56 protein-coding genes and 1 other RNA gene (2 of these 57 running past the window's edge) are annotated in these 56,165 nt (G+C 60.9%); 17 read left to right on the top strand and 40 right to left on the bottom strand.

Annotation, left to right across the window (positions count from 1 at the left end):
• Positions 1–696 carry the 3' portion of a septal ring lytic transglycosylase RlpA family protein gene (locus tag RLW41_RS15695; RefSeq protein ID WP_414462059.1) on the top strand. Its footprint begins 3 nt before the window's first position, so only the last 696 of its 699 coding nucleotides appear in the window; its start codon lies off the left edge, out of view; the stop codon is at positions 694–696.
• On the opposite strand, the gene RLW41_RS15690 is transcribed toward RLW41_RS15695, so the two are convergent.
• Entirely contained in the window at positions 675–1,058 is a 384-nt protein-coding gene (locus RLW41_RS15690; RefSeq protein WP_414462058.1) for a lysozyme inhibitor LprI family protein, read from the bottom strand. The two genes, RLW41_RS15695 and RLW41_RS15690, sit on opposite strands and share 22 nt — an antisense overlap.
• 233 nt (positions 1,059–1,291) lie before the next feature.
• Between RLW41_RS15690 and RLW41_RS15685 the strand changes: the two genes are divergently transcribed.
• The gene (locus RLW41_RS15685) at positions 1,292–2,089 is read left to right on the top strand and encodes a helix-turn-helix domain-containing protein (RefSeq protein WP_414462057.1); all 798 of its coding nucleotides are present in this window, start codon (positions 1,292–1,294) and stop codon (positions 2,087–2,089) included.
• 106 nt (positions 2,090–2,195) lie between these two features.
• Here RLW41_RS15685 and RLW41_RS15680 read toward each other — a convergent pair whose 3' ends face one another.
• From RLW41_RS15680 to RLW41_RS15670, 3 genes are all read right to left on the bottom strand, one after another.
• Positions 2,196–2,714 carry a DUF3280 domain-containing protein gene (locus tag RLW41_RS15680; protein WP_414462056.1) on the bottom strand — a complete coding sequence of 173 codons (519 nt, stop codon included), beginning with the start codon at positions 2,712–2,714 and terminating at the stop codon, positions 2,196–2,198.
• Positions 2,715–2,812: 98 nt separating this feature from the next.
• A complete protein-coding gene (locus RLW41_RS15675) occupies positions 2,813–3,910 on the bottom strand; it encodes a patatin-like phospholipase family protein (RefSeq protein WP_409562555.1) in 1,098 nt (365 codons plus the stop codon).
• A 319-nt stretch (positions 3,911–4,229) separates the two neighbouring features.
• Positions 4,230–5,135, bottom strand: coding sequence for a metallophosphoesterase family protein (locus RLW41_RS15670; RefSeq protein ID WP_414462055.1), 906 nt, complete (start codon positions 5,133–5,135; stop codon positions 4,230–4,232).
• 95 nt (positions 5,136–5,230) lie between these two features.
• Between RLW41_RS15670 and RLW41_RS15665 the strand changes: the two genes are divergently transcribed.
• The 4 genes from RLW41_RS15665 (at position 5,231) to RLW41_RS15650 (ending at position 9,178) form a co-directional block, all read left to right on the top strand.
• Positions 5,231–5,683 carry an NUDIX domain-containing protein gene (locus tag RLW41_RS15665; RefSeq protein WP_414462054.1) on the top strand — a complete coding sequence of 151 codons (453 nt, stop codon included), beginning with the start codon at positions 5,231–5,233 and terminating at the stop codon, positions 5,681–5,683.
• Positions 5,684–5,732: 49 nt separating this feature from the next.
• On the top strand, positions 5,733–6,251 hold the full coding sequence (locus RLW41_RS15660; RefSeq protein ID WP_414462053.1) for a GNAT family N-acetyltransferase: 519 nt from the start codon (positions 5,733–5,735) through the stop codon (positions 6,249–6,251).
• A gap of 174 nt (positions 6,252–6,425) precedes the next feature.
• The gene (locus tag RLW41_RS15655; protein ID WP_414462052.1) at positions 6,426–8,618 is read left to right on the top strand and encodes a DUF1217 domain-containing protein; all 2,193 of its coding nucleotides are present in this window, start codon (positions 6,426–6,428) and stop codon (positions 8,616–8,618) included.
• A 251-nt stretch (positions 8,619–8,869) separates the two neighbouring features.
• Complete coding sequence (locus RLW41_RS15650) at positions 8,870–9,178, top strand: hypothetical protein (RefSeq protein ID WP_409562550.1); 309 nt, start codon at positions 8,870–8,872, stop codon at positions 9,176–9,178.
• Between the two features lie 16 nt (positions 9,179–9,194).
• Here RLW41_RS15650 and RLW41_RS15645 read toward each other — a convergent pair whose 3' ends face one another.
• The 8 genes from RLW41_RS15645 to glmM all read right to left on the bottom strand — a co-directional run bounded on the left by RLW41_RS15645 (position 9,195) and on the right by glmM (position 19,129).
• Positions 9,195–10,031: a hypothetical protein gene (locus RLW41_RS15645; RefSeq protein WP_414462051.1), complete on the bottom strand. Its 837-nt coding sequence runs from the start codon at positions 10,029–10,031 to the stop codon at positions 9,195–9,197.
• A gap of 240 nt (positions 10,032–10,271) precedes the next feature.
• On the bottom strand, positions 10,272–11,066 hold the full coding sequence (locus RLW41_RS15640) for a YdcF family protein (RefSeq protein ID WP_414462050.1): 795 nt from the start codon (positions 11,064–11,066) through the stop codon (positions 10,272–10,274).
• A 35-nt stretch (positions 11,067–11,101) separates the two neighbouring features.
• The gene (locus tag RLW41_RS15635) at positions 11,102–12,391 is read right to left on the bottom strand and encodes an adenylosuccinate synthase (RefSeq protein WP_409562547.1); all 1,290 of its coding nucleotides are present in this window, start codon (positions 12,389–12,391) and stop codon (positions 11,102–11,104) included.
• 100 nt (positions 12,392–12,491) lie between these two features.
• Positions 12,492–14,183, bottom strand: a complete 1,692-nt coding sequence (locus RLW41_RS15630) for a mucoidy inhibitor MuiA family protein (RefSeq protein WP_409562546.1) — start codon at positions 14,181–14,183, stop codon at positions 12,492–12,494.
• A 149-nt stretch (positions 14,184–14,332) separates the two neighbouring features.
• Complete coding sequence (locus RLW41_RS15625; protein ID WP_414462049.1) at positions 14,333–15,508, bottom strand: phosphoserine transaminase; 1,176 nt, start codon at positions 15,506–15,508, stop codon at positions 14,333–14,335.
• A 91-nt stretch (positions 15,509–15,599) separates the two neighbouring features.
• Entirely contained in the window at positions 15,600–16,469 is an 870-nt protein-coding gene (locus RLW41_RS15620; RefSeq protein WP_414462048.1) for an outer membrane beta-barrel protein, read from the bottom strand.
• 274 nt (positions 16,470–16,743) lie between these two features.
• Entirely contained in the window at positions 16,744–17,535 is a 792-nt protein-coding gene (locus RLW41_RS15615; protein ID WP_414462047.1) for an outer membrane protein, read from the bottom strand.
• A 241-nt stretch (positions 17,536–17,776) separates the two neighbouring features.
• Positions 17,777–19,129 carry a phosphoglucosamine mutase gene (glmM, locus tag RLW41_RS15610; RefSeq protein ID WP_414462046.1) on the bottom strand — a complete coding sequence of 451 codons (1,353 nt, stop codon included), beginning with the start codon at positions 19,127–19,129 and terminating at the stop codon, positions 17,777–17,779.
• A 352-nt stretch (positions 19,130–19,481) separates the two neighbouring features.
• Here glmM and RLW41_RS15605 point away from each other — a divergent pair, with 352 nt between their 5' ends.
• Genes RLW41_RS15605 through RLW41_RS15595 form a run of 3 tightly spaced genes read left to right on the top strand, consistent with a single transcriptional unit; the run spans position 19,482 to position 22,254 of the window.
• A complete protein-coding gene (locus RLW41_RS15605) occupies positions 19,482–20,390 on the top strand; it encodes a ParA family protein (RefSeq protein WP_013946665.1) in 909 nt (302 codons plus the stop codon).
• A gap of 26 nt (positions 20,391–20,416) precedes the next feature.
• Positions 20,417–20,890, top strand: a complete 474-nt coding sequence (locus RLW41_RS15600) for a hypothetical protein (protein WP_414462045.1) — start codon at positions 20,417–20,419, stop codon at positions 20,888–20,890.
• 35 nt (positions 20,891–20,925) lie between these two features.
• Complete coding sequence (locus RLW41_RS15595; protein WP_414462044.1) at positions 20,926–22,254, top strand: APC family permease; 1,329 nt, start codon at positions 20,926–20,928, stop codon at positions 22,252–22,254.
• Here RLW41_RS15595 and RLW41_RS15590 read toward each other — a convergent pair whose 3' ends face one another.
• From RLW41_RS15590 to RLW41_RS15490, 21 genes are all read right to left on the bottom strand, one after another.
• Positions 22,255–22,878 (bottom strand): pyridoxamine 5'-phosphate oxidase family protein, encoded by a 624-nt coding sequence (locus tag RLW41_RS15590; protein ID WP_414462043.1) that lies wholly within the window; start codon positions 22,876–22,878, stop codon positions 22,255–22,257.
• Positions 22,879–22,893: 15 nt separating this feature from the next.
• On the bottom strand, positions 22,894–23,487 hold the full coding sequence (locus tag RLW41_RS15585) for a glutathione S-transferase family protein (RefSeq protein WP_414462042.1): 594 nt from the start codon (positions 23,485–23,487) through the stop codon (positions 22,894–22,896).
• A 124-nt stretch (positions 23,488–23,611) separates the two neighbouring features.
• Positions 23,612–24,715 (bottom strand): dihydropteroate synthase, encoded by a 1,104-nt coding sequence (gene folP, locus RLW41_RS15580; protein ID WP_409562536.1) that lies wholly within the window; start codon positions 24,713–24,715, stop codon positions 23,612–23,614.
• A 100-nt stretch (positions 24,716–24,815) separates the two neighbouring features.
• The gene (ftsH, locus tag RLW41_RS15575) at positions 24,816–26,768 is read right to left on the bottom strand and encodes an ATP-dependent zinc metalloprotease FtsH (RefSeq protein WP_409562535.1); all 1,953 of its coding nucleotides are present in this window, start codon (positions 26,766–26,768) and stop codon (positions 24,816–24,818) included.
• A gap of 114 nt (positions 26,769–26,882) precedes the next feature.
• Positions 26,883–28,259 (bottom strand): tRNA lysidine(34) synthetase TilS, encoded by a 1,377-nt coding sequence (gene tilS / locus RLW41_RS15570; protein WP_414462041.1) that lies wholly within the window; start codon positions 28,257–28,259, stop codon positions 26,883–26,885.
• Between the two features lie 48 nt (positions 28,260–28,307).
• Entirely contained in the window at positions 28,308–29,369 is a 1,062-nt protein-coding gene (gene ybgF / locus RLW41_RS15565; RefSeq protein WP_414462040.1) for a tol-pal system protein YbgF, read from the bottom strand.
• 147 nt (positions 29,370–29,516) lie between these two features.
• Positions 29,517–30,248, bottom strand: coding sequence for an OmpA family protein (locus tag RLW41_RS15560; protein WP_409563235.1), 732 nt, complete (start codon positions 30,246–30,248; stop codon positions 29,517–29,519).
• A gap of 288 nt (positions 30,249–30,536) precedes the next feature.
• Entirely contained in the window at positions 30,537–31,049 is a 513-nt protein-coding gene (gene pal / locus RLW41_RS15555) for a peptidoglycan-associated lipoprotein Pal (RefSeq protein WP_013946655.1), read from the bottom strand.
• A gap of 455 nt (positions 31,050–31,504) precedes the next feature.
• Positions 31,505–31,630, bottom strand: a complete 126-nt coding sequence (locus tag RLW41_RS15550; protein WP_256380101.1) for a hypothetical protein — start codon at positions 31,628–31,630, stop codon at positions 31,505–31,507.
• A 35-nt stretch (positions 31,631–31,665) separates the two neighbouring features.
• Entirely contained in the window at positions 31,666–31,800 is a 135-nt protein-coding gene (locus RLW41_RS15545; RefSeq protein ID WP_256380100.1) for a hypothetical protein, read from the bottom strand.
• Between the two features lie 256 nt (positions 31,801–32,056).
• Positions 32,057–33,403 (bottom strand): Tol-Pal system beta propeller repeat protein TolB, encoded by a 1,347-nt coding sequence (gene tolB, locus RLW41_RS15540; protein WP_409562532.1) that lies wholly within the window; start codon positions 33,401–33,403, stop codon positions 32,057–32,059.
• An 86-nt stretch (positions 33,404–33,489) separates the two neighbouring features.
• Positions 33,490–34,701 carry a cell envelope integrity protein TolA gene (gene tolA / locus RLW41_RS15535; protein WP_409562531.1) on the bottom strand — a complete coding sequence of 404 codons (1,212 nt, stop codon included), beginning with the start codon at positions 34,699–34,701 and terminating at the stop codon, positions 33,490–33,492.
• A gap of 208 nt (positions 34,702–34,909) precedes the next feature.
• Positions 34,910–35,362, bottom strand: a complete 453-nt coding sequence (tolR, locus tag RLW41_RS15530) for a protein TolR (protein WP_013946652.1) — start codon at positions 35,360–35,362, stop codon at positions 34,910–34,912.
• Between the two features lie 3 nt (positions 35,363–35,365).
• Complete coding sequence (tolQ, locus tag RLW41_RS15525; RefSeq protein WP_024275511.1) at positions 35,366–36,082, bottom strand: protein TolQ; 717 nt, start codon at positions 36,080–36,082, stop codon at positions 35,366–35,368.
• A gap of 385 nt (positions 36,083–36,467) precedes the next feature.
• Complete coding sequence (locus RLW41_RS15520) at positions 36,468–36,959, bottom strand: YbgC/FadM family acyl-CoA thioesterase (protein WP_414462039.1); 492 nt, start codon at positions 36,957–36,959, stop codon at positions 36,468–36,470.
• The gene (locus RLW41_RS15515; protein ID WP_414462038.1) at positions 36,956–37,906 is read right to left on the bottom strand and encodes a metallophosphoesterase; all 951 of its coding nucleotides are present in this window, start codon (positions 37,904–37,906) and stop codon (positions 36,956–36,958) included. The genes RLW41_RS15520 and RLW41_RS15515 overlap by 4 nt, the downstream gene beginning before the upstream one ends.
• A 105-nt stretch (positions 37,907–38,011) precedes the next feature.
• Positions 38,012–39,058, bottom strand: coding sequence for a Holliday junction branch migration DNA helicase RuvB (gene ruvB, locus RLW41_RS15510; protein ID WP_013946646.1), 1,047 nt, complete (start codon positions 39,056–39,058; stop codon positions 38,012–38,014).
• A gap of 80 nt (positions 39,059–39,138) precedes the next feature.
• Positions 39,139–39,564: a hypothetical protein gene (locus RLW41_RS15505; protein WP_409562528.1), complete on the bottom strand. Its 426-nt coding sequence runs from the start codon at positions 39,562–39,564 to the stop codon at positions 39,139–39,141.
• A 45-nt stretch (positions 39,565–39,609) separates the two neighbouring features.
• Positions 39,610–40,239, bottom strand: coding sequence for a Holliday junction branch migration protein RuvA (gene ruvA / locus RLW41_RS15500; RefSeq protein ID WP_409562527.1), 630 nt, complete (start codon positions 40,237–40,239; stop codon positions 39,610–39,612).
• Between the two features lie 13 nt (positions 40,240–40,252).
• Positions 40,253–40,780 carry a crossover junction endodeoxyribonuclease RuvC gene (ruvC, locus tag RLW41_RS15495; RefSeq protein ID WP_013946643.1) on the bottom strand — a complete coding sequence of 176 codons (528 nt, stop codon included), beginning with the start codon at positions 40,778–40,780 and terminating at the stop codon, positions 40,253–40,255.
• On the bottom strand, positions 40,777–42,879 hold the full coding sequence (locus RLW41_RS15490) for a hypothetical protein (RefSeq protein WP_414462037.1): 2,103 nt from the start codon (positions 42,877–42,879) through the stop codon (positions 40,777–40,779). Before RLW41_RS15490 ends, ruvC begins: the two co-directional genes overlap by 4 nt.
• Before the next feature lie 173 nt (positions 42,880–43,052).
• Between RLW41_RS15490 and RLW41_RS15485 the strand changes: the two genes are divergently transcribed.
• Complete coding sequence (locus RLW41_RS15485; protein WP_414462036.1) at positions 43,053–43,370, top strand: hypothetical protein; 318 nt, start codon at positions 43,053–43,055, stop codon at positions 43,368–43,370.
• Positions 43,371–43,417: 47 nt separating this feature from the next.
• Here RLW41_RS15485 and RLW41_RS15480 read toward each other — a convergent pair whose 3' ends face one another.
• From RLW41_RS15480 to RLW41_RS15455, 6 genes are all read right to left on the bottom strand, one after another.
• Positions 43,418–44,167: a YebC/PmpR family DNA-binding transcriptional regulator gene (locus RLW41_RS15480; protein ID WP_013946640.1), complete on the bottom strand. Its 750-nt coding sequence runs from the start codon at positions 44,165–44,167 to the stop codon at positions 43,418–43,420.
• A gap of 93 nt (positions 44,168–44,260) precedes the next feature.
• Entirely contained in the window at positions 44,261–45,094 is an 834-nt protein-coding gene (locus RLW41_RS15475) for a TIGR00282 family metallophosphoesterase (RefSeq protein WP_409562523.1), read from the bottom strand.
• Positions 45,095–45,113: 19 nt separating this feature from the next.
• A complete protein-coding gene (locus tag RLW41_RS15470) occupies positions 45,114–45,686 on the bottom strand; it encodes a 5-formyltetrahydrofolate cyclo-ligase (protein WP_414462035.1) in 573 nt (190 codons plus the stop codon).
• Positions 45,687–45,718: 32 nt separating this feature from the next.
• A non-coding RNA gene (ssrS, locus tag RLW41_RS15465) (6S RNA) lies at positions 45,719–45,879 on the bottom strand.
• Between the two features lie 76 nt (positions 45,880–45,955).
• A complete protein-coding gene (locus RLW41_RS15460; RefSeq protein ID WP_409562521.1) occupies positions 45,956–46,270 on the bottom strand; it encodes a cell division protein ZapA in 315 nt (104 codons plus the stop codon).
• 40 nt (positions 46,271–46,310) lie between these two features.
• Positions 46,311–46,538 (bottom strand): hypothetical protein, encoded by a 228-nt coding sequence (locus tag RLW41_RS15455; protein WP_013946636.1) that lies wholly within the window; start codon positions 46,536–46,538, stop codon positions 46,311–46,313.
• A gap of 283 nt (positions 46,539–46,821) precedes the next feature.
• Between RLW41_RS15455 and gap the strand changes: the two genes are divergently transcribed.
• Together gap and RLW41_RS15445 are read left to right on the top strand one after the other, a co-directional pair.
• Entirely contained in the window at positions 46,822–47,832 is a 1,011-nt protein-coding gene (gene gap, locus RLW41_RS15450) for a type I glyceraldehyde-3-phosphate dehydrogenase (protein WP_414462034.1), read from the top strand.
• Between the two features lie 79 nt (positions 47,833–47,911).
• On the top strand, positions 47,912–48,946 hold the full coding sequence (locus RLW41_RS15445; protein ID WP_414462033.1) for a class I fructose-bisphosphate aldolase: 1,035 nt from the start codon (positions 47,912–47,914) through the stop codon (positions 48,944–48,946).
• Between the two features lie 90 nt (positions 48,947–49,036).
• Here RLW41_RS15445 and RLW41_RS15440 read toward each other — a convergent pair whose 3' ends face one another.
• Positions 49,037–51,412, bottom strand: a complete 2,376-nt coding sequence (locus tag RLW41_RS15440; protein ID WP_414462032.1) for a L,D-transpeptidase family protein — start codon at positions 51,410–51,412, stop codon at positions 49,037–49,039.
• 311 nt (positions 51,413–51,723) lie between these two features.
• Between RLW41_RS15440 and RLW41_RS15435 the strand changes: the two genes are divergently transcribed.
• From RLW41_RS15435 to RLW41_RS15415, 5 genes are all read left to right on the top strand, one after another.
• Complete coding sequence (locus tag RLW41_RS15435) at positions 51,724–52,371, top strand: thiamine phosphate synthase (protein ID WP_414462031.1); 648 nt, start codon at positions 51,724–51,726, stop codon at positions 52,369–52,371.
• Complete coding sequence (locus RLW41_RS15430) at positions 52,368–53,450, top strand: SEL1-like repeat protein (RefSeq protein WP_409562516.1); 1,083 nt, start codon at positions 52,368–52,370, stop codon at positions 53,448–53,450. Before RLW41_RS15435 ends, RLW41_RS15430 begins: the two co-directional genes overlap by 4 nt.
• A gap of 88 nt (positions 53,451–53,538) precedes the next feature.
• A complete protein-coding gene (locus RLW41_RS15425) occupies positions 53,539–54,333 on the top strand; it encodes an inositol monophosphatase family protein (RefSeq protein ID WP_409562515.1) in 795 nt (264 codons plus the stop codon).
• A 118-nt stretch (positions 54,334–54,451) separates the two neighbouring features.
• Positions 54,452–55,504, top strand: a complete 1,053-nt coding sequence (locus RLW41_RS15420; protein WP_013946629.1) for a hypothetical protein — start codon at positions 54,452–54,454, stop codon at positions 55,502–55,504.
• 3 nt (positions 55,505–55,507) lie between these two features.
• On the top strand, positions 55,508–56,165 hold the 5' portion of the coding sequence (locus RLW41_RS15415) for a peptidoglycan -binding protein (RefSeq protein ID WP_013946628.1). It continues 371 nt past the right edge of the window; the window shows 658 of its 1,029 coding nt (coding positions 1–658); its start codon is at positions 55,508–55,510; its stop codon lies off the right edge, out of view.

Genomic DNA, 56,165 nt, shown 5'->3' with positions numbered 1-56,165 from the left:
TGCGTGCGCCGAAGCACTCGTGTGGCTTATGTTGCCGTTTTAGTGAGTTCAGCCGTTTTCGCTGGAAGCGGCTCATCGCAGGCTCAATCGCTTTCAGAAGCTCTGTCGGGGCCGGCAAGCAACGCCGTCGTCGCGACGTCGGCGGCCACAACATCGGCCGCGACCGCATCCGTCGGCGTCTGGGCCACGAACACCCAGCCCGCGCCTGATCCGCCGAAACCGCCCGCCATCAAATTCGATCACTGGCGAGCCAAGATCACACTGAACAAGCCGGCGATCAAACGCGTCAAGGCGACCGCCACAGTGGCTACCCCGCCGTTCGGCCTGCACGGTCCGATCACCGAGGGCACCGCTAAGCCCCATGCCATGAAGGGCATCGCGTCGTATTACGGCTCGGGCAAGAAGACTGCTTCCGGCGAAGCGTTCGATCCGAACGCCCTTACCGCCGCCCACCGAACGCTGCCCTTCGGAACCCGTGTCCGCATTACGCGGGTCGACACCGGACAAAGCGTCATCGTTCGCATCAACGACCGCGGCCCGTTCAAACCCGGCCGTGTCATTGATTTGTCCCGCCGGGCCGCCGAAGACCTCTCAATGACGGATAAGGGCCTGACCGCCGTGAAACTCGAAGTCGTCGACCGGCAGGATCCGCCCCACGTCGTCGAAAACCTCGATCAACGTTCGGTGCGCCGGTAAACCTGCTCAAGGCGCGCCTCCAGCACGCTGATCTGATCGAGATACGCACCTTTGATGCATTCCGTATCGCGCCCACACGCGTCGCGCGCATCGAGAAATTGCCGCTGATAGGCTTTGAGACCGTTACGCTGGTAGCGGGTGCCGTAAGCGGCCTTCAAATCCCGATAGAGTTCGTTCATCCGCTCATCGAGCGCCGACAGCCGGCCGCTGCCGCAGATGGTCATCTCGGATGCGAATTCGGCGTTCCGGCAATCGAACTCCTGCGCCGCGGCTGACCGAACGCTTCCCGCCATGATGGCGAGCGCCAGCAGCGAGCCCATAGAAATCGCCGCCGCCAATTTCAAAGTAACCGTATCCGACATAGTGCCCATCTCCTCGGGTTGCGCGCTGAAGCGGTGCGCCGCGTCACCCCAGCGGTGACGACGCGAGAAGAATGCCGAATGCGCCGCGGAAACATGAGCCCGTCCGGCCCCAGTAAGCGGTAACCGGAAGAAGCCGGGAATTGACCTCCGATTCCGATTGCTTCCAGGCGGAAAAAATCGGTATTTTCCGGCAACGGCGGCGTCCCGTCGCCACGCATCGAAACTCGTGGGCCATGAAAAAAGTCGCCGACCAGATTGCGCCCGCCACCACTCGCACCGAGGCGCTCGACCGCATCAAGACGGCGATGGTCGAAAAAAAGCTCACGCAAGCCGAACTTGCCGACGCCGCCGACTGCCACGAAAAGACGATCCAAAATTTGCTCGGCGGCCGCTCCGTCAGAGACCAGACGCTGTTTGACGTCTGCATGGTGCTTGGCCTCGATTTCCACGGCCTGCGGGACGCTTGGCACGGTGAAACGGTCGCCGTCGAAAGCGCCAGCGGTCCGCTCGAATTTGCTCGCAACGGCGGCGGCATCGCGCCGATCTACATGGGCGCCTACACACAAGCCGCCGTCGATCACTACATCGGCAGCTACCTGACGCTTCGCCGCTCCTTCTCGCTGCCAGATACCATCGTCGCCTACCGCACCGACATCAGTTGGGACCCTGAATGGCCGAGCCTGCTCTTCCAGGAGCGTGACCGGCCGGACGCTCCGTATGCCCATCGCGGCCGCCTCTACATTCCGGCATCATCGAGCTTCATCCACCTCGTCTCGCTGACGAAAGGCGCGATGCGCATGGTCGTCGTCTCCCAGCTCGATCGCGCGGGAGAGATGCGCGGCATCATCACGACTCTGAACAAACAGCGCGCGACCTTCATCCCGGTCGCAACGCCCATTCTGTATTCCCAGCGCCAAAACTTCGACGGCGACACCTTCGGCGAAGTAACACCGAAAAACAAAGCTTATGCGGAATACAAACGCCTGCTTGATGAAACCGTCGCTGAAGGCTACGCCAAACTCGTCGGATGATCTTGCCGCCCAGTCGTTGTCATCTTCCCCCAAAAAAGAAATGGCCGCGAAAGGCGGCCATCTACGCAAAATTATAGGTTCCGCACCCAAGACGGCGGCACCTGCGCTACGACTTTCGTTCAAAGAAGTAATTGTCGAGCAGGTATTTCAGACTGCGTGACCACGATTCATCCGTGTTGCCGCGAATATCGACGCTCTTGATGAACGTATATTTGTCTGTCGTCACGTCGGCGATGTAGACATTCATATTCAGGATCAGGTTTGAAACTTTCTGCACCGTGATCCACGCGACGCGATCGGCTTTCAGTGTCTTGCCGTAATCGGCCTCGCAGCCACCGCAATGCCCAACGGACTGTCCGCGCGCGATCTCGGCGCGAATATCGTCTGTCAACGGTACGATTTTATAGTCGCCGGACGTCACCAGCGCATCGGTGAACTGCTCACCGATCGCCGCCATACGCTTGCGCTCCGCATCGGTCGTCGGCTCCAAGCCTTCGTTGTCGTTTTGGATGCGCACGCCGAGGAAAGCCAAGCGCTGCGGCGCGGCCTCAGCAATTGAAATCGGCAACGACGGCAGCAATAACGCCGCCATCAACGTCACAAAGAGAGTTCTGCGATTGATCATTGCTCGTATTCCTTCGAATTCCGAAAGGAATACCGCCGCGGGACCAATTTGTTGCCGGCAAATCCCACGATTGTTACCGGGAGATTTGCCCGACGAAGCTACTTCGCGCGTTTAACGCCACCGCCGAGGCCGCGACGCCCGGTGTGCCGCTTTGGCGTGGCAACCGTGCGGAACTGCACGCCATCTTCGACTGGTGGAAAGAAATAGTTCGCGAGGTCCACGGTTTCGAGCCGGCCGACGGCAGAACGAGCGACGTCCATCCACTTCTCCGCATGGTCGCGCCCGGCGCCGTGCAGATACGTGATGACATCCCAATCGGGCTGCATCGTCGTCTCGGGATTGAGCGTGCCCGTGATCGGACCACCGTCGATCAAATGAAAGCGATGTCGGCAGATCGGCGCCAAACGGCCCTTTGCCATGAGCGGCCCGGACGTTTCGCGCACCGCCGTCACGACTTCGATATCGCGCAACAGCGGCGCGTTAAACGTTAGCCGGTTGGCGTGATTGGAAATGTCGCGCGCCGTCGTGGGCAGATGTTCGTTCACGCGCGGCGACACCATCACCAGCAGCGTGTCCGGAACCGGACTTTCGCTCGCCAGCGTCACGATATCGGGATTGGCCGAAAAGCCTCCGTCCCAATAGGCCGCGCCTTCGATTTCGACGGCGTGATGCATAACCGGCAGACAGGCCGATGCCAGCACCGCATCGACGGTGATCTCATCTTCGCGGAAAAGACGTGCGCGACCCGTTGCAACATGCGTCGCAGCAATCAGCAGCTCGACCGGCGAGCGCGTGCGGATCAGATCGAAATCGACATGCTCGGTAATCAGCCGGCGGAGCGGATCGAAGCCCAGCGGATTGAATTCGTATGGCGACAGCATCGTCGCGAGATGCGTCGTCAACTGCGTCGGACGAACCAATCCGTTCAGAAACGGATTGAGACGCGTGAGATCCGGCACACCGGCTTGATGGATCGCATGCCAGATCTTGTAGAGCTTCTCGCGCGCTTTGGCACGAGAGCCTTCAGCCAGACCGGCTGCAAGCGCTACCGCATTAACGGCACCAGCACTCGTTGCGCTGATCCATCCGAACTGTAGCGTTTCATCCTCCAACAGACGGTCGAGAACGCCCCACGTGAAGGCGCCGTGTGCTCCACCGCCCTGAAGGGCGAGATTGATTTCGACAGGTTTAGGCAAATTGCAGTGCTCCCCGCAGGCCACCTAAAAATGAAAGCCAGCGCGTCTTCATATCATGACCGCTCGCGGCGAGCTTGTGTCAATGGCGCCGCGTCAGAACGACAGGCTTTCACCCAGATTATGCACTAGCGCGTAAATATAACACACGCGCTGCACGTCTTTCCTGCCCATCGTATGGGCGACCACGCTGTCACACTTGCTCAGAACACAAGCATACATGCGCTGCATAGAGAGAAGACGCGTCACGATGAGGCATCGCAACGCTGCTTTCATTTGCGCGTGGCATATGGCCGCGACACTGAACTGCGCTGCCTGAAATTTATGCCGGCGCCTTCAACACCGTTTCGCTGATCTTCCTGACCGCGCTTTCCGGCCCATCGATACCGCGCACGATATGACGAATGCGCAATCCCTTTTCGTTTTTAAAGAATGTGAAGAGATTGTAGTTTGCAGGCGGCTCTTCGCCATGCGCCATCGCCGCTGACGCCGATGCTGCGCCGATGATCGGAACGGCTTTGCCGCGCGAATGTAGCCAATCGAGCCGCGGTTGATGATTGTGTCCATAGAGCACGAGTTCAGCATTCCCACGTTCGAGCAAATGCGAAAGATGCGCCGCATCGCTCAATGCCCGTCGTGTCGGCGCGAGATCCGGCAATGGCGGATGATGAATCAGCACAACGCGAATGACGCCTTCTTGGCCAAGTGCATCAAGAAGCTCGCTGGCAATTTCGAGTTGATGGCGACCAAGCTTGCCGCCGGCATAAAACGGCGGTGTCTCGACGGCCGAGTTCAAGCCGACGAGCGCGAGAGGCCCGACGCGACGGACGAACGGAAATGCCAGCGTGTCGTCTTCGTCGCCCATATACTGCGCCCACCGCCCAATTCCGGCATGGCCATGCAGGCTTGAATAAATGTCGTGATTGCCGGGAACGACCGTCACGTCCCGAGGCGCCCCAACGGTCCTCAGCCAACCGAGCGCCGCCTCGTACTCTCCCGGCAATCCCAGATTGATGAGGTCGCCCGTGATGGCGATATGATCGGGCCTCAACGCTTTCGCGTCCGCCACTAATCTGTCGGCGACCGAACGCACGTGAACGCGCCGCCGCTTGCGCATCCAGTTGGCGTATCCGAGCAGACGTTTGGCATTCCAAAAAGGCCACGCCGCCCGCACGGTAGACGGCAGGTGCACGTCGGAAAAATGCGCGAGCGTGAAAGCTTCGGTCATTGGCGGCGGGAACGATATATAGAGAAACGCACGTCTAGATCACCCTGCGGATGGGAAATGTCCAGCGACGGGCATTGCCGAAGGAGAGTTTGCCGTTGAGAGAAGACATTCCGCTGCTCGGTCGATGGATGGCCCGCGTGTTTCAAAAGTATTGGCGGGTAGCGCGTGGGCTGAACCTCTCCGTCGAAGCCTGTGTCATCGACGAAGCGGGGCGCACTCTTATGGTCCAAAACGAAAGTGGCAGCACCTGGGAATTGCCGGTGGGATCGGTTCATAACAGCGAAAATCTTGAAACGGCCCTCCGCCGCGTCCTGCGCGAGGTCGCCGGCATCGAGGTTAACGGCCAACCGGATCTGTCGTTCTTCTATGCCAGGGGGAAAAATGAGCAAACGGGAGTGTACCTCGTTCGCCATTGGCGGCGTGTAACCGCGCTCACCACCCGCGAGGTCGGTTTTTTCCCGATCCAATCCCTTCCGCCGGACACGGGCGCTCAGACGGCCGAGCGAATTCGCCGCTCCGTCGAGGATCGCATGGCGCCGGAAGTATGATAGAAGCCGCGGCTGCATTCCTTCGGCCTCCAGCTTTCTGTGTTCGCGCATGTCCCCGTCCCTGACCATCCGCCCCGCGCTTCCCGACGATATCGCCGAGATATCCAAGTTGCATGCGCGCGTGTTCGGTCCGGGACGCTTTGCCCGCTCCGCCTATCGCGTGCGCGAGGGCAAGGGGCACCTGTCGCGCTTTTGCCTTGTCGCCTGTCTCGGCAAAACGGTTATTGCCTCGATCCGCACGACTGAGATCGCCATTGGCGGCAAGACGGGTGCGGTCCTGCTCGGACCGATCGCCGTTGACAACGAACACCGCAGCCTTGGCCTCGGCAGTAAGCTGATCGCGGCAGCACTGGAGGCTGCGCGCAACGGCGGCGCCCGCCTTATCGTGCTCGTCGGCGACCATCCCTATTACGGCCGCTTCGGCTTCAAGCCCGTGCCGATGGGCCAGATCGTTTTTCCTGGCCCGGTCAATCCGCAGCGCATCCTGGCCTACGAACTCGCGGCCGACGCCCTCACCGAGTATCGCGGCCTTGTGGTTGCAGAGCCCCCTGCTCGAAAACCCACCTGATTGGACCAAGGCCGTCTGTGATCGTAACGCCCTCGTAACCGAATCGCCGGAGGATTCCGCGCGGGCATCATCACACGAGTTGTATCAAACATCGAAACGCGCCAGGGGCAGGCCCACGCAAGCTGCCTCGGCGACAGTCCGCTCGATGCAAGCCACGGAATGGGAAAGCCGGCGATGACCTCAACGTATCTCCTCTATCAGAGCTACGCGGCCGACCTCTCGAAAACGCTTGCCCGCATCAGTTCTCAGTCGGACGTTTCCACTGCCGCACAGTATTATCAAGACAACATCGGCAAGGTGAAGTCCGTCGATGACTTCCTGAACAATCAGCGCCTGTTCTCGTATGCGATGACGGCATACGGCCTGAGCGACATGGCCTACGCCAAGGCCTTCATGAAAAAGGTGCTGACCAGCGACCTGAGCGACAGCAGTAGCTTCGTCAACAAGCTCACCGATCCGCGCTTTCTCACCTTCGCCAAGGCCTATCAATTCTCGACCGACGGCACCGTCGCTCAGCAGGCAGTGACGGCCCAGAATACCAACGACGAAGACGATACGATTGATCTCTACACACAGGCTCAGGTCAACAAAGCGACATCAGCCCAAACCGAAGCGACATACTATCAGGCCAACATCGGCAACATCACGTCCGTCGATCAGCTAATGGCAAACCCTCGCCTATACGACGTCGCGGTCAGATCCTACGGCATCGATCCAGATCTTATTTCGAAATCCACGATCCGCGCGGTCCTAACGAGCGATCTGTCCGATCCCAATAGTGTCGCAAACACGCTGAACAATTCGAATTATAAGACGCTGGCGGCAGCCTTTAATTTCAATACCGACGGTAGCGTCAACGGCACGGCCCAGTCGGCAGCGAACACGGCCACAACCGTCTATCAATATTTCAACGCGACTGGCACGAACGCCAGCCAGCAGGCCGCCGACTACAAAACGCAATACTACAAATCAACTATCGGCACGGTGTCCAACGTTGATGATTTCCTCGCCAACAACGCCCTCGTCGATGTTGCGCTGACAGCCTTTGGGCTCACCCCCAGCCTCACATCCAGAACGCTGCTTAAGCAGGTGCTAACGAGCGATCTCTCCGATCCCAACAGCGTCGCCAATCAGCAAACCAATACGGCCTACAAAAAGCTCGCCCAATCCTTCAACTTCAACACCGACGGCTCCATCAACGGCTCGATCCAAACGACAGATCAGCTCAACAACGTGGTCAATCTTTATTCGAACACCTTCGATGACAACCTGCAGGCCTCGAACGATCGCGCTATTACCGCGTATAAGAGCACGGTCGAAGGCATCACGACCGTCAGCGATCTCTTGAGCGGCACCGCATACTCTTTCATCATGGCCGCCTACGGGCTCAATTCCGATACGACGTCGAAATATACGCTGACCAAGATCCTGACGAGCGATCCCAACGATCCGCACAGCTTTGCGAACCAGTCGCACAACGCCGCGTACATAAAGCTGGCGCAGGATTTCAATTTCGACGCCGACGGCAATGCAAAAACGGCCAACGTTGCGCAAACCAACACCAACCTCGCGACAACGGTGACGGCATACACGAGACACAACGGTGGCGCGGTCGCCTCCGGCACGACAGCCACACAGCAGCAGACATTGGCTACAGCCGAAAGCAATTACTACACATCGACGATCGGCTCGATCACGAATGTCGACGACTTCCTGAAGGACCAGCGCCTCGTCAACTACGCGCTCGATGCCTACAATTTAAAGGACGCCAATCTTACCACTACGGATTTGCGCAAAATCCTAACCAGCGATCCGACCGACCCGACCAGCTACATCAACAAGCCTGAAAATGCGCAGTATCGCGCTCTCGACGTCGCCTTCAATTTCGGGACAGACGGCAATACGCTCAGCGTGCCGATCAATCAGGTCCAGGATCGCAGCCAGATCGTCACTACCAAGGACGGTTACGTCGAGCAGACGATGGAAACGCAAGCGGGCGACCAGAGCACCGGCGTGCAGCTCGCTCTTTATTTCTTGAAAAAGGCTCCGACCATCACGTCAGCTTACCAGATCCTGGGCGACAAAGCGCTTCTGCAATTCACCCAGACCGCCCTTGGCCTGTCGAGCTATATGTCGAACGCCGATATCGATACCCAGGCCACGATGATCACTAAGAAGCTCAACCTCACAGACCTCCAAGACCCGCAAAAGCTGACCAAGCTCATCGCACAATTCTCAGCACTTTATGACATCAACAATTCTGACGTGACCTCGACTTCTCCGGTCCTCCAGATCCTGCAGGGAAGCTCCAACTCTTCAAACGGCATTATCACCATCGACCCGATCACAGTCCCGACCAGCTCCTGATCCTCGCAATTGCGGGGGGCCATTTAACGGATTTGCGTCGTTCCGCATGTAATGTGAAGCCGCCTGCACTGCGTGAACTCTGGGGTCAGCGCCCATTTTCTCGCGTGGTTCAAGGCTCTTTGTCCCGCTTGTGCCCTTTAAGCAGCAGCCGAGAGGATACGATCGGATGGTCTTTCCGTCTCCGGCGCCAGAGATTAATCTAGCGATTGATCTTTGGCCGGATGTGCCACGCTCTCGCAGAGGACAGCCAGATGAGACCCCTCGCCATCTCCAGTGCCGCCGCGGCCTTGCTGGCCCTGTCGGTTGGTGCGGCCGGCGCGGAACCCCGTTCAGGTTCAGGGCCGCGCGGCCCAGCCGGAGACGTTCCGGTGGCGCCCGTCGATCGCTTAGGCCCAACGTTGCCGCCCGACACCATGCTCGGCCCGGACTCGGGCTGGAACGGCAGCAACAGCGGCGGTGCAGCCGGTCCCAACTATAATCTTGTTCAGCCGCTGTTCGGACCGCCCTTGCCGACGCTGCCGAAACCGCGCCGTAAGCCGCGCATCATCCTGGGCCAATAGCCGGCCGGTCCTCGCCTCACCAGCCGCCGAACCTCAGGCGGCCGGGCATGTTCTCGTCACGGCTCTTGCCGCCGCGGACGCCGCCATACCAAGCCGCTGCCAGGCCGATCAGCAGACCGATACCTGTCAGCAGCCCGGACAGCTCGGTGGCCTTCTTCGCTTTGTCGAGAGCTGCGACTGCATCCGCATAAGCCACATCGACTCGCGTCTCGGCATCGCTCAGCGGAATACCGGCTCTTGCAGCGACGATGTTTGCTACGAACGATTTATCCTTCGGCGCCAATCCGCCACTGCCGACCGATTTCAGAAAAACGCCTTCAATGGTGCGCGTCTCGTCGGCCGTGAACAGTGGCACCGCCGCCGTCACCGGCTTGCCTTCAGGTGGCGCTGCCAGCGTAGACACAATTGCCGCCAGCGGGCTTGACGATGTTCGGTCCGAGAATTTGGCGACGGCGGACGTGGCGTGCAGAGCAAGACCGCTCGCGCCGACTGCGATCAGTCCCGCAAACAACACGCACACTGCCCACGCGACGAACCCTTGCACGCCGTCGCGAAATTCGACTTCGTCCGCAGGCACATCTGCAATACGCGGCCGCACGCGCGCCGCAACAAATCCGGCAATCAGGAACGAGGCGATCGTCGCGATCAAACTCCAAGCTGCCGCTACGCTTGCCGCCAATCCCGTGTGCGACTGACCCGGCCACGGCGACAGCAGCGACAAGCCACCCGCAAGTCCAAGGGAAATAAGGACCAGAGAAAACGCTGAACCTGCTGCCGCCCCGGCGAGAATACCTCGCCAGCTCAGGAAGGATTCAGCTGGGGTCGTCGCCTCGATTTCGATGACATCGGCCATCTGCGCATCTCCTTCGATCATCTAAAACCCAGAAGGCTCAGAAGAAACGAGATGACCACGATTAGTCCGATCAGATAGATGATCTCGTGCACTGCACACGTCTCCTCGCCAAGATTCGACGTTTCAACAGTGCTCGCGGCGTGATTGTTCCAGCCAAAAACACCGAAAGCGCACGGGGTCGTCCGTGTGCGCCGCACTCGTCAAGCGAACGGCGCCAGCACGACTGCGCGGCGCCGCGGTTCAAGGGCCGGGAAAAATCGCCGAGCTTCGCCCTGTGATCCAATAGGCGACGAGCCCAATCCATTCCTTGACGGCCAGATCCGTGCGCTGCAGTCCCGCCGCGAAGCTATCGAACGGACGGAACGTATCGTCCCAGTCGCGCGTGCGGAAATCGACGGGATACGGCACAACGTCGAAGCCGACCTTGCGAAACACGCCAATGGAACGCGGCATGTGATAGGCGGACGTCACGAGCAGCCAGCGATCTTGCTGAACGGGCCTCAGCAGCGCCTTCGTGAAGACGGCGTTCTGATAGGTATTGCGCGAGTCGTTTTCGATGACGATGCGGTCGGGCGCGATTCCTGCGTCGATGAAGAACTGCTTCACTGCATCCGCGATGCCGTTGTCGCCGAACAGCGCCCCGCTGCCGCCGGTGAAAACGACCTTGGCCTCGGGCAGTTCATGAGCGAGCCGAAGCGTCTCGGTCAAACGCTCAGCGGCTTCGTTGAGCGCCAATCCGCCGCGCGCCCGCGTGATGGAAATATCCTCGAAGCCACCCAGCAGAATGATGCCGCTGATCTTCTCGTGCGGCACAGCCGGAACGCGCGAGGCGAAGCGCTCTTCGAGTGGCAGGACCAGAATGTTCCCGCCAGGCAGATAGCCGAACAGCACGATACCGGCGAGACCGGCATAAAGCAGCCGCCGCCCCCACTTTGGACACCAGCCCAGAAGCAGCGTGCCACCGAGCAGCGCAAAGAACACCAGGTTCGAAGGCTGAATGCAGAAGAAAATGACTTTCGACGCGACGAAAAACATCAGCTTCGCTCCCCCTCGCGCCGAAACTCGTCAGATCAGATAAATGGGTCCTTCATCAGGATCGTGTCGTCGCGCTCGGGGCTCGTCGAGAGTAGCGTGACCGGACATTCGATCAGCTCTTCGACGCGGCGAACGTATTTCACTGCCTGCGCCGGCAGATCCGCCCAGCGCCGCGCACCGTAGGTCGATTCCGACCAGCCCTCGAACTCTTCATAGATCGGTTCGATCTCGGCCTGTGCCGTAGCGCTTGCAGGCAGCCGGTCGAGCCGCTCGCCGCGAAGCTTGTAACCGACGCAAATGCGAATCGTGTCGAAGCCGTCGAGCACGTCGAGCTTCGTCAGCGCAATGCCGTCAATGCCGGACACCTTGGCCACCTGCCGGACGAGGACGCTGTCGAACCAGCCGCAGCGGCGCTTGCGTCCCGTCACGGTACCGAACTCTCGGCCGCGCTCACCGATCTTCTCGCCGATGGCATCCGTCAGCTCCGACGGAAACGGACCCGAGCCAACACGCGTCGTATAGGCCTTCGCGATCCCGAGCACGTAGCCGACGTGGCGCGGACCGATACCGGAGCCGGTCGCCGCTTGCGCAGCAACGGTGTTCGACGAGGTAACGAACGGATACGTGCCATGATCGACATCGAGCAGCGCGCCCTGCGCACCCTCGAACAGAATGCGCTTTCCCTGCCGCCACGCATCGTCGAGGAATTCCCAGGTCACGTCCGAGTAAGGCAGAACCTTCGGCGCGATCGTGACGAGATCATCGATCAGCTTCGCCTTCGAAATCTCTTCCTGACCAAGCCCGCGCCGCAACGCGTTGTGATGCGCCAGCAAACGATCGACCTTCGGCCCGAGCGTCTCGGGCGTCGCCAAATCCTGGAATCGGATCGCCCGGCGGCCGACCTTGTCTTCATAGGCCGGACCGATACCGCGACCCGTCGTACCGATCTTCTCCGTGCCGGCTGCGGCTTCGCGCACGACGTCGAGTTCGCGATGCAGCGGCAGGATCAGCGCCGCGTTCTCGGCGATGCGCAGATTATCCGGCGTGATCGAAATTCCCTGCTCCCTGAGCCGCTCGATCTCGCTCACGAGCGCCCACGGATCAATGACGACGCCGTTGCCGATCACCGACATCTTGTCCGGCCGCACCACGCCCGACGGCAGCAGCGACAGCTTGAACGTCTTGTCGCCGATCACCAGCGTGTGCCCGGCGTTATGCCCACCTTGAAAACGCACGACGACGTCGGCGCGCTCCGAGAGCCAGTCCACGATTTTGCCTTTGCCCTCGTCGCCCCACTGGGCTCCGATCACGACGACATTCGCCATAAGTCTTAAACCTTCTCAGCCTTCTCATGAATTGGCCCCGGCTCGAGCCAGGGCCATGCGGCACACCCGCTTGTTAAACCTGGGACTTGAAGCGCCCGCCTCAAGGCCCGTAAACGACCGACTTCGACGCAGGCCACGAAACCCGATAGCCATACTCGAGGATTTTCTCCTCATCCGGCTCCAGCTTCGCCTGGAAGGCGATGACGCCGCGCTTGTCATCGACGTTGGTCGTAGTGGGCGACGCCTTGCCCGTCATCTCGACCTTGATGTCGTCGTTCTGCGAGACCGGAACGCGATCGAGAATCGTTACGTCGATCGGCCGCTCATGCATGTTCTTGACGTTGACCTGGAAATTCCGGCTATCGACATGCGACGTCGAAATCAGCCCGGTCTCGCCGCGCTTATCTTCCAGCACCGCATGCTTGACTTTCACCTGATCGTCAACGCCGAAACCGATATCGTGGTCTTCTCCGGGGCGCAAAAGTGGTAAATTTCCGGTTCCGACGAACGTCCCATCCCGGAAAAGATAGACGGTGCCCGGCAGCATGGGGCTCCCCTTGGCCACATTGATCCGGGCGTAGAGGTAGGCGTTAGTATCAACCTTCGGGACTGAGCGGCAGCCAAGCGTCGGCTCGCTACTTTCGGACGCGATCAAGACGCGCTTGGGCTCGCCGTTCGCCGCCACGGTCACCCGCCCCGGAACCCCAAACGTCGCATCGAACGGCGCACTTTTGAGCTGTGCAACGGCTTCTTCAGCCGCGACGGGGGCGTTAGCCTCCGCACCCGCACCGAGTGTAGCGTCAAGCTCCGCATCCATCTTACGACGCGCCATCAGCGTCGGAGCGGGTGGCGGAGCCGGCATTGCCGCTACAGGCTTTGGCTCCGGCTCGAAATCGACGAACTGCGTCTCAATATCCGGCGCCGCAGATCCATCCGACGGACGCGCCGTCGAAAGTTCCATTGAAACGCCGTTCCAGTCCTCGCCTGTCACCTGCGAAATGGCAGCCCGCCGGTCGATCGAAAGCTTCGGCGGCTCGGTTTTGGTGCCCGTCGAAAGGCGCGCATCATAAAGCGGCGTCCAATGTGCATCCGGCACCTGATAGTGAATGCTCAAATCGACATCGAGCGGGCTCTGCGCGATCACATGAATGCGCACTTCCGTCTGCCGCGTACGCGCCGGAGCAAGCGACGACATCTGCGCCTTGGCGTCGGCGATCTGCCGGTCGATGTCTCGTGTCTTCTGCTCGGCATCGAGCGCGAGCTTGCCCGCATCGGTCGTTCCCTGCGCGATGAGCGCCAGAACCTTTGTCCAGTCATCGAGCGCCGTCGCAGGCTCGCCCTGCGGGGCGGGCCGCGTCGGCAATTGCGCCAGGTTGGCGATCAGCTTCTGCTGCGTCTTTGCCGCCAGCGCCTGGGCCTCGATAGTTTTCCGCTGATCCTTCAACGTCTGTATCTTGTCTTCGAGAATTTTACGCTGCGCGTCCGCCGCTTCGCTTTCAGCACGCTGCAGCATTTTCTGCGCTGTATCGACAGAACCGATATCGAGCTTACCGGACGCCCGCCCTTCGACGCGAATCGAGCCCGGAATGGCGCTCGCCGGCAGGTCACCGACGACAATCGTGTGCTCGCCCTTATCGAGATGCACCTTCGCCAGTCGCGTCACTTCTGCCCCCGACAGGAACACCGTCACCGCATCAACGGCCGACGTTGCCGGAACCTGAGCCGCAAATGCCGGTGCGGACAAGGCGGAAAACCAGACAGCCGCCCAAACAGCCGCTAAGACAAAGCGCATCGCGTTGTGACCTCTCGTTGATCGTTTCTCACACGTGGGGAAGACCGCACCCTAGCGCGCTGGTGAGCCCAGCTGATTATGACCGATGGTATGCGCGAGAAAAAGGCATTGACAGGACCAGTTTTTACCAGTTTGCGAGCGGGATCGGCTCATTTTTGGGCCGCGATGACGGCACGGGCCTCCGCATAGGCCCAATCGAGCCAGGGCAGAAGCGCGGCGATGTCTTGCGTCTCGACCGTCGCGCCGCACCAGATCCGCAGACCCGCGGGCATTCCACGATAAGCCGCGATATCGAACGCCGCCGCTTCGGCTTCGAGTAACTGCACCATCGCGCGCATGACATCAGCGCGAACGCTCTCCGAGGCGGCAGCAAGTTGCGGTTCTACAAAGCGCATCGCGACCGACGTGTGCGACCGCGTCTGCGGATCGACGGCCAAGGGCGCAATCCAATCCGTCCGCTCGATCCAATCGTAAAGCAGCGCTGCGTTAGCGTCGGCACGCGCGATCGTCGCTTCTAGTCCGCCAATCTCTGTGGCCCAGGCGAGCGCATCGAGATAGTCCTCGACGCATAGCATCGACGGCGTATTGAGCGTCACACCTTCGAACACGTCGCGCAGGACGCCGTCGGCATTCCATAGCCGGAAAAGCTTCGGCACCGGCCAAGGCGGCCGATGCGTTTCCAGCCGTTCGAGCGCGCGCGGCGACAGGATCAGCATGCCGTGCGCGCCCTCGCCGCCAAGCACCTTCTGCCAGGAATACGTCAGCACATCGATCTTGCGGAAGTCGATCTCTTCTGCGAGCAGCGCCGACGTCGCGTCGCACATGACGAGGCCATCGCGATCCGATGCGATCCAGTTCGCATCCGGCACACGCACACCCGTCGTCGTGCCGTTCCAGGTGAAAAGGACGTCGCGCGAGAAATCCACCTGACCAAGATCAGGCAGATACCCCGGTTCGGCTTCGAACGTTCTGAGATCGGCAAGCTTTAGTTCGGATGTTGCGTCCCGCAGCCAGTTGCGGCCGAACACGTCCCAGGCAAGAACATCGACGCCGCGCTGTCCGAGCAAATTCCACATCGCCATTTCGAACGCGCCGGTATCCGAGCCCGGAACGATGGCGACTTCATAACCGGACGGCAATCGCAGAAGCTCATGCGTGCGCGTGACGGCAAGCTTCAATCGCTCCCGACCCTCCGCCGAGCGGTGCGAGCGCCCGACCAGCGCATTGCTGAGTGCATCCGGCCGCCACCCCGGCCGCTTGGCGCAGGGCCCGGACGAAAAGAACGGCCTTTCAGGAGTTGTTTTGGGCTTCAAAATCTTCGGCATGGAGGCCTCTTAGCATGCCGTCCGCCCAAAGAAAAAGGCGGCCGCGAACGGCCGCCTTTCGGCACCAAAGCAACACAAGGGTGCACGCTTTCTAATCGAACTTGATGCGAATGCCCGAGCGGAACTGCTGCAGGATTGAATCTTTGAAGGTCAGGCGATTATTGCCGGAAATCGAATCGCCATCGATTGAGATGCCCCCACTCTCCCACAGCATCTGCCAGCCGTTGTCCCAAACGATCGAGTCTGTGAGGTCTGTCGAAACGCCCGCCTGAACCGCTGCGGCAAAATTGATCTGGTTCTTGGAACTCGAGCCGGACGTACTCGACGATGGCGGCGATCCAAGATTGCAACTAATGCCGGGAAAATCGAAGGTATCGGCACAGCTCGCATTCTCGGTATAGCTGCGCTCCAAACGCCGCCACGTGAATCCGAAGCCGCCACCGAGATAAGGCGTGAAGCGCGTTCCAGTCGGAATATCGTAAAGCAGATTGAAGAGCGCTGTCGTTCGCGAGAGCTTCACAGTGTCGTTGCGAAATACACCATACTGTTGTGTCTCGATAGCAGTGCCAGGCTCACCAAACGTTCGATACTTAACCTGCCCGTCGATCAAGTTGGTATTGGGGGTATAATCGACTGCAATTTCCCAACGTAGCGACGGTGTGATGTAGCGGCCGAAAGTCAGTCCAAATGTCGGGGACGAAGCAATATCATTGCCGTCCTTGACTGGCATGTTGGGATCGGAATCTTTAATCGTAGCGTCCGTCAGCAGATTTCCGCCAAGCGACAGCCCGATATACCAATCGCTGTCCGCATCATATGTCGGGACCGGTGCAGGAGCAGGCACCGGGATCGGCACGCCGCCGCCCATGTCTTTGACGCCTCCCCAATCGGCTGCCATCGCAGGCGCCGCACCGGAAGCCATCACAAATATCGTCGCAATCCACGCAATGGTAGATTTCATCGCCCCACCCTTTGAAGTCGGCGCTCAAGACAAAACGCACGCCACTAGTGACTCTGCTCGACGCTACGCTTGCGCTAACAAAGCCAAGGGAGGGAAAAACGGTCTTCGGACGGTGTCCTGTGCGCTTCCCTTAAAGGGAAGCGCACGACGCAATAACGTGGACACACGTACGCGAAACACCGCAGTACAAACCGCACCTGTTGGCATTCCAAGCAGACGCAGCCCCCCGCGCCTGCCTACTCATTTACTTAGCGGACAAAACGCGTCCGCCCCCCTAATTCAGGTCGTAACGCACACCGATACGAAACTGGTGCGCGGTGATTTCTTTGAGCTTCTCGGCCGCCGTCGTGCCGTCGGCATCGAATGCCACCGTCTTGGCGTCGCCGAGGTAGAGAAAGCGGTATCCGAAATCGAGATAGACCGCGTGCCCCGTATTGACCTCGACGGGATCGGCATCTTTCGTGCTGCCCGAAACATACATCGTCCGGCCGCCCCACAGGCGCCACGAGATGCCGGCCATGGCTGCGGCCGCGAAGTTGTCGCTCGATTGTCCGCCGTATGACGATGTGCCCGCCGCCGTCGTGACCGTTCCCGAATTCGTTTCGTTATGCGCCCAGCCGATGCCGCCGCCGATATAAGGCACGAAGCGCCCGCCGCGATTGAATTCGTAATAGAGGTTCGCAAGCACGACCGTGCTGTTGAAATCGAGTTGCGAAGACCCGAAATCGAAATCGGTTTCGTTCTTGGCGTCGAACATATGATCGACGGTGATGTCGCCGCGGAAGCCCCACGCGTAATACTGGCCGATGCCGCCGCCGACGGTCCATGCGCCTTCCGACTTCGTATCGTGCGTGTCGAAATCGCTGAAAGACATGCCCGGCGTCGGATACCACGTGTACCCGCCATCGGCGCGCAGATACCACTTCCACGTAAATTGCTGAGGCATCGGCGCCATCGTCGGCGCAGTGTCGAGATCGGGCGTCCCGAGATCGGCCGCAGACGCCCCAACGGCGCCTCCGAACAGAAGCGCAGCGCTGACAAACGGAACTGTGCGCGCAAAAAACATACGGGTTCCCTAGGAACCGGTCCGCGCGATTCGCCGAACCGGATTTAAAATCGAACCCGAATATTGCCGAGAGTGTTTAAGGGAGCCTTAATCGCCGTCGAATTGTGGCACGCCTAGCCGTGGCCATAGTCCTAACGAAAGGTAAATGCCGCACGCTGACTTGTGGCCGTGCAGCCCTGTGCCTGCACCTAAGTCTATTACCATCGAGAACGAACCCGAGGATGCCAGGACAAACGTCCCACTAAGCCGCGGCTGCTGCCGACTTCACGGCATCGACGATGTCGCCCACGATGCTGGATACGATTTTCTCATCGTCGCCTTCCGCCATCACGCGAATGACAGGCTCCGTGCCCGATGGCCGGATGACGAGGCGCCCGTTCTCGCCAAGCTTTGCTTTCGCGCCTTCGATCGCCTTGACCACGCGCGTGTCCTCGAGCGGCTGCCCGTTTGAATAGCGCACGTTCTGCAAAATCTGCGGCAACGGGCGAAAGCGATTGCAGACTTCCGATACTGTCTTTCCGGTCGCCACGACGCAGGCGAGAATCTGCAGCGCAGAAACCAGTCCATCACCCGTCGTCGTGAAATCCGACAACACGATATGGCCCGACTGCTCGCCTCCGACGTTGAAACCGTGTTTGCGCATGTGTTCGGTCACATAACGGTCGCCAACCGGCGTGCGCGCCAAGGAGAGACCAATAGACCGCAAGTACCGCTCAAGCCCGAGATTGCTCATCACCGTCGCGACGATACCGCCACCCGCGAGCTTGCCGGTGCGATGCCAGCTTTCGGCGATCACTGCCATCAGCTGATCGCCATCGACGATATCGCCCTTCTCATCGACGATCACGACGCGGTCGGCGTCGCCGTCGAGCGCGATGCCAATGTCGGCGCGCAACTCCTTGACCTTGTCGACCAGCGTCTGCGGCGAAGTCGAACCGCAGTTCAAATTGATGTTGAGACCGTTTGGCTCGACGCCAATCTTAATGACTTCCGCACCAAGCTCCCACAACGCTTCCGGCGCGACCTTGTAGGCAGCGCCGTTGGCGCAGTCGATGACGATCCGGAGCCCTGCGAGGCGCAGCTGCTTCGGCATCGTCCGCTTGGCGAATTCGATATAGCGTTCCTGCGCGCTCTCGACCCGGGTTGCCCGTCCGATCCGATCGGCATCGACAAGCAGCGTCCGGCTGTCCGCGTCGATTAGATCCTCGATCTGCTGTTCCATATCGTCGGACAGCTTGTAACCGTCAGGGTCGAACAGCTTGATGCCGTTATCGTGCGATGGGTTATGCGATGCCGATAGCATCACGCCGAGATCGGCGCGCAGCGACCGCGTCAACATCGCGACCGCCGGCGTCGGCATGGGCCCAAGCAGAAACACATCCATGCCGACAGCGGTGAAGCCCGACATCAGTGCGGCTTCGAGCATATAGCCTGAGAGCCGCGTGTCCTTGCCGATGACGACACGATGGCGATGCGTACCGGACCGGAAAACGGTTCCGGCCGCCATGCCGACCTTCAACGCCAGTTCCGACGTCATCGGGTGACGATTGGCGAGACCGCGAATGCCGTCTGTGCCGAAATACCGCCGTGCCATGCTATCCTCCCGTAGAGCCGGAACGCTTGCAGCCGGCCTTTTTGGCCCCGGCGAAGCAATCCGGAATTGGCGGAGAAACGCGTGTCGCACCGAGACGACCTGCTTCCCCCTCACCCCTCGCCATCATAGATGCCCGAGAGCTGTTCCGCATTCCATCCCCATGGTTGAATGAAACAAAATTTTGCACGGAATTCCACTGAGGGTTGAAAACAGCGCTAATAAAGCCGCACCTGCCGAGCGTCCTCGCGCGGGGTGGCGAAGCGACATGGAATCGGCCCATAGCTCGGCTATTGATGAATCGCGCGCCTCAGAGGACTGAATTGGCGTGCGCGATCTGAGAGGTAACGCAATTATGGCAGTCTTTCTTGCGGTCGCAAACCGAAAGGGCGGCGTCGGCAAATCCACGGTTTCGGTGATGCTCGCGCACGGCCTGGCGGTCTATGGCAACAAGCGCGTCCTTCTGATCGACCTCGACTCCCAGTGCAACGCCTCACTGATCCTTATGGGCGGCCAGGGCTGGAACGAATCCCGCAAGGCCGGCAAGACGATCGCCGACTATTTCTACGATCTTTTCGACGGCATCCCGGCAAATGCGCGCGACTATGTCGCCAAGAACGTCGGGGACGTCTCTGCGGCAAACGGCAAGCCCGCGCCGATCTCGCTCGTGCCGGGATCTCTTCTGCTCGAGGATATCCAGGGCGAGCTGTACCTGAAGCAGGCGAACCAGAGCAACGTGCCCGAGGTCGTCGCCAACCGTGTACGCGGCCGCATGGAAAGCCTCATCCGCCGCTTCGAAGGCGACTATGACGTCGTCATTCTGGATTGCGCGCCCGGCCTGTCGTTCGCGGCGCTCGCGGCGCTCAAGACGGCTGACAAGGTGATTGTCCCGTTCCGCCCCGACTACGTCTCGCAACTTGCCGTCGACCGCGTCGCCATGCTGATCGAGGACATGCGCAACCTCGACGATCTGGCCGAGATGCCGCCGGAAGACCGCCGTTACGTCTGCCTCGCAAACTACGTGCGCAACGACGACCGCGACTATATGATGATCGAAGAAATTAGCCTCGTGCATCCTGTGCTCGAGACGTTCCTGCCGCAGCGCAACGGCATCGCCAACGCTTTCGACTATCTTGGCAAGCTCCGCCCGATCGACGCCAAATACGGCGATGCTGCCGGTGACGTGAAAGAGCTTCACCAGGAAATCGCGCGACTGGTAGAAACGGTCGCCGCGAAAAAGAAAGCCGCAGTCGCTGTTTCTTAACCGTTGAGAGCGAAAAGACGTCGATCATGAGCAAAGGCAAACAGCTCTGGCCCGGCGATGAGATGCTCAACTTCTTTCGTGCCCACATCCGGCGCGAAACGTCTCTCGATGCGGAAGCAGCCGAAAAACTTGCAGCCTCACTAACGAAGTCCGTCAATCGCATGTTGGTGTGGGAGGTCCCTGCCGACCTGCCGGAAGCTGCCGCGACGCCTCCTTCGCCGCCAAAGATCGAAAGCGAGATCGCCGTTCAGGAGCGGCACGACCGCGCCGAGAACTTCAATCCGTACCTGTTCTCCGCGCTTGTCGCCTTGGCGAAGCATGGCCGCGACGGCCTGATGCTGCGGCTGAAAGATATCAAGTCGGCCGAAAATCTACGTGCCTTCGCCGAAGCGCAACATGTCCCGGTTGACGCCTCGCTGAAACGAACCGACGATATCCGCAAGGCCATCGTGGCAGGCGTCGAACGCCGGCTCGCGGATCGCAAAGCCGCCGCAAGCTGACCGGCAGCAATCCTTAAACCGGGAGAAGCGTATTGGTGACCGACAGTGTGAGCGACGGAACCCCTCATCTCCGCCGCTCCGTCGGGCCGACTCAGCTTGCACTCTATGCGCTCGGCAGCATGGTCGGCTCAGGCATCTACGGCCTGATCGGCAAGGCCGCAGGCGAAGCCGGTTCCGCTGTCTGGCTGTCATTCCTGGCCGCGCTCGTTGCGGCGCTGCTGACCTCGCTGTCTTATGCCTCTCTCGGCTCACGGTACCCGCGCGCGGGCGGCGCCGCCTACGTCACCGACCGCGCCTTCGGCATTCCAGTTCTGAGCTTCACCATTGGTTTGGCGCTCGTTGCTTCCGGGCTGACGTCGGTCGCGACGCAATCAAAAATCTTCGCCGCCATCGTCGCCGACCTGGCTGGCTGGGAAGCCTCGTCGCCGAACATCATCGCCATCGGCTTCCTTCTCATTCTTTCCGGCATCGTCTTCCGCGGCATTCGCGAAAGCATGTGGGTGAACGTCGTCTGCACGTTGATGGAAGTCTCGGGCCTCCTCCTCGTCATCGCCTCCGGCCTCTCGTACTGGGGCACCGTCGACTATTTCGAAATCCCGCCCGAGCGTGCCGATCTCGGCCTCGGCGTCGTCGTCTTGCAAGCTTCCGTGCTCGCCTTCTTCGCATTCATCGGCTTCGAGGATGCGGTGAATGTCGCGGAAGAATGCAAAGATCCCGAGCGCACGATCCCGCGCGGCTTGATCGTGGCCACCCTCGCCGCAGCGGTGCTTTACGTCGCCGTCTCGATCACGGCCGTTTCCGTCGTGCCGTGGCAGGAACTCGCCGCTGCGCCGAGCCCGCTGACGGCCGTCCTCGAAAAGAGTGCGCCGAGCATCCCGGCGGAACTAATGACGCTCATCGCGCTTTTCTCGGTCGCCAACACCGCGCTCGTCAATTACGTGACAGCCTCGCGCCTCATCTACGGCATGTCGGGACAAGGCCTGTTGCCGAGCTTTATCGGCCGCGTGCATGAGACCCGCCGGACACCGCACATCGCCATCGCAGCGTTGCTCGGACTGCTCCTGCTATTGGTCGTCGCCGGCCAGATTGCCGACCTCGCTGCGGCCACGGTCCTGCTACTGCTGGTGATCTTCATTGCGGTGAATGCGGCGCTCGTCGTTCTGAAGCGCCGCCCCGGGGAAGCGCGCGGCCGCTTCGAAATCCCGATTGCGCTACCGATTGCCGGTATCGGCGTCTGCAGCGTGTTGCTGATCACCCGTCTCGCGAGCGCAGACTGGCGCGCGCCGGCACTCGCCGCCGCGCTCCTCGCCGGCATTCTCGCGCTCTACGCAATATTGCGGCTGACGAAGGCGAGCCAGCGCTGATCAGTGCGCGGCGGCGGCAAGTCCGTCTTGCAGGCGCTGGTTTTCAGCCTCCAGCTCGGCGATGCGGGACTGCAACCGGCCGATCGCGTCTTTCACGTCGTCGAACGGCAGCATGCGCGGAATATGCTGCGGGCAATTCAGATCCCACGCTTCGAGTGTGAAGACGATCGCCCGCTCCGGCCTGCCGCGGTAGCCCGGATCGCTGAGCTGCGACAGCAGCGCGTCGTCGCCCTCGACCACCTTTGCGGTGCCCCAGAGTTTGGCGCGGCGCAGGTTCACATAGTCCATGATGAAAATGAACGCCTTCGCATTCTCACCCAGATTGCCGACGGTGATGTATTGCTTGTTGCCGCCGAAATCCGCAAACGCCAGCGTCTTCTCGTCGAGAACCTTGACAAACCCCGCTGGGCCGCCGCGATGCTGCACATAAGGCTGCCCGTCGGCGCTCGCCGTCGCCAAATAGAACGAACGCGTTTCCGCAATCCGTTCCGCGAGATCTTCAGTGATCGTCGTCGGCCAGCCCCTGAGCCGCTCCATGCGCTCGTATTGCTGGCGCGACCCATGCCGAGCCTGCTCGGCCTTCACCGCAGGCGTAAACGCAATGTCAGACGCGACACGATCCACAGCACATACCTTTCGTCAAAGACCCGGCATACCGATGAAGCCAGGAAGTTTCTTGATGCGCTCGACCCAAGCAGCAATTGCCGGATATGGGTCGAGCGGTACGCCACCCTCCCAACCGAGCGCGACATAAGGCATGCAGGCGATGTCTGCGACCGTCGGCCTATCGAGAACCAGCCACTCCCGCTTTTCAAGATGCCGATCCATGATCGTCAGAATGCGCGCCGCCTTCTCTCGCGCCGCCGCGATGTCGATATTCATTTTGAACTTGTCATGCAGGCGCGCATCGCCCGGCCCACGTGCGATTTCGTTCTCCGCCACCATGAGCCACTGCATGACCCGCGCCATCGACTCCGCGTCGGTGGGCAGCCAAGCCTCCCCGCCCCACTTACGAGCGACGTAAACGAGGATCGCCTGACTATCTCTGAGGATAACATCGCCGTCTTCAAGGACGGGCACCTGAGCAAACGCATTGAGATCGATAACGGGACTGCGCTTATGCGCGCCGCCCATAAAGTCGACTGGGATTAGCTCGACCGTGACGCCGAGCAGCGAACAAAGCAGTCGGACCTTGTAGCAATTTCCGGAAACATCGAGATCGTATAATTTCATCGCCTTTGCCCTCTCTCACCGTCTCTGGAGACCGGAGATAGGGCATGCTAGCCGGCGGCGGCAGTCCGGATTTCCAGCAAGGACCTTCTCGAAAAATGAGAGGGAGGATCGGCCACCGTGTCGTTTAGTCCAGCCCCTTCTCCGTTCCTGCCGAACACGCCCGCCAGACCTCGACGGCCTGCTTCGTTTCCGCCACGTCGTGCACGCGAACCATCTGAACGCCTGCCGCAACGCCCGCGATGGCGCAGGCCAGAGAACCCGGCACCCGGTTCTTGGCACCATCCACGTTGCAGAGCTGACCGATCATCTTCTTACGGCTCGCGCCGAGAAGCAGCGGCACGCCGAGCCCATGATAGAGCGACAACCCTGCCATCACCGCCACGTTGTGATGCAGATGCTTGCCGAAGCCGATGCCCGGATCGGCGACGATTTTCGACTTCGGAATCCCGGCCGCGATGCACGCCTGCACGCGGCTCTCCAGATAATCAAACACGTCGAGCACGACGTCGTCATACTGCGGATCGTCGTTCATCGTTTTCGGATCGCCCTGCGCGTGCATGATAATGACCGGCAGCCCCGTCTCGGCAGCAACCTCCAGCGCGTCCGGTTCGTGCGTGAAGGCCGAAACGTCATTCAGAATATCAGCTCCCGCCGCCGCCGCGCGCTTCATGACTTCAGACTTGCGCGTATCGACCGAAATGACGGCATCCGTCTTTGCTCGCAGCCCTTCGATCACGGGAATGACGCGTCGTAGCTCTTCTTCGACAGCGACATAGTCAGCCTGCGGTCGCGTGCTCTCGCCGCCAATATCGAGAATGTCGGCACCCTGTTCGATCAAACGCAGACCGTGTTCGACCGCATCGCGCGTCGAAGCAAACTCGCCGCCATCGGAAAAGCTATCGGGCGTAACATTGATGATGCCCATGATGCGCGGCCGGTCGAGTGACATACCGGCAAGCCGCGCCCGCGGTTCCGAAAGCTCCTGCAGAATATCGGCAGCAGCCAGCGCTTCCCGCCCCCAATCGCCGCTGAAGGCATCGCCGAGCACGACCGTCCGCCGCTTGGTGCTTGACGAGCCACGCGTCAGCACGTCGAGCGCGGCGAACGACAGCCGACCGCCAGCCAGCGGCAAGCCCTTCCACTCAGGCACATCCGCTTCGTCAACGGCGCGCCGCTCGCTCCGGTCCCAGAAGATGGCGGTGGGTTGCAGATAGATTGAGCGTTTCATTCCGGTGTGTGCCTGCCCGTGCGCGCATAACTCATGAAAAAGCGGCCGCGAAACAATCGCGGCCGCTTGGAAATTATTGGCCGACCATCGACCTCGCCACTTACTGCGGCTGAGGCTCAGGTCCGATGTCGATGCCGCCCTGCGGTTCTCCGCGCGGACGCGGCGGCTGACGACCGGCCGAGGGAACAGCCGAACCGGCGGGCCCCTTCGTACCGTCATCATCCGTCGGACGAGAGATCTTCTCGCCGCGCATGATCGTCTGGCACTCATCGCCCGAGATCGTCTCGTATTCCATCAGCGCCTGCGCCATCAGCTCCAGTTCGCCCTTGTGCTTCGTCAGCACTTCCCAAGCCGTGGTCTGGCCGGTGGTCACGATGCGGCGAACTTCTTCGTCGATGAGCTTGGCGGTCTCATCGCTCATGTTCTTCTGCTGCGTGATCGAATGGCCGAGGAACACTTCCTGCTGGTTCTCGGAATAGAGCAGCGGACCGAGCTTCTCGCTCATGCCCCACTCAGTCACCATCTTCTTGGCGATGTTCGTCGCCTGGCTGATGTCGCTCGATGCGCCGGTATTCAAGTGCTCACGGCCATAAATCAGCTGCTCCGCGACACGACCGCCGAACGCCATCGCGATCTTGCCCTCGCACCACTGCTTCGAATAACTGAGGCGATCACGCTCCGGCAAACTCATCGTCACGCCCAGCGCCCGGCCGCGCGGAATGATCGTTACTTTGTGCAGCGGATCGTTGCCCGGCACGACAAGATTGACGATCGCATGGCCTGCTTCGTGGTAAGCGGTCGCGAGCTTCTCCTCCTCGGTCATGGCCATGGTCTTGCGCTCGGCGCCCATCATGACCTTGTCTTTGGAATCTTCGAATTCGGCCTGCGTTACGAGCCGTTTGTTACGGCGCGCAGCAAGCAAGGCCGCTTCGTTGACGAGGTTCGCGAGATCGGCGCCAGAGAAGCCGGGCGTACCGCGCGCGATCACCTTCGGATCGACGTCCGGCGCGAGCGGAACTTTCTTCATATGGACGCGCAGGATCTTCTCGCGTCCCATGACGTCCGGGTTCGGAACGACGATCTGGCGGTCGAAACGGCCCGGACGCAGCAAAGCGGGATCGAGCACGTCGGGACGGTTCGTCGCCGCGATGATGATGATGCCTTCGTTAGCCTCGAAGCCGTCCATCTCGACCAGCAACTGGTTGAGCGTCTGCTCGCGCTCGTCGTTGCCGCCGCCAAGACCGGCGCCACGATGGCGGCCGACAGCGTCGATTTCGTCGATGAAGATGATGCATGGCGCATTCTTCTTCGCCTGCTCGAACATATCGCGGACGCGGCTCGCGCCGACGCCGACGAACATCTCGACGAAGTCGGAACCGGAGATTGTGAAGAACGGCACGTTGGCTTCACCGGCCACGGCGCGCGCGATTAGCGTCTTACCCGTGCCGGGAGGACCGACGAGCAGACAGCCGCGCGGAATGCGTCCGCCGAGGCGCTGGAACTTCTGCGGGTCGCGCAGAAACTCGACGATTTCCTCAAGATCGGCCTTCGCCTCATCGACGCCGGCCACGTCTTCGAACGTGACGCGCCCGTGGCGCTCCGTCAAAAGCTTGGCGCGTGACTTACCGAAGCCCATGGCTCGACCGGAGCCGGACTGCATCTGACGCATGAAAAAGATCCACACGCCGATGAGCAACAGCATCGGGAACCAGCTCAGAAGAATGCTCGTGATCGATTGCACTTCATCCTCGGCGGGTCGCGCTTTGAATTTTACACCCTTCTCGCGCAAAAGCTTTACGAGGTTGGGGTCTTCCGGGGCGTAAGTCGAGAACGAAACGTCTCCGCTGCTCGCATCGCGCTTCGTACCCGTGATCCGATTACCTGCAATCACGGCCTCGGTTACGTTACCCTTATCGACGGCATCAAGAAATTCCGAATATTGAATTTCGTTGGTCCGGCGCGTCGTGCTCGGATTGCTGACGAGATTGTAGAGGGCAAGCAACAGGACGAACAGTGCCGCCCAAATCGCAAGTTTCTGATAATTCGGGTTCATATTTTTCCTTGATGGTGCCACCGGCACCAAATCGGCGCGTGCTCGGCGGCACTGCTGCCCCCAAAGTTAGACCCTAACATAGGTGCCAGCGTAACGCCGCACAAGTTCGGCCATTTACCAACCTTTGGCCTCCGACCGTACGGTCAATTCCTTAAGATCTGGCAGCGGCAGCCAGGGGCTGATCTCGTATGCCTTTGGATCGAGCGGCGCTGCATCGAATAACGCGAATGGGGCAAGAGAAGGGGCCGCAAGGAACCTGTCCCCGATCCAAAATGACGGCAGCGCCTGTGCCGCACGGGTCGGCGGCCGACGTGTCGGCGCAAGGCGCGGCACGATGGCCGCATAGCCCTTTTCGCCCAAAGGCTTAACCGTGACGGCATCGGTCATATCGGCCTGATCCGGCGCAAACCGCACGACGAAACGCTGATCCCAGACGGTCGACTCACCGACGGACAGCATGATCTCGGCTTGTCCGAGCCGCCCCACCTCACGCCAGACGCGCACGAAGCGCGAGCCGCTCGATACTACCACTCCACCCAGTGTTGCCGCTGAGGCAGCATCGCGTTGCATACGCGCCACCAAGTCCTCAACCTCGAAAAGTTGCGGTGACGGACTTGCGCCGCCGTATCGCGCGATAAGCCGCGCGAGAACTTTCTGTCGCAGGAATGCCGGGCCAGCCTCGAATGCCCGGCGATCGAGCTTCGCGAAAACGTCGTTGCCGTATGACAGATCAAGCGATGCCACGAAGTGCGCTTCGGCGTAGGCCAAGGCCTCGCGAGCTTCGCCTAGGCGCCGGGCGGACGTTGCAATGGCCTCGGACGACAGACCGGCCTCTTCCATCTGCTCCAGCGCCGAGCGAACGCGCGCCCGCTCATAGCGCCGGTCGCGGTTCGTCGGATCTTCGGCATAGCTGATGCCGCGCTGAGCGACCGTCGCCAACAGCCGCGCTTTCGGAAAAGCCAACAGCGGCCGCATCAGCACGATCGCCGCGCCATCGCGCAACGGCCGTTCGCTACGCATGCTGGCAAGACCATCCAGGCCCGCCCCGCGCGCAAGCCGCATCGCAAACGTCTCGGCCTGATCGTCACGATGATGCGCCGTGACGATTGCGATGTTGGCCGCAGCAATCGTTTTCGCGTGCGTTTCGAGCAGACGATAGCGCGCCTCCCGTGCGGCGGCCGACAGACCCGAGGTCGGCTTTTCTCCGTCCCAACTCACAATAGCGTGCGGCAAACCGAGGCGCCGCGCCTCGACAGCCACCATCTCAGCTTCGTGGCGCGAGCGGGCGCGCAGACCATGATCGACAGTGGCGACGGAGACGTTTGGCTTTAGCCCTTCGAAACGGGCACGCCATTCAGCCGCGAGCGCCATCAGCGCCATGCTGTCCGGACCGCCGGACACCGCAAGCACGACATGATCGAAACGCGCGAGCTCCGCCAGCGCGGCATCCGCTTCGACAGTGCTAATCGGCGATTGCAAAGCTCTACGCACGGGCAAACTCTCAGCCGGCAAACGCCCTAAAGGCCGGCGAACATAGATTTATTGGCAGCCGATCCGCTGACGCTCGCTTTGCGCCCGGCCTTTGACGCTCTGCGGGGCGGTCGGAAATTTCGCGGCGAGCTCCGAGAACGATGAGCAAGCTGCCTCTTTCTGACCCAGCCTGTCCAGCGACATCGCGAGCTTCAACAGACTGTCGGGCGCCTTACCGCTCTGCCCATAAGTCTGATACCCCTTGAGAAACGCGCCCGCCGCCGCCTTGTATTGACCGCGCACAAAATACGTCTCGCCGAGCCAGTATTGGGCGTTCCCCGCGAGCGAGTCGTTGGGATACTTCTTCAGGAAATCATTGAAGGACGCTTCCGCCGAACCATAATCGCGCTGCAGCAGATAGCCATACGCCGTCTCGTAGGCTTGCTTGGGATCGCCCGGCGCTTCGCTTGTGGGCGGCAGAGCCGCCGTCGAAACGCCCGCGCCGGGTGGAGACGACCAGCCGTTGGCCTGCCCTTGCTGATCCTGCTTGTTCAGAAGCCCGCCGATGGCATCGTTGCCGCCATTCCCCGGCGAAACTGTCGTCGAGCCGAAACCTGGAATAGCCGCGGGCTCGGCTTGCGGCGTTCCGTTGCCACTCCCGAGCGAAGCCGTGTCAGGTCCGCCCGGAAGGTCGGTTCGATGTTGCACGCCGCCCTGCGCTTGAATCTGTTCCGTGAGCTGCTGAACCTGTGCCGTCAACGCCCGGACCTGCGTTTCGAGGCTTTCGATCCGCGCGGTATCAGCACCGCTTCCGGCCGATGGGAAGGGTTGCGATGCAGCCCCACCGGCACCGCCGCCGTTCTTGGCAAGTGTCTCCAAAGTCCCGACGACGACCTGCATGTCGACAAGCTGCTCTTCCAGGGCATCAACGCGCGCTTTGAGCGCCGCGTCAGGAGAAGCATTCGCCACCGCGCCGCCCTTCGTCCCGCGCGCATCGTTCGCCTGCGCCATGGCTGGGCGAGACAAAAGCGGACCGGACGAGAGAGCCAGAACCGCAATCAAGGCGACGGCCTGAAAGGCGCCCATGCCAGCGTTCACGCCAGTGCTGTAGATTTGCGCAAGCTTGGCCATCCCCGGCTGTGCCCCTCGGATCAGTTGATGCGACACGTGCCGGAACAGGATTCTCCCGCCAGCCGGCTGCGGGAGCTTACCCCAGGTGTTCCCGCGTCTCCACCTACGCCGGGTCGCACTCCGCCATCAACCACCTTTCCCAACAACCTATTGAGAAATCTGATCGCCCGAATCGCGCAATTGCCGGCTTGCCGTTCCGGACGTGGAATTTGCCAATCCGGAACGCCGCGCACCGGCTTGCCAGCCGGAATAGACGTGCCAGTAGTTGATCAGGACCTCGGCATTGCGATTCTGCGCCCGGCAAAGGGCGTTGTCGCAGATCGCAACCTGGTCCAGATCTCCGGCGGCTTTGATCTCGATGCGATTCAGCGGCAGACCAGCCACCACGAGACGATCGCGAACCGCCTGGGCACGTTGCAGCGAGAGATCGCGAGCCGCCTTGCTGTCGCCTTCACCATCGGCCCGGCCGATGACCATGATAGACAGATCCGGCCGCACACTCAGCCAGCGCGCCTGCTGCTCGATAAGGCTGCGCGCCCGACCGCCAAGCGCGGCGCTGTTCTCAGCAAAAAAGACGCGATCGCCAACATCCAGCAGGAAAGCATGCCGATATTCCGACGTCCGTTCGGCCTCATCGGCTTTCAGCCGTTGGCGCGCTTCCGGATCGAGTTCGCCACGCTCGAGCGAGGCGAGCGCTCGCTTGGCGCGCGACGCGGCAGCCGTGCCGGGATATTCGTCGATAACGCGATTAAGGAGCCGACGGCCCGAATCTTCTGCGCGGTCGGACAAGGCATCCAGACCGTCTTCGAGAAGTTCGGCTGCCCGAATGCCATCGGGATCGCTGTCTTGCGCACCGACATGCGATGCCAAGGCGCCCATCAGGCCCAGGACGCAACAAATCACGCCAGCCGCAACAATTGAAGTCCGCGAAATCCGCATTGAATAAGGGCGCCGCAACTAAAAATAACGTGGCGTCCTTATGCGAGGCCAATTGGGCCAAACTTTGCTGATAGCAAATGACGTTAAAGGTTTATTAACGTGTTGCCGAATTGAGCCACCCGGCAACCGCTATCAAACGAGACCGCTCAGGCATCGACTCGGCGGGACCGAGCACGTGGCGGCGGGCGAAACGACGCCCAACCGATCCCCCGCGGTTGATGCCCAGCGCTAACGCTGGCTGACGACGCCGCCGCTGTTGAGCACGGTCTGCGCGCGCCGGTTCTGCGACCAGCAGGAAATATCGTTGCAAACCGCAACCGGACGCTCCTTGCCGTACGAGATCGTACGGATGCGCGCGCCGTTGATACCATGCTGCGAAAGGAAGTTGCGCACGGCCGTCGCACGGCGCGCACCGAGCGCGATGTTGTATTCGCGCGTACCGCGTTCGTCGGCGTGACCTTCGATGGTGATCGTGTACTGCGGGTACTGCTGCAGCCATTGGGATTGCTTCACGAGCGTTTGCTGCGCTTCCGGCGTCAGATCCACCGAGTCGGTCGAGAAGTAGACGATGTCGCCGACATTCTGGGTGAAGTCGCGCTGCGAACCGGGCGTTGCATTGCCATACTTGCTGGCGAGCGAGTCGGGCTGCATGTCTTTGTTGGCACATGCGCCGAGCGTCGCGGCAAGAATCGAAACGGCGGCAAGGCGCAGGCCCAAGCTCCGCGCAAACGTGGCCATCATTCCGCTAATCCCCTTCGTATCGATCTCGTCCCTTGCGCGAGTCGCACCGCGTACCGTCCGCCAAGAGATAGTGTTTGTCCCTTATGCCGATAGCGGAGCGTTCAGCCGAAAATATGGCCGATTCCCCAGCGGTAGCTCCCCGATCCGTCGTATTTCGAACTGGCAATCTGGGCTTTCCGCAGCAGCCTCTCACCGGATCTATTACCATCGGGTTTAGAGGTGTGTGTGCGACTAATTTGAATTACGACCACTTTTCTTTGTGTTTTCCCGGAATTATTGCGCGAGAGCACCAAAGAACTTGAGACTCACTTGTTCTGATCTTTTGTCAGCACAGTGACGACAACTTGAACGACAGGCCTAAAAAGCTCAAGACCGAGTTGTTGACGGAAACCCGCCCACAACTCGGTCTTGAAGATCAATAATGAAAAACGCAGTACTAAGAAGTCAGGGTGCGCTTAGTGCGCAACCTGCTCCGAAGCGACGGGCCCGCCAAGTTTCAGCGGCGTCGTTTCTGCTTCACGGCGGCAAGCACCGAGAGCAACAGCAACCAAAACTGTAGCGAGAACGATTGCGCTCTTCATTGTAGTCTCCTTAAAGTTCCTGATTACGCGCTAAATTAGCGAGCAACCGAGTCGCTGGCGACCGGGCCGCCAAGCTTCAGAGGAACATGCTCAGCTTCGCGACGGCAAGCGCCGAGAGCGATAGCCGCAACAACTGCTGACAAAAGGATCAGCCCCTTCACACCCTGCATGGTCATATCTCCTGATACGATTCCGGCAAAAGCCGTACTCTGGGGTACCGGGAGGGCGGTCTTGGATCAAGAACGGAGGCGGCAAATCCCAAGTTTTCCAACCCCATAGATGCGAAAATGCAACGGGGCTTAGTGGGCAAAATTCAACACTTTTGCCAGCCGCGTTAAGATGCGCAACCCATTGGCATCGCGTATCTTTTCGAGTCCTTTTGCCATCGCCGTTAATATTTGTGACGACGCATTCGTAAACGCGATCCTAATTCAGCAGCGGCGACCACGCAGGGTCGGATGCAAACGACGGCGTCTTCACTTCGCGCTCGTTGTAGCCGGTGATGTCGACCGAATAGATTCGAGGCCCACCCGACTCGCCGTTGCTGACATCACGGAAGAACATCAGCACCCGGCCGTTGGGCGCCCAGGTCGGCCCCTCGTTGTGGAAGCCCGACGTCAATTGCCGCTCGCCCGAACCGTCCGGCTTCATCACGCCGATGATGAACTGGCCGCCCGCCTGCTTGGTGAAGGCGATGTAGTCGCCACGCGGCGACCAGACAGGCGTCGAATAGGTGCCATCGCCCCCTGAGATCGGATGCTGGTTGGAGCCATCCGAATTCATGACCCATAGCTGCTGCCGGCCGCCGCGATCGCTTTCGAACACGATCTGACTGCCGTCGGGCGAGTAGCTGGGGCTGGTGTCGATGCCGTTCGACTGCGTGAGTCGCCGTGGCTGCCGCGACCTCAGATCCATCTCGTAGATGTCGGAGCCGCCGTCCGGTCGGCCGAGACTCATGATCACGCGCTGGCCGTCGGGTGAGAATCGCGGCGCGAACGTCATGTTCGGAAAATCGCCGACCAGTTCCCGCTGTCCCGTCTCAAGGTTCATGATGAAAACCTTGGGCTGGCCATCGGCCATGTAGGCCATGTAGGTGATTTCCTGGTTCGTCGGCGAGAACCGCGGCGTCAGCACGAGTTCGTTACCTTGCGTCAGCAAGCGGACATTGGCGCCGTCCTGATCCATGATCGCGAGCCGCTTGATGCGACGTTCCTTCGGTCCCGTCTCGTCAACGAAGACGATTCGCGTATCAAAGTAGCCTTTTTCGCCCGTCAGGCGCTCGTAGATGCTGTCGGCGATCATATGACCGATGCGGCGCCAGTTTCGGGACGCCGTTGAGAATCGCTGCCCGGTGAGCTGCTTTCCGCCTGCCACGTCCCAGACCCGGAATTCGGCGCCGACTCGCCCGTCGCCGCTATTGACGACACGCCCCACGACCAGGGCGTCGGCCTGGATCGACCTCCAGTCGTTGAAACGCGGCAGCGCGTTGACGTCGCGCACCTGCTCCAGAAAAGACCCGTGATCGAGCGGCCGGAACAAACCCGAATTCCCAAGGTCTGCTTCGACCACGCCGGAGATTTGCTGCGCAAGTTGCTGATCGTCGCCAAGAAATGTCGGGATTGCGATCGGGATCGGCGCAATCGTGCCTTCCGTCTGCGTACCTTTGAGCTGCGCCATGGCCGGCGTCGTCGCCAACCCTGGAGCGAGCCCTATGGCGGCAGCGACGAACGTAGCGACAGAAAACAGCCGTTTCAGGCGGACTTTCAGAATCATTCAGGCTCTCTCATGCGTCACTGCCGGCAAACCGGGAGTTCAAAGATTGTCTCGCTTCGCGGTCGATTGAAGCAACTTTTAGGCGTTTACAACATTTGTCGCGGATCGAAAGTCCAGTCGATGATCTTCCAGCCCCCTTCGTACTTGTCCGGCGGCAGATGGAAAGGCGCACAAGTCCGAACGGCCCGAAGCGCCGCCTCGGCATAAACCTGCCCCGCCGTCGTGTTCGGCGCCGACGTCACCTGCGGCTCGCCTGCGAGTGTGCCGTCGGGATTGAGTTCCCAATGCAGCGCGACGACCGGCACTTCCTCGCCGCCGCCCGTTCCCGGCGGCCGCCAGCAGCCGTTGAGCTGTTGTTTCAGCATGCCCTTGAGCAGATCCTGCTCGCGGGCCGAAAGCACCGTATCGGTGCCCGTCGCCGTACCGGCTTCCTTGCCCGTGTCGAACGCGTCGTTCTTCGAGCCAGATGCCTGCTGACCCTTCTTCCGCTTGTCCTTGTCGAGCAACGCTTTCGGCGTCGCGTCGTCCGGCGACTTGTCAAGTAACGCGGCAATCTTGCTCGGATCGAACTGCTTCTTGGCAGCCTCGGCCTTCTTGCGCGCCTCTTCTTGCCGCTTCTTCTTCAGTGCAGCGAGCTTCTTTTTCTTTGCCTCTTCCGCAGCCTTCTTCTTGGCTTCGGCGAGCGCTTTTTTCTTCGCTTCCTCCGCTGCTTTCTTCTTGGCTTCCTCTTCGGCCTTTTTCTTTGCCTCTTCTTCGGCTTTCCTTTTAGCTTCTTCCTCGACCTTCTTTTTTGCTGCTTCTGCAGCCTGTTTTTCTTCTTCGGCCTTCTTTTCTTCAGGCGTCGGACCAGGCTCGGGCGGCGGAGGCGGCGCGTTCGCAGCCGGAGGCGGCGGCGTCTCCTGCAGCTTCTTCGCGATCGGATCGGGCTCGGACTTCGATGCCTCGGGCGGAGGTGGAGGCGGCGGAGGCTCTGCGGCGTCCGGCGGTTCGGGCTCCGGTGGCGGCTCCGTTTTCGCGACCTGCTCCTCGGCCGGGGGCGGCGGAGGCGGCGGCGCATTGGCGGGCTTTTGCGTATCGTTCTTGCTGTCGTCCGGCGTCGGCTTGTCGTTCGCCTTGGTTTCGAGATGCTTGGCGTCTTCGCTGCCCTGCTTCAGGCGCAGGAACTCCGACGGCGTGATGAGTTCAGCCGAAATCGCGGGTGTATCCGGGGTCAGCGGCGGCGAGGAATGCAAGCCGTAAAGCGCCCACCCGAGAAGGGCGGCATGAAAAAGAAGGGACAGAACAAGTCCGAAGGGCACGGTTCAGCACCCACAATCAACATAAGGCGGCGCGTCCGGCCGCCGATACTCACCAAACTGCGGCCCAAGAAGCGGTCCGAATTGCGACGGGAACCGGCCGCAGACCGAAGCCTTCGCTGCCGACAGGCCTCGCGACGAACCGGTCTTGAGAGGGCGCTGACGCGCATCCATGTTCGTCATACGTATCGTCCTTTAGCGATTACGGGCGCTAAGTGCCTCCCTTCTCCCCGTTGAGAACGAACGACAACTTCTTGAAGCCGCCCTGATTGATGCGGCTCATGACTTCCATCACCGTACCGTAGTTCACACCCTTGTCGCCGCGCACGAAGATCGTCTCGTCGTAGCCGTTCTGCGCGATGGCCTTGAGCTTCGTCGCCAGATCATCGAGCGGAACCTGCGAATCGCCGATGTAAACATCGCCGTTGGCCTTCACCGTGACCGCCAGAGGATCTTTCTTCGGCGTCGGAATTTGCTGCCCCTTGGCTTCCGGCAGATTGACGTCGATGCCGGTCTGCAGTAGCGGCGCGGCGACCATGAAAATGATGAGCAGCACGAGCATCACATCGACCATTGGCGTGACGTTGATCTCGCTCATCGGCATATGCTTGCCGCGACGCCGACCGCGTCCACCGCCTCCGCCCGCCTTGACGCTCATTCCCATCGGCTAAGCCCTCACGTCGATCTGCCGCGAGACGATCGCTGCAAATTCATCCGAAAATGCATAGAGACGCTGCGAGATCGCAGCCGAATCCGCCGAGAACTTGTTGTAGAAAATAACGGCAGGAATAGCGGCCATCAGGCCGAGGGCGGTTGCAAAAAGCGCTTCCGCGATACCCGGCGCCACAACCGAGAGCGACGTATTCTTGGAAACCGCGATCGACTGGAAGCTCGTCATGATGCCCCAGACCGTACCGAAGAGACCGACGAACGGTGCTGTCGAGCCGACCGTTGCGAGGAAAAGCAGGCGTCGATCGAGCCGTTCCATCTCACGGCTGATCGTAACGTCCATCACCTTCTCGACGCGAAGCTGAATGCCGCCGAGCGCGCGTATGTTGCCTTCGACAGAGCGCTTCCACTCCCGCATGGCCGCCACGAACAGCGCCGCCATCGTGATCGTCCGCCCGCGCGACAGATTGGTGTAGAGCTCGTCGAGCGACTGGCCGGACCAGAAAAGCTGCTCGAAACGATCGCTTTCGACGCGCGCTTTGCGGAACGCCAGAAGCTTTTCGAAAATGATCGCCCAAGACCAGATAGAGGCGAGCCCCAGCCCGCCCATGATGAGCTGCACCACGATGCTTGCGTGCAGAAAAAGTTCGAGAAAGGAAAAACCACCCGCTGAGACCGGTGCAACGGCGCTTTGGGCGACATCCGCGGGATTCATTTCACCATCCATGTCGTAGAACTGCGATACCCGTGCGCAATCGCACGAGCCTTGGAATTCCGGTAGCACCGGGAAACGCTCAAGGCGAACCCAATGATATGAGACGCGCCGAGCATCGGCCCGTTGAAGAAAGTGTATGACGGCCTAATGACGTCCACCCCGGCAGCAAGCGCCCCCGCCCCATGCGCATATGGAGCGGAGAGCTTTTGCCGCCCAATATGACCAAACGAGGGCTTACTACAGCCCATGACATCGCCGCATCCGCCCGTTTATCCACGAAAATTGCGGCCGTTGGCCTCAGGCGGAGCCAAGATAAGCCACTCAAGGTGCTCAATCCGTGTCTGACCGCAATCGGCCGACGTCTGCCTATCCCTGATGCAGGCCCTTAGGATGCCGAGCTTTTCGCGCCTTTCGCGTAGGCGGCAAAAGCTTCCCGCACAGCTCCGCTGAGACGCAGCGGTTTCCCCGAAATCGCAACGAGCACCACGATGACGTCCGCGGACACGAGACGCACACCGTCGCGGCTGATCGTCTGCTCAAGCGTGACGCTTGCCCCACCGAGCTCTTTCACACGGGTCTCGACCTCCAGGAGATCGTCCATCCGTCCGGGGCGCGCATAGTCAAACGTCATCCGTCTCACGACGAACGCCGCCGGCTCGCCGCTGTCGGAGCCGTCGATTAAGCGGCGCGCGTCGGTGCCGAGCAACCGCAGAAAATCCGTACGTCCACGTTCGGCATAGCGCACGAACGACGCGTGATAGACGACGCCGCCTGCGTCAGTGTCCTCGAAATAAACCCGGACCGGTAGAATATGCCGCTGGCCGTTCGCATCATTGACGATGCGGCCCGCGATATCCGGCCATTGCTCGACGCTCAAACTTCGCCTCCGTTTGCCCCGCCGAGGTCTGCGACCACGATTTCCGGCGGAGATCCGATCCGGATCGGCAGCGACGAGCAACCAAGGCCGCCCGAAACGATGAGATGCCGCCCATCCTCAACGATATGCCCGTAGACATAGCGCGACCCATAGATCGACGGAACGACCGGCGCATATCCTAAAATGCGCACCTGACCGCCATGCGTGTGGCCGGCAAATGTCAGCGACACGCGCTTTGAAACGCTCGGAAAGATATCGGGTTCATGCACCATGAGAATGACCGGCGCATCATCCTCGATCGCGCGCATGGTCGCCGGAAGATCATCGACGCCCGCATAGCTCAATCCGCTATCCCGGCTCGGCACCACCTCGTCGCTTTCAACTTTGGGCGGTTTGAAAGCCCACTGATCGCCGAGCCCCGCAATCCAGAACGGATGCCCGTCTTTCTCCAGCCGAATGGCAATGTTTTCATAAACCGGAATACCGACGGCTTTCAGCGCCAGTCCCGCCGGCGTTGGACCTGCGCGGCGTTTTTGAACCTCTGCCGACTGCCACCAGTCGTGATTGCCAAGAATCGCATGCACGCCATAGGGCGCTTTCAACTTCGCCAGCTCAGCAGCCCACGCCTCGTTGCTGACCGCGCCGGAATAGCTGCCAAGTTGCAAGCCGACGACAAAATCGCCGAGCATCAGGATGGCGTCCGGATTGAGCGCATTTGTCTGCGCCACGATGCGTTCGAGCCGTTCGGTCGACATCCACGGATCGCAAACATGCAGATCGGCCAGAATCGCCAGACGCAATGTCAGTCCCGGCGTCCAGTTCGGCGGCGTAAATGCGTAGGTCGTGACATGCTCGCGGAAGGCTTCGGCGACGGCATAGCCACTGAGCGCCGTCGAGCCGACGCCTGCGACGCCCGTCATCTTCAGCAGATCGCGGCGGCTAATCACTGCAAATCCCTCATAAATCTTCAGATTTGAAAGCCGAACCCCGACATTCGACAGCAAATGCTGTTCAAACCATGAACTTTTTTAAGTTTTGGTTGAGGAGCGGCGTTACGCCTCGCCTTCGCCATCCTCGAAAATCGGAAGCTCCGGCGAAGCCCCTTTTGCCGGGCTATTTACGCCCAGATGCCTGTAGCTTTTGAGCGTCAGAACTCGTCCGCGCGGCGTGCGCCCGATGAAGCCCTGCTGTAAAAGATACGGCTCGACGATCTCTTCGAGCGCGTCACGGGGTTCCGACAGCGCCGCCGCCAGCGTCTCGATGCCGACTGGGCCACCTTCATAATGTTTGAGGATGCAGCCCAGATAGCGATGATCGAGCGCATCGAGACCCTCGCCATCGACTTCCAACATCGTCAACGCCCGGTCGGCAACCTCGGCATTGATGACGACGGCACCCTCGACCGCCGCAAAATCCCGGACGCGGCGAAGCAGCCGCCCTGCGATGCGCGGCGTCCCGCGTGAGCGTTTTGCGATCTCGCGTGCACCGTCCGGCGACATCGCGGCTCCGAGCACGCGTGCCCCGCGCCCCACCACCTGCTCAAGCTCGGCAACCGTATAGAAATTGAGCCGCACCGGAATGCCGAACCGATCGCGCAGCGGATTGGTCAGTAGTCCCGCGCGCGTTGTCGCGCCGACCAGCGTGAATTTCGGTAGATCAATGCGGACCGAGCGCGCCGCGGGCCCCTCGCCGATCATCAGATCGAGTTGGAAATCCTCCATCGCCGGATAGAGAATTTCTTCGACCGCCGGATTGAGCCGATGGATTTCGTCTATAAAGAGTACATCGCGCTCTTCGAGGTTCGTCAGGAGCGCCGCGAGATCGCCGGCCTTCGAAATCACCGGCCCTGAGGTCGCCCGAAACCCGACGCCGAGTTCCTTCGACAGGATCTGCGCCAGCGTCGTCTTGCCGAGCCCAGGAGGCCCGGCGAACAGCACATGGTCGAGCGCATCCCCGCGCCCGCGCGCCGCTGAGATGAAAACCCTCAAATTTGCGCGCGCCTGCTCCTGCCCGACAAAATCGTCGAGCGACTGCGGGCGGATCGTCGCCTCGAAGGCATCCGCGTCCTTACGTGCGCTGCTGACAAGCCTGTCGGTCATGGTTTGTTCGTGAGGCTATTCGCCAGCGCCGTCAAGTCGGCGCGCCAGGGACCGTTGGAAACGCGGTGCAAAGCCTGACTTCACGCCTCTTCGCGCAGAATCCCACCTGCGATCAGCAGCGCACGCATGCCGATGGCCAGCAACCCCGCCAGAAACGCCAGGAACGGCATCGCCGGTCCGGCGTGAAACGGAAAAATGATCACGCCCGCCATGAACCCCAGCACACCGGCCACGGCCGCATGCAGCCACGGGTACGTGCCGTTTTGCAGGACGAACGGCGTCAATCCCAGCGCTGCGACCGTCGCCGGCAATGCGCTCCAGACGAACGCATCCACCGCGACTTCGCCGATAGCTTCTCCACCGTGAGGCGGCAGGAAAAAATTCGTCGCCGGAGCGAGAAATTGCAGTCCGACAAAGATCAATCCGGCAAAGAATGGCGCCGCCAGCGACGTAATCAGAACCATCCAGAGCGTGCGCATGGTGTTGCTGATCTTGTTCTTTTCCATGCGCGAGACTGCTTTCCGGTTGCGGCGAAAATTACGACGGACGGCCTAGCGCGCCAACTCTTTGAGGCTGCGCTTGATGAGGGCGGCAGTATCGGCAGCATCTCCCAATTCCTGCGACGCGACCGCGACGGCGGCGTTGGCCTGCGCCGGGTTGTAGCCGAGATTCGTTAGCGCCGAGAGCGCTTCGGCAAATGCCAGACTCGATGGCGGCATGCTGGGCCCAGGCGCAGCCGTACCCGCACCACCCGCCGGAATGCTATGCCCGCCGAGCGAGAGCGCGGGCGCCTTGTCTTTCAATTCGAGAACGATGCGTTGCGCGAGTTTCTTGCCGACGCCCGGCGCTTCTTCCACCGCTGCCCAGTTGCCGAACGCCACGGCATTGGCAAGATCCTGCGGCGCCATCACGCCAAGCACGCTCAAGGCAACCTTGGCGCCGACGCCTTGGATCGTCTGCAGGGTACGAAACCAGCTCCGCTCGAACTCGCTCTGAAATCCGAACAGCCGGATCGCATCCTCGCGCACGTGCGTATCGATCGTCAGCGCCACGTCGTCGCCGACCTTCAGATTGCGCAGCGTCTTCGTCGAGGCCTGCACCTCATAGCCGACGCCGTTGACGTCGATCACGAGGTGGCTTTCGCCGATCGCATCGACCTTGCCCTTGAGCTTCCCGATCATATGAACTTGCCGATCATGTTCCCGCGACCTTGGCCGCAAACGCCGCTGCCCGCTGGCGACTGACACGATGATGCGCATGCGTGATAGCGATCGCCAGCGCGTCCGCCTCATCCGCACATCCGAACGTCGCCTTCGGCAGCAGGAACGAGATCATCGCCTGGATCTGATGCTTTTCTGCGTGACCCGCACCGGTCACCGATTTCTTGATGAGGTTCGGCGTGTATTCCGCGACGCGCAGCCCGAGGCGTGCGGGCGCCAGCAGCACCGCGCCGCGCGCCTGGCCGAGCTTCAACGTCGAGCGCGGGTTCTCGTTGACGAACGTCTCTTCGACGGCGGCCTCAGACGGACTGAAGCTCTGAATAACGCTCGTCACCTCGTCGAACAACGCCGAAAGCCGATAGGCAAGATCGTCGTCCTTGGGCGGCGTAATCACGCCGGACGCCACATAGACGAGCCGGACGCCATCGCTGTCGATGACCCCCCACCCGGTCCGGCGCAACCCCGGATCGAAGCCGATAATGCGAATCGTTCGTTCCCTCATGCTCTTCGCATAGCACGAACCGCATAGGGCGCCGAAGGCGTCATCGGCGGTGGCGGCAGCGGCGGCGGCTTGGTGGCGTCCGCAACCTTGCCCGTCAGAATCGCATCAAGCGCTTCCGCCACGTCGGGCTCGGTCCAGTAGCCGGTATGGCCGCCTAGGCCCATGACATGATTATCGACGCGCAGTCCCGGCGGCGGCTGGATGCGACCGCCGATGTAATCGTCCACCCGGAAGAGATTGATCCAGCACTTGAGCTTCGACGCGATGCCGATCGGCACCTGCTTCGCAGCCGCGTATTCGTGGAAATATTTCTGATAGATGCTACCGAGCGGCGATCCGAACGTCAGCAGCGCCGGGGCGGCATCACCGAGGCGCGTATAGTTCGGCCCATTATCGCGCAGATAATCGTAGACGATCACTGACCCTTGGCTGTGCGCCAGAAAGATCACGCCGTCATAGCCCTGGTTCTGCACGAAGTGTTCGAGCACCAGGTTGAGGCGCGACTGTATCCGCTCGCGCCGGAGCCGGCGGTTGCGAATGCGAAACACCGACGGGATGAAGTACGCGGCCGTCTCCTGCCTCGGCTGATAGTGATGATCGATCAGATCGCGCGCAAAGTTTGCAACGTTGGCGACGCGCCGTCCGAAGAAGAACGGCAGCACCAAAGCGACCACCGCCGCCACCGGCAGGATATAGCCCCTCAGCGTCACGAACATCTGGTTCTTGTCGAGATAAGGTTGCACGAAGACCAGCGCGAAGACGACGAGGAACGCGAAAATCAAAAGCCCGACCAGCGCTGGATTGAACAGCAGCCGCGGCATGTTCCGTGCCGTCTGTTCGAGATCGGAACGCCCGCGCCGCGCCTTGAATTGCCGGATTTCGATCAGCACGATCGAGGCTAATATCATCAGCAGCACGGTGACGGCGGTCGCCGCATAAATGAACTTAAAGCGACCGATCCAGTCGAGTTCGATGTTCGGCACCTGCACAAGCTTTGCAAGTGGGCTATCGGGTTGAATCTCGTGCGCGGCGATGGCCTTCTGGACGATGGGCCGCGCTTCCCGCAGCGTCGTGATCGTCTCGGCCCGGTTGAGCACCGGATAGATCACGCTGACGACCACTGTCGTCCACAGCATGAACTGCATGATGAGGATGGCGATGCTCGTCGACAGCGTCCCGAGCCGCGAACGGTCGCGCGTGATCCGGGCGCGGACCCAGGCGAACCCGAGCAGCACCGCCGCGAACACCATCATCCCGCCCCAGAACCTCCAGCCCCAGATGATGATCTTGTAAAGACCGTCGATGTAGCAGGCCGCGTTCGTCGGTCCGCCGACGCAGTCAGCAACACCGCGGGCCAACATCCGCTGCGGACCGATCTCGAGTTCGGGAATGTACTGTAGAAGCACGAGCAGCGCGTTGTAGTACGTCAGCGCGAACACCGCGAGCGACGTCACCACCAGCCAGAACACGGTATCGTACCAGGAGTAATCCTGCTGCCGGCTGATCCGGTAGAAAACATAAAGCGACGTAATAAAAATTGCGCCCGTCATGACGAGCACCTGCGAGCGGACGTCCATCATTTCGGTCGTCACCGACACGGGCTCGAACAGGAACAGCGCGCAGATCGCCGATGTCACGATCGTGAGTGCCGCGCTCGGCCCGCGGATCAGCCAGCCCGCAATCCAGAGCAGCTTACGCAAGATCCACGACGTGACATCACGCGTCCGATCGAGCATGGCATCGACGAGGTGATGGGATTCGAAGATGACGCGAAAGAGTTGCAGCAGCGTATTCACACGCCCGGGCTGGCCTTCGGTCAGGTCCGCCCAGTGCAGTTCGACGGCTTCGATCTCGATGCCGCTGTTATGCGCGGCGCCGCGGCGGATCACAGGAAACACCGGCGGCGGATTGCCGACCTCGGGCTCGGTCATGCGATTGTATTCGTTGGCAGGCGAAACGCTGTATCCGGGCCGGGTCGTCGCCAGGGTATCGAGAACGGCGTTGACGCAATAGCCGGGCTCTGTCTCGCCCACACCGTGGACAACGACCAGTCCGACACGAACCCGGCTTCTGCCCCCCGATGGTCCGCCCACCGCCATGCCTACTCCCGTACACCGTGTACGCCCTAATCATAGTGCGTTTTGACAGCAAAGCACGCTTCCCCGGCTTTGCTGCCGCACCAAACTCGTAAGAACGCAAGATTTCGACTTTAGTGTTGCGGAATGAATAAATAACTTGGCGGTCCGCCGCCACCATTGAGGTTCAGGACGTAATGAACGCCACCTTCGCTCATCCGCTCTGGATTGTGGCAGGTCTGTTGCTGATCCTTGGCGGATTCTGGCTATTTCGCTGGGCCAGACGGAATGATACGCGCGCCGCCATCGCCGCCGCCACGACCGAAGCCGCAATTAACAAACTTCGCAAAAAGCCGGGTGCTGCCGGTCCAGGCCAGCCGAAAGCCTCGGCCGGAGGTAGTGCCCGCACCCGCTTCCGCAACTCGATGGCTCAGTTTTTCGGGATCGTCGGCATCCTGATGGTCATCGCCGGGCTGGTCGCGATGACGTTTGGCGTGTTCTATACCGCCGGATAGATCTCAGCTCTCGAAGTGCCTCGGCCGAGGCGCTCGGGCCTATAGCCTCAGGCCGCCGTCAGCTTCTTCAACACTTCGTCGGAGATTTCGAAGTTGGCGTAGACGTTCTGTACGTCGTCGTCGTCTTCGAGCGCGCCAAGCATCTTCATGATGGTCTGCGCATTGTCTTCATCGACCGACGTTGACAGGTTAGGCTTCCAGACGGCTTTGACGCTCTGGGCCTCGCCGAGCTTTTTCTCAAGCTCGCCCGCGACCGTCCCAAGGGATTCGAACGCCGTCGTGATCAGATGGCCGTTCTCGTCCGACTGCACATCGTCGGCGCCCGCCTCGATCGCAGCTTCCAGCACGGCGTCCGCAGATCCGGCACCCGGCTTGTAGGTGATCTCGCCGATATGATTGAACATATGGCTGACCGCACCCGTCGCGCCGAGATTGCCGTTGTACTTCGTGAACACGCTGCGGACGACACCGCCGGTACGATTGCGATTGTCGGTCAAGGCTTCGACGATCACCGCCACACCGCCCGGCGCGTAACCTTCGTAGCGAACCGCTTCGTAGTTCGCGAGGTCGCCGCCTGCCGCCTTCTTGATGGCGCGCTCGATGTTGTCCTTCGGCATGTTTTCGGCGCGCGCTTCCTGGATCGCCAGCCGCAGCCTGGGGTTCATGTCCGGATCGGGTGTGCCCGACTTCGCGGCCACCGTGATCTCGCGCGCGAGCTTCGCGAAGAGCTTCGAACGCATCGCGTCCTGCTTGCCCTTGCGGTGCATGATGTTCTTGAATTGCGAATGGCCGGCCATGCTCGTGCTCGTTGCGTTTTTGAGATTGTGCTGAAGCCCCGTCTTTTGCGCAACGGCCGCGCGCGGGTCAAGGGCAGCCTTTCAAGGCCTCGTTCAGGCGACCGTCTCCCTCCAGAAAGCAGGCGTTGACGGCTCGAGATGCGGACCAAGCCGCAGCGGGGCGGCATGAATGGCCAAGCCAGTGGTGTCGTCCGTATCGACCGCGAACCCTGAAATCGACCCCGGCCCGACGGCCGGCTCGTAACGACCCCGCGGGATCCGCGTCAGAAAGCGATTGATCGGCTCCTCGGGATCCATGCCGAGCACTGAGTTGTAGTCGCCACACATTCCTGCATCGGAAAGATACGCCGTTCCGCTCGGCAGAATGCGGCCGTCGGCGGTGGGCGTATGAGTATGTGTTCCGACCACGAGACTGACGCGCCCATCGAGGAAATAGCCCATCGCCTGTTTCTCGCTCGTCGCCTCGGCGTGAAAGTCGATGATAACGGCGTCGGCTTCGCGCTTTAGTGCACAAGCCGCCAATTCATTATCGACGGCGCGAAAGGGGCAGTCGTTTTCAGGCATGAACACGCGACCCATCGCATTGACGACGAGCACATCTGCGCCCGCCTTTGACTGCAGCAGAGTGGCGCCCCTTCCCGGCGTACCTTTGGGATAGTTGAGTGGCCGGATCAGCCGGTCATGTCGCTCGATGAAGACGAGCGTATCTTTCTGATCGAACGCATGGTTGCCGAGCGTCACACAATCGGCGCCGGCGTCGATCAGATCGTTGAAAATCGCTTCCGTAATACCGAAGCCGCCCGCCGAATTCTCGCCGTTGATGACGACAAAATCCAGGCCGAACCGCCGGATGAGCCCGGGTAATGCATCGCATACGACCGTGCGGCCCGCACGGCCCACGATATCTCCAAGAAACAGAAGACGCATGAAATGGTCCGACCAGAATTTATTGGCATTTTTGGGGACCCGAAGGCGTCAGGACCCAGTCGAGTTTTTCGTCATAGCTTTCGGCAGGCACCGCGTCGACCTTTTGTTCGTCGTAGGCGATCCCGACGGCGATGATCGGCTTTATTTTTCGCAAGCGGTTGAGCGTACGGTCGTAAAAACCACCACCATAACCCAGGCGATACCCTCGCGCATCGAACGCCAGCAGCGGCACCAGCACGACGTCCGGATCGACCTCCGGCTTGTCGTCGGTCGGCTCGGCGATCCCCCAGGCTGCAGGGGCCATCACGTCTCCGGGCGACCACAACCGCATAACAAGTGGCTTGCCCCGCCCCTGCATCACCGGCAGCGCCAGCTTGCAGCCTTCGGCCTGTAGCCACGTCATCAGCGGCGCCGGGTTGATTTCATCGCGGATTGCCGCGAACCCCGACACCGTCGCTTCGGGCTTTATGCCAAGGAAATCCAGACCTTGGGCGGCAACCAGCCGACTCGCCTCCGGCCCATGGCGCTCGAAGGCTTCCTTGCGACGCAGAAGCGCTTCGGCGCGCAGCTCTTTCTTTGCGTCCGCCATCATTTCGCTGTCTAACGCAAGTTGGTCCTGAAAGAAATAATGCCGCGAAGGCCGTTGAGACGATGATCCCGCGTGGTCCCTACGAGCGTAGGTGGGCACCATGTGTCCGGAGCCACGGCTCCGGTCAGGGACAGCGCCCGTGCGGATCTTATAGGCCCCCGGGTCATATTGTCCCTGACGAGCCCCGCAGCATCTGCTGATGTATGTGAACGGCTAAGAAAAATCCAGTGGTTGCTTCGGCATATGCACGAGCCCGATGGGCTTTCGCCGCCTTAGCCCTTGGCGCGCCGCTTCTCGGGCTCGGCGTCTTCGTCCGCCTCAAGGCTGCGGATCGCGGCCGAGCGCAGGTCTGCTGAGCTGCCCCCGAGCAGATCGTCGACATCGGCCCGAGTATCGAACAGCTCGTCCGTAATCATCAGCGCCGCCATGAGGATCAGACGCTCGTCGCCGACCGCACCATGCTCACGGACCAGTTCGTCCAGTTTTGAGTTGAAGTACGAGACGATGTCCCTCAGGCGCCGCTCGTCGTGTTCCTCGCAGTGGAACCGATAGGTGCGTTGATTGAAGGTGAACGGGACTTCGGCCATCCTGCCCGGCAACGCAGCCGGTCTCCCCCTTGAACGACGCTCACGATGACTCGCTTTCGCGCAGACTATGAAGCGAATCGAGAACCCAATCAATGCGATTGAGGGCGTCGGCGGTCCGCTGCTCAAGCTCCGCGATCCGCTGCTGGGCGGTCGCCAGCTCGGCTCGCAGGCGCGCATTCTCGGACCGCAAATTGAGGTCACCCGACGGCTTGCGGGCAGACTTCAGGTCTTCCGCGCGCTTGATCTTAACGGTGTTGCGTTCAGTCATGGCCTCTCATCGCCCTCGCGGGCGACACGATTGACGCATCGATCACCTTAGCTTGGGCGTTAGGTTACGTGGCTAAGGTAAATGTCGTCAATAAACGAGACCGTGTTTGCCCCCTTATGACTGAAAAGAATCCTAGGAGCGTAACCCAAAGCACCGGGGTTGCCTGATTGACAGGCGGCCACCAAGTGACGTTAAAGACCCGCAAAACCTTGAGACTGATCGCGACGAGCCCGCAATTCGTCCGTATCCGTCACAATTTCTCACACCCGGAGGATCTCCAAGAATGGCTGTGAAGGTCGCGATCAACGGTTTCGGCCGCATTGGTCGCAACGTGCTGCGCGCAATCATCGAGAGCGGTCGGACGGACATTGAAGTCGTCGCCATCAACGATCTCGGCCCTGTCGAAACCAACGCCCATCTGCTGCGCTATGACAGCGTGCATGGCCGCTTCCCCAAGGAAGTGAAGGTCGATGGCGATACGATCGACGCCGGTACCGGTCCGATCAAGGTGACGGCCATCAAGAACCCCGCCGAGTTGCCGCATAAGGCTATGGGCGTCGATGTCGCGCTCGAATGCACCGGCATCTTCACCTCGAAAGAAAAGGCCAAGGCGCATCTCGAAGCCGGCGCCAAGCGCGTGCTCGTCTCGGCCCCGGCCGATAACGCCGATCTGACGGTCGTCTACGGCGTCAATGACGACAAGCTCACAAAGGAGCACGTCGTCGTCTCGAACGCCTCGTGCACCACCAACTGCCTCGCGCCGGTCGTCCATGTCCTCAACAACGCAATCGGCATCGCGCATGGCTTCATGACGACGATCCACTCTTACACGGGCGACCAGCCGACGCTCGACACCCTGCACAAGGATCTCTACCGCGCCCGCGCTGCGGCGCTGAACATCATCCCGACCACGACCGGCGCCGCCAAGGCCGTCGGCCTCGTGATCCCGGAACTCGCCGGCAAGCTCGACGGCGCGTCGATGCGCGTGCCGACGCCCAACGTCTCGCTGATCGACTTCAAGTTTGTCGCCAAGCGGAACACGACGGCAGAAGAAGTGAACAACGCCATCGTTGAAGCCACAAAATCGAACCGCCTCGGTGGCATTCTGACGGTGACGAAGGACAAGCTCGTATCGATGGACCTGAACCACGATCCATCGTCCTCGACCGTCGCGCTCGATCAAACCAAGGTGATTGACGGCAACTTCGTTCGCGTCGTTTCCTGGTATGACAACGAATGGGGCTTCTCAAACCGCATGGCCGATACCGCAGTCGCAATGGCCAAGCTGATTTGAACGGGATTTTAGAGCGGGCGCCAGTGAACGGCGCCCGTTATTGTGCGTTTCACTGTTTAAACGGCCTACGGAGGCAAGTATGAGCGAAAAACTCGAAGACATCGCCCGCGCTCTCGTTGCGCCCGGCAAAGGTATTCTGGCCGCTGACGAAAGCACGAGCACGATCAAGAAGCGGTTCGACACGATCAAGCTGACGTCGACCGAAGACAGCCGCCGCGACTACCGCGAGATGCTGTTCCGCGCCACCGAAGGCATGAAGAATTACGTCTCCGGCGTCATCCTTTACGATGAGACCATCCGTCAGAAGGCCAAGGACGGCACGCCGCTCGTCGACATCATGAAGGCCGCAGGCTCGCTTCCCGGCATCAAAGTCGACATGGGTGCAAAACCGCTCGCAGGTCCGACGTCGAAGGTCGAAACCATCACCGAAGGTCTCGACGGCCTGCGCGAACGCTTCGCCGAATATTACAAACTGGGCGCCCGGTTTGCGAAGTGGCGCGCGGTTATCACAATTGCCGACGGCATGCCGACCTGGAACTGCATCAAGGCAAATTCGCACGCGCTGGCCCGCTACGCGGCCCTTGCCCAGGAAGCCAACATCGTGCCGATCGTCGAACCCGAAGTCCTGATGGACGGCGAGCATTCCGGCCACGACATCGATGAATGCTATCGCGTGACAGAGTGGACGCTGCGCACCGTGTTCCGCGAACTCTATGATGCCCGCGTCAATCTCGAAGGCATCGTGCTCAAGCCGAACATGATCATTTCCGGCCAGAAGTGCTCAAAGCAGGCGAGCGCCGCCGAGGTCGCCGAAAAGACGGTCAAGTGTTTGAAGGCGACGGTTCCCGCCGCTGTCCCTGGCATTGCCTTCCTCTCGGGCGGTCAGTCGGACGAAGCCGCAACCGAGCATCTCTCGCTGATGAACGCGTCCGGTCCGCTGCCCTGGCCGCTGACCTTCTCTTATGGCCGCGCGTTGCAGGCCGCTGCGATCCAGGCCTGGGGCGGCAAGCCCGAGAACGTCGCCGCCGGCCAGCGCGCCTTCACGCACCGCGCCAAGATGAACAGCCTGGCTGCTCTGGGCAAATGGGACCAGAAGCTCGAAAAAGCGGCCTGATAAAAGCCGGATCAAAATCCCAGGCACGGCCTGAAACAAAAAGGGCGGATCGAAAGATCCGCCCTTTTTTGATGTCTATACCGGCTGCGCTCAGTTCAGGAAGATATTGGAAAGCGCATCTTGGATCGGATTAGTGTTTTTCTTTGCGCTCCGACGCGTCGGTCGAGGATCGTCAGGCGGATCGAACGCGCTGGCGCCCGGCTCCGAAGCTTCTGTCGGATCGATCGCTTCCTGCGCAATGAAGCGGACGGGCCGGCCCCGGATTGCAGACATCACCCGGCTGTCGATGCCGTAGACGTCGGGGAAGTTTTCCATCTGACCATCGTCACCCACACGAGCGGTGAAATAGACGAGGTAAACGGGCACCTCTTTCGACAGTGTGATGCTGGCGCCGCTATTCCAAAGCTCTCCGACCTTCTCAGGCGAATAACCTTTGTCTTCGCCCAGAATGACCTCCGCAGTTTTGCGAGGATCCTGAACACGCATGCAGCCGTGGCTTAGCGCCCGGGCATTCGCGCTGAAGAGGCTCTTCTCCGGCGTGTCGTGCATGTAGACGTCATGCTTGTTCGGGAAACGGAACTTCACCATGCCGAGCGGATTGTCCGGTCCCGGCGGCTGGATGAAGCTGTATTGCCGAACGTCCGCCGTTTTCCAATTCACCGAATTGGGATCGACCCTCTGGCCATTGTAATAGACCTGCAGCTTGTAGGCTTCGATCACATCCGCGCCGCTGTAACCACCGCCGCCACCGAACAACTGATCGAAGAATCCGAAGCCCGAATTGCCGGACGCCTGCCGGAGTCGCGGCATAAGCTCCTTGGCTTTGATGCCGTCCGGCATACCCCAGCTCGGGCGGAAGATCACATACTGCATTTTAGAAGACAGCAGCGGCGTCGGCCACGACGGCTGGCCGACAACGATCCTCTGCTTCAGCTCGATGCGATCGTCTTTCCAGATCTCGCTGGTAAACTCGGGAATGTTGTTCATGACATAGAACTTCCCGAGATTGGCCGGCAGCCACCGCCAACGCTCCATGTTGACGATGATGCGATCGACGTTCTCCGACGGGCTGGCGCGACGCTTGGGCTGCCCCTCGCTGTTGAGCGCGGTGCGCACGCGATTGGTCACGACGCCATTGGCCTTGAGACCGTTCGCCCGCTGGAAGGCGCGAACCGCATCGGCAAGCTGATCGTCGTAAACGCGATCATTTGAAGGATTGTCGGCAGGAACTTTCAAGCGCTGCCGCAGCAGCGAAACCTGATCGTCCTTGACGCCGCGCTTCAGCGTTTTGCCCTTCGTCGGCAGTTTAACGAGTAGCGCCGTGTCGGCAGGTTCATCCGCGACATCCGTCGCCCCGCCACGCGCCTTCAACAGCGCTTGCCGGAGACGTTCGAACCCGATGTGCTTCGGATTGAGGCCACGCAGATAAGCGCCGGGATCGGACGCACTCGCCAGCTCTCGCATGACGGCCTTCGGCTCTTTGACCGGCGGCTTCATATCGAGAATGTTGCTGAGCGACACCGGATCGAGACGGCCGCCGCGCGCATACCGCGCATATTTCAGCGCCGAAAGCGTCAACTGAGCCTCCGCTGCTCCTTCCGAAGCGGACCCACTCCCGAGTGCCGGAATAGCGAAGGCCGATGAATCGAGACCCCAATCATCAGCGCCTTTCAACGTCGAGATGATCTCCTTCGCTTTGCGCGTGAACTCACCGCCATGAACCCACAGCGGCTCGGTATGGGAACCATAGTAATCGCGCGCGGCGGTCACATCATCATTGGCGCTGTTGCTGGCGAACGATTTATCCGAAAGCTTCCCGCGTGCCGCGAGAACGACCGGATTGACCGGCGGCGGCGCTGGCGGCGTGGCAACGGGCGTCGTCTCGATGGGCTTGGGCTGCTGCGCCGTATCGCTCGCGGGAGAAGCCGCAGGAGGTGTCGCGGTAGCAGCGTCTGGCTTGCTGTCGGTTGATGGCGCGGGCGTTGCAGCCGGCGCGTCGGCTGCAGGTTTATCCGCGGCAGGCTTGTCGTCCGCCGATGGCGTTACGATGGCCGTATCCGTCGTCGCAGGGGCCGGCGCGGCGTCGGGTTTGACATCGGCCGGTTTTGCATCGCCTGTCGCGGGCGCCGGTTGCGACTGAGGCGTCTCACCGGCCGCCGGAGTCACAGTCGCCGTTACCGACGGATCGGCATCATGTACGCTGCTCTTCGGTGAAACCGCAGGCTCGGCCGGAAGATTGCTCTTGGGCGGGTCAGCCGATTTCGGAATGGCAGCCGTTGTCGTCGGCGCCGCCGGCGTTACAGCCGGAGCATCCGGTGACGAAGTCGGTTTCGGCGGAAAATACGTCGTCGTGCCGCTTGATGAATCCTGCGAGGTCGTCTCTGCCGCCATGACTGGCGCACATCCGATCCAGCAAACCCCCAATAAACTGACGCCGACTAGGCGAAGCGTGACTTGTTTGATCATTCCCCGTTTGGCTCCGATGGGCGAGAGACGCAGCATGCCGATCCTTGCCGACACTACGTGAGCCCTCAAGTTGGCGGAAAAACGCCTAAACTCAGAGATGGGTGACCATGACCCGTTCCCGTAGTCTGGTAAACTGCGTTAAGGCCGTAATCCGGCGAAAAAACCGCGCTGTGGCCCTTAAAACTCGATTCGTCTTGAGTATAGCCCTGTTTGCTGCAACCCAGTGGACGAAACCCGGTCAATCGACGGCCTTCTTGTTTCCGCCGCATTCCGCACGGAATTGAACGATCAAAAACTGGAGTCTTTGGCGCGTGTCTACCCCAGCCAGCCTTTATCTGGATTTTCAGATCGACGACACGCCCGCCACACAGGCAAAAAGCGTGCTTTCGGCAGCGATCGAGGCCGCGCCCGTCGCAAGCGTGCTGCTGCGTCCCGGCCAAGGCGCGAAAATCGATTCCGAAACAGTGCGGCCGCTGATCGCCTTGGCGCAGGCACAAGGCATCGCCGTGCTCATCGCGTCGGAGACCGGCGAGACCAATATGCTCGGCGCCGATGGCATTCATCTGATCTGGTCACAGGATATCATCCGTTCATTCAAAACTGCGCGCCAGTCCGCCTCTGATGCCATCGTCGGCGCCGATGCCGGACGGAGCCGCCACGACGCGATGGAACTTGGCGAAAGCGGCGCCGATTACGTCGCCTTCGGCATCCCCCCTCATGTCGAAGACCGGGAAAAGGCAGCGCAACGCCAACGCGATCTCATCGTCTGGTGGAGTGAGCTATTCGAAGTCCCCTGCGTTGCCTTCGATGTTCCCGATAGCATTGCCGCGCATGCATTGGCTGTCGTGGGTGCCGACTTCGTGTCTGTCAGCGTGACAAGCAGCGACACGGCAAAAGACGCAGCCGACCGCGTTCGCGCGTTTTCAGAAGCCTTACGAATCCCTGAGACTGCGACATGAGATTATTCCGGTCTGGATCGTTCGTCGGAACAGCACTGTGTTGGGCACTCGCTCTCAGCGCCGCTCCCGCAGCGGCCGAAAGCAGCTCGTGGTTTTCGCGCGACGAGACGGTTGTTCCCAAGCTCACCCCGACGCCCAAGAAGTCGGAAGCCGAGCCGCCCTCCACGTCCGGACCGGCGAGCATGAAAACGCGCATTCCCTCGCTGGTTCCCCCGACCGGCGATGATGCCGCCTACACAGCCTTCGACCAAGGCCAGTACTTGACAGCGCTGAAGCTCGCGCAGGAAGCCGCAGCCAAGGGCGAACCGCAAGCCAATACTCTCATCGGCCGCATCTACCAGGATGGCCTCGGCGTCGAAAAAGACCAGCGCAAAGCCAACGAATACTTCAAGCGGGCGTCCGACATGGGCGACATCCAGGGCACCTTCGCGCTCGGGATGGCCTACGCTCAAGGCAAAGGCGTCAAGAAAGACTACACACAGGCCGGCGAGCTGTTCGAGAAAGCGGCCCTCTCCGGCAACGCGGACGCCAACTACAATCTCGGCCTGCTGTTCCTCAACGGCACGGGCAAGCCGCTAAACCCAATCCGCGCCTACCAGCACATTCGCTACGCCGCCGAAAAAGGCGTTCCACAGGCCGAATACGACCTCGCCGAGCTTTATCAGACGGGCACCGGCGTCGATGCCAATGCACTGGAAGCGGCACGCTGGCTTTCCCGCGCCTCCGAGCAAGGCCTCGCAGTCGCACAATACGATTACGCCGTGCGGCTCCTTCAGGGCTTCGGCCTCACGAAGGACGAGGTGAAGATCCCCGCTCTGCTCAAGGCAGCGTCGGAAAAGGGCATCGCCGGCGCGCAGAACCGACTGGCCTACGTTTACCTTGATGGCATCAAGGTGAAGAAAGACCCGATCGAAGCCGCGAAATGGCGCCTGATCGCGCAAAAAAACGGCTTCGTCGACAAGGAATTCGACGCCATTCTGGCGAAAATGTCGAAGGCCGATCGCCTGAAAGCAGCGGTCGAGGCTTCCGCCTGGATGGACCGTATCGCGGTCGATCCGGAAATGTCGGCAGTGCCTTAAGGCTTTGCGCCGCCTTGCCATGACTGTGAAGAGCCGGTAGAGCGCGCGTCTTCGAAGTTTTTCTCGCGCCGATTCCGGATCTCACGACATGAGCAACGTATCACCGACCCTGAACGTCATGATTTCCGCGGCGCGCAAAGCCGGACGCAGCCTCGTTCGCGACTTCGGCGAGGTCGAACACCTGCAGGTCTCGATCAAAGGCCCTGCCAATTTCGTCTCCGCCGCCGACCACAAAGCCGAAGACATCATCTTTAAGGAGCTGTCGAAGGCCCGCGTCGGCTACGGCTTCCTGATGGAAGAGCGCGGCGAGATCATCGGCGCCGACAAGACCCACCGCTGGATCGTCGATCCGCTCGACGGCACCACCAATTTCCTGCATTCGAACCCGATGTTCGCCGTTTCCATCGGCCTTGAACGCGAAGGCCAGCTTGTCGCGGGCGTCATTTACAATCCAGCGAGCGACGAGCTTTTCACCGCTGAAAAGGGCAAAGGCGCCTATCTGAATGACCGCCGCCTCCGCGTCGCCGCCCGCAAATCGCCCGCGGATGCGCTTGTAACGACCGGCATTCCCCACCGTGGCCGCACCGGGCACCCGCGTTTCCTCAAAGAGATGGAAATGCTGATGGGCGAAGTCGCAGGCATCCGCCGCACCGGCTCCGCCGCCCTCGATCTCGCCTTCGTTGCCGCCGGCCGCTTCGACGCCTACTGGGAGCACAATCTGCAACCGTGGGATGTCGCGGCCGGTATCGTCATCGTCCGCGAGGCCGGTGGCTTCGTCAGCGACCTGAAGGGCGGCGACAAGATGCTGGACTCGGGCGACGTCCTGGCTGCCAACCTCCACCTTCACAAAGCTTTCGGCTCTGTGCTGTTTACAAAGGGCTGACCCACGCCGAACGCCCTGGGCTAGCCGGGACTCCGGCATGATGTTGCCGGTTTTCGATGACACAGCGTTGCGCTAAGGTCTCGCAATAGGGACAGCGGGGACGTTCCGGAGACGACGAATGGCCAAGATCCGCCCGGGCGATGCCTCGGCACTCGCACCGGTATCGCGGCGTTTGACACCGCCCGGTGTCTTTCTGCTGCGCATGACTATTTTCCTGACTTTGGTCGGCTTTCTTGCCGCCATTCTCTTCGATCAGTTGCAGCATTCGTTTTTGAACAACCCAGGCCTGAATGGCCTGATCCTCGGTACGCTCTTTCTCGGCATTATCTACGCCTATCGCCAAGTCTTCCGGCTCTATCCGGAAATCCGCTGGGTGAACGCCTTCCGTATTTCCGATCCAGGCCTGTCGATCAGCGCCCGCCCCGTGCTACTCGCCCCAATGGCGACGATGCTGCGCGATCGCACCGGCACCATCTCGCTATCAACTGCCGCAATGCGATCGTTCATGGATTCGATCGGCTCGCGCCTCGATGAAGCCCGCGACACCGGCCGCTACCTCGTCGGGTTACTCGTGTTCCTCGGCCTGCTCGGCACCTTCTGGGGTCTGCTCGAAACCATTCAGTCGGTTGGCCACGCCATCGACACCCTCGACAGCAAGGCGACCGACAACGTTCAGCTCTTCAGCGACTTGAAAGCAAGCCTCGCCGCGCCGCTGAGGGGCATGGGAACGGCCTTCTCGTCATCGCTTCTGGGCCTGTCCGGTTCGCTCATTCTCGGCTTTCTCGAATTGCAGGCAAACCACGCGCACAATCGCTTCTATAACGAGCTGGAAGAATGGCTCTCGGGCATTACTGAGCTGACGCCTGCCGGCGGCGTGTCGTCGAGCGACTACGTCAACCGCCAGCTTCTGTCCGCCGTCGTGGACATGCAGCGCTCGCTCGAAGACTTCACCAATCGTTTGACCGACCAGCCCGCGCCAACGACAGCAAAGGCCGCCGGTCAAGCTCAAGAGGACGTTCGTGACCTCGCGCGCGGCGTCAACCAGCTCGTGACGCAGATGCGCACCGAACAAAAGGTCGTCCGCGAATGGGTCGATGAGCAAGCTCAGCAGCAGCAAGAGGTCGCCAGCATGCTGCGCAGCCTCGCCGATGCGATGAAGCGCGGGGGCTAACCAATGGCGCGCGGACGCTCCCGCCGCGGTGGCGAATACGGCGAGTTCTGGCCCGCCTACGTCGACGTGCTCTCGACGCTGCTCCTCGTCGTGACGCTGCTGATGTCGATCTTCATGATCGCGCAGTATTTCTCCGCCCAGGAAGTCACCGGCAAAGATTCCGCCCTTCAGCGCCTCACTGCCCAGATCAGTGAATTGACGTCGATGCTGTCGCTGGAAAAAGGCAAATCGCAATCGGCGCAGGATGAACTCGCGGCTCTGCAAGCCACGCTCTCCACACTCAAAGCCGAGAACGAAAAACTGACGGGCGCAGGCCTTGGCGCCGACGAGCGCGCCAAATCGGCCGAAGGTCAGATTGCCGGATTAACGGCGGCGCTGGACAAGCAGAAGAACCTTTCGAACGAAGCGTTGTCGAAAGTCGATCTTTTGAACCAGCAGCTCGTTGCGCTTCGCCGCCAGATCGCAGCCTTGAACGACGCACTCGAAGCCTCGGAGAAAAAAGGCGCCGAAAGCGACAAGACCATCAAAGATCTCGGCGCCCGTCTGAACACGGCCCTTGCCCAGCAGGTGCAGGAGTTGAAGCGCTATCGCTCCGACTTTTTCGGCCGCTTACGCACGCTGCTGAAAGATCGCAAAGACATCCGCGTTGTCGGCGACCGTT

This window comes from Hyphomicrobium sp. DY-1 (genome assembly GCF_047497105.1).
Taxonomy (GTDB): Bacteria; Pseudomonadota; Alphaproteobacteria; order Rhizobiales; family Hyphomicrobiaceae; genus Hyphomicrobium_B.
The sequence above is the reverse complement of the archived record's forward strand: the minus strand, read 5'-3'. Positions and strand labels throughout refer to the sequence as shown.

Excerpts from the sequence above, each read along its gene's own strand:
- RLW41_RS15680 (WP_414462056.1), bottom strand. The coding sequence starts at position 2,714 with ATGATCAATCGCAGAACTCTCTTTGTGACGTTGATGGCGGCGTTATTG.
- tolB (WP_409562532.1), bottom strand. The coding sequence starts at position 33,403 with ATGATTCTGAAAGTCCGCCTGAAACGGCTGTTTTCTGTCGCTACGTTC.
- RLW41_RS15670 (WP_414462055.1), bottom strand. The coding sequence starts at position 5,135 with ATGACCGAAGCTTTCACGCTCGCGCATTTTTCCGACGTGCACCTGCCG.
- RLW41_RS15600 (WP_414462045.1), top strand. The coding sequence starts at position 20,417 with ATGAGCAAAGGCAAACAGCTCTGGCCCGGCGATGAGATGCTCAACTTC.
- RLW41_RS15690 (WP_414462058.1), bottom strand. The coding sequence starts at position 1,058 with ATGTCGGATACGGTTACTTTGAAATTGGCGGCGGCGATTTCTATGGGC.
- RLW41_RS15640 (WP_414462050.1), bottom strand. The coding sequence starts at position 11,066 with ATGTTTTTCGTCGCGTCGAAAGTCATTTTCTTCTGCATTCAGCCTTCG.
- folP (WP_409562536.1), bottom strand. The coding sequence starts at position 24,715 with ATGAAACGCTCAATCTATCTGCAACCCACCGCCATCTTCTGGGACCGG.
- RLW41_RS15440 (WP_414462032.1), bottom strand. The coding sequence starts at position 51,412 with ATGATCAAACAAGTCACGCTTCGCCTAGTCGGCGTCAGTTTATTGGGG.
- RLW41_RS15560 (WP_409563235.1), bottom strand. The coding sequence starts at position 30,248 with ATGGGCGCCTTGGCATCGCATGTCGGTGCGCAAGACAGCGATCCCGAT.
- ybgF (WP_414462040.1), bottom strand. The coding sequence starts at position 29,369 with ATGGCCAAGCTTGCGCAAATCTACAGCACTGGCGTGAACGCTGGCATG.
- tolR (WP_013946652.1), bottom strand. The coding sequence starts at position 35,362 with ATGGGAATGAGCGTCAAGGCGGGCGGAGGCGGTGGACGCGGTCGGCGT.
- RLW41_RS15585 (WP_414462042.1), bottom strand. The coding sequence starts at position 23,487 with ATGAAATTATACGATCTCGATGTTTCCGGAAATTGCTACAAGGTCCGA.
- RLW41_RS15645 (WP_414462051.1), bottom strand. The coding sequence starts at position 10,031 with ATGGCCGATGTCATCGAAATCGAGGCGACGACCCCAGCTGAATCCTTC.
- RLW41_RS15505 (WP_409562528.1), bottom strand. The coding sequence starts at position 39,564 with ATGGAAAAGAACAAGATCAGCAACACCATGCGCACGCTCTGGATGGTT.
- RLW41_RS15475 (WP_409562523.1), bottom strand. The coding sequence starts at position 45,094 with ATGCGTCTTCTGTTTCTTGGAGATATCGTGGGCCGTGCGGGCCGCACG.
- pal (WP_013946655.1), bottom strand. The coding sequence starts at position 31,049 with ATGATGGCCACGTTTGCGCGGAGCTTGGGCCTGCGCCTTGCCGCCGTT.
- RLW41_RS15425 (WP_409562515.1), top strand. The coding sequence starts at position 53,539 with ATGAGCAACGTATCACCGACCCTGAACGTCATGATTTCCGCGGCGCGC.
- RLW41_RS15470 (WP_414462035.1), bottom strand. The coding sequence starts at position 45,686 with ATGATGGCGGACGCAAAGAAAGAGCTGCGCGCCGAAGCGCTTCTGCGT.
- RLW41_RS15420 (WP_013946629.1), top strand. The coding sequence starts at position 54,452 with ATGGCCAAGATCCGCCCGGGCGATGCCTCGGCACTCGCACCGGTATCG.
- RLW41_RS15455 (WP_013946636.1), bottom strand. The coding sequence starts at position 46,538 with ATGACTGAACGCAACACCGTTAAGATCAAGCGCGCGGAAGACCTGAAG.
- glmM (WP_414462046.1), bottom strand. The coding sequence starts at position 19,129 with ATGGCACGGCGGTATTTCGGCACAGACGGCATTCGCGGTCTCGCCAAT.
- tolQ (WP_024275511.1), bottom strand. The coding sequence starts at position 36,082 with ATGAATCCCGCGGATGTCGCCCAAAGCGCCGTTGCACCGGTCTCAGCG.
- RLW41_RS15655 (WP_414462052.1), top strand. The coding sequence starts at position 6,426 with ATGACCTCAACGTATCTCCTCTATCAGAGCTACGCGGCCGACCTCTCG.
- RLW41_RS15605 (WP_013946665.1), top strand. The coding sequence starts at position 19,482 with ATGGCAGTCTTTCTTGCGGTCGCAAACCGAAAGGGCGGCGTCGGCAAA.
- RLW41_RS15685 (WP_414462057.1), top strand. The coding sequence starts at position 1,292 with ATGAAAAAAGTCGCCGACCAGATTGCGCCCGCCACCACTCGCACCGAG.
- RLW41_RS15620 (WP_414462048.1), bottom strand. The coding sequence starts at position 16,469 with ATGAAATCTACCATTGCGTGGATTGCGACGATATTTGTGATGGCTTCC.
- ruvC (WP_013946643.1), bottom strand. The coding sequence starts at position 40,780 with ATGAGGGAACGAACGATTCGCATTATCGGCTTCGATCCGGGGTTGCGC.
- ruvA (WP_409562527.1), bottom strand. The coding sequence starts at position 40,239 with ATGATCGGGAAGCTCAAGGGCAAGGTCGATGCGATCGGCGAAAGCCAC.
- RLW41_RS15660 (WP_414462053.1), top strand. The coding sequence starts at position 5,733 with ATGTCCCCGTCCCTGACCATCCGCCCCGCGCTTCCCGACGATATCGCC.
- gap (WP_414462034.1), top strand. The coding sequence starts at position 46,822 with ATGGCTGTGAAGGTCGCGATCAACGGTTTCGGCCGCATTGGTCGCAAC.
- RLW41_RS15630 (WP_409562546.1), bottom strand. The coding sequence starts at position 14,183 with ATGCGCTTTGTCTTAGCGGCTGTTTGGGCGGCTGTCTGGTTTTCCGCC.
- RLW41_RS15485 (WP_414462036.1), top strand. The coding sequence starts at position 43,053 with ATGAACGCCACCTTCGCTCATCCGCTCTGGATTGTGGCAGGTCTGTTG.
- ftsH (WP_409562535.1), bottom strand. The coding sequence starts at position 26,768 with ATGAACCCGAATTATCAGAAACTTGCGATTTGGGCGGCACTGTTCGTC.
- ruvB (WP_013946646.1), bottom strand. The coding sequence starts at position 39,058 with ATGACCGACAGGCTTGTCAGCAGCGCACGTAAGGACGCGGATGCCTTC.
- RLW41_RS15460 (WP_409562521.1), bottom strand. The coding sequence starts at position 46,270 with ATGGCCGAAGTCCCGTTCACCTTCAATCAACGCACCTATCGGTTCCAC.
- RLW41_RS15490 (WP_414462037.1), bottom strand. The coding sequence starts at position 42,879 with ATGGCGGTGGGCGGACCATCGGGGGGCAGAAGCCGGGTTCGTGTCGGA.
- RLW41_RS15550 (WP_256380101.1), bottom strand. The coding sequence starts at position 31,630 with ATGAAGAGCGCAATCGTTCTCGCTACAGTTTTGGTTGCTGTTGCTCTC.
- RLW41_RS15650 (WP_409562550.1), top strand. The coding sequence starts at position 8,870 with ATGAGACCCCTCGCCATCTCCAGTGCCGCCGCGGCCTTGCTGGCCCTG.
- RLW41_RS15445 (WP_414462033.1), top strand. The coding sequence starts at position 47,912 with ATGAGCGAAAAACTCGAAGACATCGCCCGCGCTCTCGTTGCGCCCGGC.
- RLW41_RS15480 (WP_013946640.1), bottom strand. The coding sequence starts at position 44,167 with ATGGCCGGCCATTCGCAATTCAAGAACATCATGCACCGCAAGGGCAAG.
- RLW41_RS15545 (WP_256380100.1), bottom strand. The coding sequence starts at position 31,800 with ATGCAGGGTGTGAAGGGGCTGATCCTTTTGTCAGCAGTTGTTGCGGCT.
- RLW41_RS15625 (WP_414462049.1), bottom strand. The coding sequence starts at position 15,508 with ATGCCGAAGATTTTGAAGCCCAAAACAACTCCTGAAAGGCCGTTCTTT.
- RLW41_RS15635 (WP_409562547.1), bottom strand. The coding sequence starts at position 12,391 with ATGGCGAATGTCGTCGTGATCGGAGCCCAGTGGGGCGACGAGGGCAAA.
- RLW41_RS15430 (WP_409562516.1), top strand. The coding sequence starts at position 52,368 with ATGAGATTATTCCGGTCTGGATCGTTCGTCGGAACAGCACTGTGTTGG.
- RLW41_RS15615 (WP_414462047.1), bottom strand. The coding sequence starts at position 17,535 with ATGTTTTTTGCGCGCACAGTTCCGTTTGTCAGCGCTGCGCTTCTGTTC.